The organism is Amycolatopsis sp. NPDC114484 (assembly GCF_055633755.1).
The window spans coordinates 1-56,831 of the sequence record NZ_JBVKDQ010000005.1 but is presented as its reverse complement, the minus strand read 5'-3'; the positions used below and the strand labels follow the sequence as shown (position 1 = coordinate 56,831).

The following is a 56,831-nucleotide window of genomic DNA, read 5'->3' as shown; positions in this document are numbered from 1 at the left end:
CCAGTGCCGCGCCGGCGAGCAGCGGCGGAACGAACGCGCCAGCCGCCACCCACGGCAGCGAGCGGCGCTCGGCGGGGCTCGGGCTGACCCGGGAGCCGTGGGTCAGCCCGGTCAGGAACAGCACCAGCCCGGCGGTGGCGAGGACCTTGAGCACCTCGAGGACCTCGGGCGGGAGCACCGTCCGGAGCGCCGCCGGTCCGGCGAGGCCGACGACGAGCGGCCCGGCGAGCACCCCGCCCAGGATCTCGCCGACGACCTCCGGCTGCCGGAGCCTCCGGGCGGCGAACCGGCCGGCGGCGGCCACCAGAAGGACCGCGGCGACGGCCGCGGCGACGTGGAGCGCGCGGGCGAGCAGCCCGATGATGTCCATTGTGGTCCTTCCGACGACTCGCCCCGGCCGGGCCGTTCAGCCGCGCATGTGGGCGAAGTACTCGTACGGGGTGGGCAGCGACCGCACCAGCTGTTCGCCCTTCGCCCGGATCTCCTCGAACTCCTTCTTCGCGCTGCTCACGTCGGCGAGGTCGAGCGCGGGGGAGTGGCGGAGGGGAATCCCGCCCATCCCGAGCAGGATGCACATGTACGAGTAGGGCGGAAGCCCGTGGTAGTAAGGGAAAACGGTTTCGCTGTCGGGCAGCTGGGTCTGCCACATCTCGATGCGCTCTTCGAGCCCGTCCGGGGCGACGCGCACCTTCGCGTCGCGCCAGTACTGCGTGTCCGACCGCGCGGCGGCCTTGTAGTGCAGGACCAGGAACTCGCGCACGCCGTCCATCACGTGCGCGACGGCCTCGTTGTAGCGGGCGGTCTGCGAGGGATTCCACCCGGCGGCGGGGAAGTTCTTCACCAGCTGCTCCACCGCGTGGTGGATGAAGAAGATGCCGGTCGATTCGAGCGGCTCGACGAAACCGCTGGAAAGGCCGACGGCCACGCAGTTGCGGACCCAGGAGTTGCGGGTGCGGCCGATCCGCATCCGGATGTGGTTGGCCTCCACCTCCGCGGCCTCCGGCCCGACGTGCGCGCGCAGGGTGCGCTCCGCCTCCTCGGGCGTGCAGTAGTCCTTGGCGTAGACGTAACCGGTGCCGATCCGGCCGAACAGCGGGATCGTCCAGATCCAGCCCGCCTCCTGCGCGGTCGCCGTGGTGCACGGGCGGATCCCGCGCTCGCGCATGTCGAACGGGACCTGCAGGGCCACCGCGCTGTCGTTGGGCAGCATGTCCTGATAGGACTGGAACGGCTCTTCGAGCGCCTTGTTGATCAGCAGGCCGCGGAAGCCGGTGCAGTCGATGAACAGGTCGCCCTCGACGATGCCGTGCTCGGCGGTGCGGACGCCGGTGATCCAGCCGCGCTCGTCCAGCAGCACTTCCTGCACGTCGTCCACGATGTGCTTCGCGCCGCGGTCGGTCGAGTACCGGGTGAGGAACTTCGCCAGCAGCGCGGCTTCGAAATGGTAGGCGTAGGGGAACTGGGTCTTTCCCTGGTGCTCCGACATCGTGAGCCCGCGCGGTTCGGCGGCGTGCTCGTCGTAGGACTGTTCGAGCATCAGGCCGTTGAGGTGCCGCGGGCTGCGTTCGGCGTCGCACACCGAGGCCATGACGAAACAGTCCTTGTCGAAGCGGTCGGTCTCGCCCGCCTTGAGCCACCAGTCGGTGAGCGGGAACCCGTCGACCGAGCCGACCTGTTCGAACGGGTGGTAGAAGTGGTGGCCGGGCTTGCGCCAGTCCTGGAAGCGCACCGCGAGCTTGTAGGTGGCGTTGCACTCGGGCATCCACTCCTCTTCCCGGAGGTCCAGGAATTCGAAGAAGTGCCGGATGTCGCTGAACGTCGCCTCGCCGACGCCGATCGAGCCCACCTTGCCGGACTCGACCAGGGTGAGGGAGACGCGGTCGCCGAACGCCGCCTTGAGGTAGGACGCCGTCATCCAGCCCGCGGTTCCCCCGCCGACGATAACCACGTTGTTGATCATGTGTTTCCCTCCAGTAGGTGACCGGTCGAGCAGTCGTTTCCGGTAGAAAGCCGTGCGGGAGCACGCGAACGCGGCCGGTCTCCGGACGCTCGCGTTTCCGGGGCGCCGCGGCGCCCCGGGCGGTGGCTCGGGGACGTCTAGCGTCGGCTGTCCGCGGGAATCCTTCGCGCGGCCCGGTCGAACACTTCGATGAACCTGTCCATTTCGGACGGTGAACCGATGGTGACCCGGATGCTGTCCGGGGCTCCCCAGGAACCGAGCGGCCGGACGAACACGCCCTCGGCCGCCAGCGATTCGGCGACCGCGCGAGCGTCGCCGACCCGCACCTGGACGAAGTTCGCCACGCTCGGCAGCGGTGCGAAGCCGAGCGCGCGCAGGCGGGACACCAGCAGTTCCCTGCCCGCGGCGGTGGCCGCGCGGCGTTCGGCGATCTCGTGCTCCGGCGCGTCGAGGGTGGCCAGCGCCGCGGCCACCGCCAGCCCGTTGACGTCGTAGGGCAGCTGCAGTTTCCGGGTGGCTTCGGCGATTTCCTGGGGCAGCACCCCGAAACCGACCCGGAGGCCGGCGAGCCCGAAGATCTTCGAGAACGTCCGGAGCACCGCGACCGGCCGGTCCTCCGAGCAGAATTCCTTGACGGAGTCGGGATAGCCGGGGTGCTCGACGTAGTCGAAGTAGGCTTCGTCGAGCACCGGAAGCACGTGTGCCGGCAGCTTGTCCAGGAAGGAGCGCACCTCGTCGCGAGTGACCATTCCGCCGGTGGGGTTGTTGGGATTGGTGACATAGGCCAGTTTCGTCCGCGGGGTCACCGCCGCGAGCAGCCCGTCGAGGTCGTAGCCGCCGTGCCCGGCCAGCGGCACCGGGACGGCGGTGGCGCCCCGGTTCGCCGTTTCGAGCCGGTAGGCGACGAACGTCGGGTGGCCGAACACCACCTCGTCGCCGGGACGGAGCAGGCACAGCGACAGGTAGTGGATCACCGCGGTGCTGCCCCCGGCCACCACGATCCGCTCGGCCGGGATCCCATGCCTCGCACCGATAGCCCGGCGCAGGGAGCCCGTGCCCGCCTCCGGGTAGCGGTTGCCCCGTCCGGCCGCTTCCGCGATCGCGCGCCGGGCCGCGCTCACCGGGCCGAAGATCCCCTCGTTCTGGGCGAGGTGCGCGACGGGGTCCGGCGCCGTTTCGCGGCGGGGCTGCTCGGGCATGCGCTAGCCTCCGAAGGTCGGGGAGATCGTCATCCCATTTGAACCCGCGGGCGGCGGCTCGGCGACGGTTGTTCGCAAAATCCCATGCAGTCCGCATTTTTCGGCTGCTCCTCGCGATGAACGCACAGGAGGACGGATGCGCACCGAAGTCGTGACACTGGGAACCGGCGGGGGACCGACGCCGAAACCCGGCCGCAGCGCGCCCTGCCACGCCGTCCGGGCCGGGGAGGCGAGCTATCTGGTCGACTGCGGCAACGGCGTCGCCCGCCAGCTGGTGGCGGCCGGGATCCCGCTCGGTTCGCTGGCGGCGGTGTTCGTCACGCACCTGCATTCCGATCACACGGCGGATCTCGGGTTCCTCTTCCAGGCGGCGTGGTCCCGGCTGCGCGCGCCGGTCGACGTGCTGGGGCCGCCGCCGCTGGGGGAGATGGTCGAGCACTTCTTCGGTTTCCAGGCCTACGACATCGCGACCCGGATCCGGGACGAGGGGCGGCCGCCGCTGCGGCCGTTGCTGCGGGAGCGGGAGATCTCCGGTCCCGGCGTCGTGCACGAGGACGACCGGGTGCGCGTCACCGCCGCGCTCGTCGACCATCCGCCGGTGTTCCCCGCGTTCGGCTATCGCTTCGACACCGAGGACCGCTCAGTCGTTTTCTCCGGCGACACCGCCTACTGCGCGAACCTGGCGAAGCTGGCCGAGGGCGCGGATGTGCTTGTCCACGAAGCGGTTTACCCGCCGGCGCTGGAGAACGGCGCGGGCGGTTTCGGGGGACCGGCGTTCCGCGAGCGCATGCTGCGGGCGCACAGCACGGTCGGCGACGCGGCGAGGATCGCCGAGGAGGCCGGGGTCCGGACGCTGGTGCTGACGTCGTTGTTCCCGCCGGACGGAGTGCCGGACGAGGTGTGGAAATCGGCCGCGGGGCGGGAATTCGGCGGCGAGGTCGTGGTGGCGACGGACCTGATGGTGCTGTGAGCTTCAGGCGCTCGTGGTCCACCGCGTCGACAGCTTGCCCAGCAGGCCGCGCAGCTGCTCGTACTCCGAGGCCGACAACCCGGCGAAGACGTCCTTCCGGAGGCCGCCGACCCGTTCGTCCGCGGCGGCGAGCATGCGCTGTCCGGCGGCGGTGAGTTCGACCAGATAGACCCGGCGGTCCTTCGGATCGCGGCGGCGCTCGGCCAGGCCCCGGCCCTCCAGCTGGTCGACCAGGTCGACGATGGTGCTCGAGTCCACCCGGAGCCGGGCGGCGAGATCCTTCTGCGCCAACGGCCCGCACACGCCGAGCATGCGCAGCACGCTGTGGTGGGCGCCGCGGATGTCGAGGGACGCGAACGTCGCGTCGGTGTCCTTGCGAACGGCTTCGGCGACCTTGCTCAGCAGACAGTCGACCCGGTCCGAGAGCTCCTCGGGGACGAGCGGCCGCCCCTCGGTCCCGGTGGTTCGAGTCATGTGTCCTCCGTTCGACTCCCAGATTGAACCACAGCGGCATCGGAGGACAGTCCAATCGTTGTGCACCCAACTATTGGGTGTTAATCTCGCCGACGTGGCCAACGACACTGGGGTACGACCGGACAAGGTGCTCGCCGCCGTCTGCCTGGGATACGGCATGATCATCGTGGACACCACGATCGTCAACGTCGCCATTCCGACGATGCAGGCGAGCCTGCGCACCGGCATCGACACCATGCAGCTCGTGGTCGACGGGTACGTGGTGATCCTGGCGAGCCTGCTGCTGGCCGGAGCCGCGCTGAGCGACCGGTTCGGCGCCTCGAAGATCTTCCGCGCGGGGGTGGCGCTGTTCGGCGTCGCCTCGGCGCTGTGCGGGCTCGCGCCCAACGGGCCGTTCGTGGTGGCGGCGCGGATGCTGCAGGGACTCGGCGCGGTGCTGCTGGTGCCGTCCTCGCTGCTGGTGCTCACCGCGGCCTACACCGACACCAAGGCGCGGGCGCGGGCGATCGCGGTCTGGGCCACGGTGGCCGGCAGCCCCGCGGCGTTCGGCCCGATCCTGGGCGGGCTGGTCGTCGACACCCTGGGCTGGCGGAGCATCTTCTACGTCAACGTCCCGCTGGCGGCGATCGCCCTGCTGCTCACCCAGCGCGGCCTGCCGGTCTCGGAGCCCAACAAGTCCCGTCGTCAGGACATCCCGGGCCAGCTGCTGGCCGTGCTGATCCTTTCGGGCCTCGCCCTGGCGCTGACCGAGGGGCACCAGCAGGGCTGGACGGCGCCGCTGCCGGCGATCTCGTTCGCCGTCGCCGTGGCCGCCGGGGCGGCCTTCGTGGTCCGGCAGCGGACGGCCGCCGAGCCGATGCTGCCGCCGGATCTGGTGCGGGCGCCCGGTTTCCGCGGTTTCGTCTCGGTGGGCGTGCTGCTCTTCGCCGGCTACTACGGCATGGTGTTCGTGCTCAGCGTCTACCTCCAGGACGTGCGGCATTTCGCACCGTGGCAGGCCGGGCTGAGCTTCCTGCCCTCGGCGCTGCCCATCACCCTGATGCCGCTGGTGGCCGGGCGGCTCGTCGGACGGATCGGCCCGGCCAGGGTCCTGCTCGCCGGGCTGGTCCTCACCGTGCTGGGCGGGGTGTCGCTGGCACTGCTCGGCGGGAGCGGCACGGTGCCGTTGAGCATCGCGCTTTTCTTGCTGGGCTGCGGGTTCGGGCTTTCCGCGGTTCCGCAGATCACCCTGGTGATGGAGACCGCGCCGGCCGGCCGCACCGCGCTGGCGAGCGGGCTGCTCAACGCGGCGAGGCAGTCGGGCACCGTGCTCGGCGTCGCGGTGCTCGGCGGGCTCCAGACCGGCGGCGGTCTCGGCACTCCGTCCTTTGTGGCCACCGCGATGTTCGCGGCCATGCTGGTGTTCGCGCTCGCGGCCGCCCGGGCGCTGCGCCAGGGCTCCGCCCGCCGGGCGGAGCCGGAACCGCTCGCCGAGAAGGTCTGACCGGTGCCCCGGCGCGCTCAATGGATCTCGGCGAGCGCGCCGTTCTGCCTCGGCGCCGCGTCCGGGGTTTGGACCTTGCTGCGCGCGAGTATCGAGCGCAACGCCATGACGAGCGCGCGGGAACTCCGGCTCGGCCGGGTGTCGGCCATCATCGTCACCCCCATGGAGATCGTCGGCACGTCGTCGAGGATCTCCACCACCGAGACCCGCCCGCCGTCGTAGGTCATCGGAGTCGCCACCCGTTGATTGAAGATGGCGACTCCGACGCCGCCCGCGACCAGTCCGCGCATCGTCTCGAAGCTGGTGGTCTTGGCCGCGGGCGGCAGTTTCGAACGGGTCTGGTTGATCAATTGCTTTTGCAGCTGGTGGGTGTGCGGCAGGTCCAGGATGACGAACGCCTCGCTCGCCAGGTCGGCCAGCCGCACGCTTCCGGACTGGGCCAGCGGATGCGAGTCCGCCATCAGCACGTGCGGCCGCAATTGGACCAGCTCGTGAATACCAGTTCGTCGCTCAGCCCGAGATTGTAGGTCAGCGCGATTTCGCACGCGCCTTCGCGCAGCATCCGGTGCAACGGGTCGACGTTGGCCTCGTGAATCCGGATCGACAGCCGCGGATGGCATTCCCGCATCCGGCGGACCAGCGGGGGCAGCAGAAACGGAGCCAGTGTCGTAAAGCACCCGATGTCCAGATGTCCGCGAACCTCTTCCTTCTCTTCTTCGCGGTACTGCTGGAATTCTCGCGCCGACCGGAGCATTCCCCTGGCCTGCGACAGCAGCCTGCGGCCGTGTGACGTCAGCACGATTCCCTTGGCGCGCTGCCGAAGGAAGAGCTGCGTTTCCAGTTGCTGTTCGAGCCGCTGGATCGCGGCGGACAGCGTCGATTGGGAGATGTGCAACCGCTTCGCGGCAGCCGAGATGCTACTGGTCTCGGCCGCGGTGACAAAATACTGCAACTGGGTGAAGCTAAAATTGATCTGACCGCTCATGGTGCCCCCCATGTGGTTCCCCCCATGAAACATCATCGCTTCGCTCGATGTGGTTCTGCGGAATTTCCGGTTTGACTCCTGCGATTTGGTGCTCAGTATAGTGGAAAAGCGGTCGCGACGGTGCTTCCGGGACGACGTGGCAAGGGTATTGCGTTCTGTCTTTCCGTGTGATCCGCACTTCATCTTTCCGGTTTCCTGGAGGCGTAATGAGGCAGTGCCTGACCGAACGCCAGCGTCTTTTCGTCCGAATGGCCGAAGAACTGGCCGAGAAGTTCGCCCCGCGTGCGGCCGGGCACGACAGCGGCAACACCTTTCCGTTCGAGAACTACGAGGATATGCGCGAATCCGGTTTTCTGCGGCTGTCCGTTCCCGAGGAATTCGGAGGATTCGGCGCCGCCCAGGCCGAAATCCTGCCCGCGCTGGAACGCCTCGCGATGGGCGACGGGGCGACCGCGCTGGCGGTGACGATGCACATCTCGCCGCTCGGCCAGTGGGCGGCGGTGTGGCGCCGGACGGGATCGGCGAAGGTGGCCGAGATCCTCCGGCTGGCCGGTGCGGACAAGCTGGTGTGGGCGTCGCTGGGCGCCGAGGCCGGCGCGCCCAACCGGATGACCGACGCGCGCTCGAGCGCGGTCGAGGTCGACGGGGGATATCTGGTCAACGGCAGGAAGACCTTCGGCACCAACACCGCCGTGGCCACCCACTGCTCGACGACGGCGCGGCTGGAGGACGCCGAAGGCGGGCCCCGGCTGATGCTGTTCTGCGTCGCGCTCGACGATCCCGCCGTCCGGATCCACCCGACCTGGGACGTCATGGGGATGCGGGGCACGCAGAGCAACGACGTCGAGTTCACCGACCTGTTCGTGCCCGGCGACGCGGTGCTGCACTCGCTGCCGGTCGGCCATCTCGACGGGCACATCGTGGAGACGGTCTTCGCGTGGTCGATGCCGGCGTTCGGCGCGGTGTACACCGGGGTCGCGCTCGGCGCGCTGGAGTGGGTCAAGGAGCAGGCCGCCCGTCGCGGCCGGACGACGGATCCCTTGGTGCAGAACACCATCGGCGAATGCGAGATCCTCGTCGAGACCTCGCGGTCGGTGCTGAGCAGGCACGCGGCCGACTACGGTTCGCGGGCGCTGTTCGACCAGCTTTCGGTCCAGGAGGGCTTGGCGCGCAGCGCGTTCGCGAAGTATGTGTGCGTCAACAACGCGGCCAGGGCGGTCGACCTCCTCGTCGAGGTCGCCGGCGGGGCGGGCTACAGCCGCAAGCTCCCGTTCGAACGCATGTGGCGCGACGTCCGGGCCGGGCTGATCATGCCGCTGTCCAACCAGCCCGCGCGGCAGTTGATCGGCCAGACCTCCTTCGGCATCGAGACCGCGCCGACGGTCGCCTTCGCCGGGCCCGCCCCGGAACGCGCCACGGATCTGTCCACGGTGACCGGATGACGGGGCGGCCGGAGGAGGATCCGCGGCTCGCGAAACTCGCTTCGTCGGTCTACATCGGCGGTCGTTGGGAGGCTTCGGCGGACGAAACGCCTTTGGCCGTGGTCGATCCGTCCGACGGGTCGACGGTGGCCGAGGTCCCTACGGGCGGCCCCCGCGACGTCGACCGCGCGGTTGACGCCGCCCGCGCCGCGTTCGGGAGCTGGTCGGCACTGCCGGTGCGCGAACGGGCGGAGATGGTGGCGCGGCTGGGGGAAGGTCTGCGGGAGCGCGGAGAAGAGCTCGCCCGCACCATCACGCGCGAGATGGGGACGCCCATCACCGAGAGCAGGCAGGCGCAGGTTCCGCTCGGTGTACGGACATTCCGGCGCACGGCCGAGCTCGCCGCCGGGTTCTCCTTTGAGGAACAGCTGGACGACTGCGTCGTGCGGCACGAACCAGTCGGAGTGGTCGCCGGCCTCGTGCCCTGGAACTATCCGCTCTACCTGACCGCTACCAAGGTCGCGCCGGCGCTGGTCGCGGGTTGTCCCGTCGTGCTTAAACCGAGTGAGATCGCCCCGTTGAGCGCGGTCCATCTCGCGGATGTCGCCGACCAGACGGGACTGCCCGCCGGTGTGCTGAACGTGCTTTCCGGCGGCGCGGCGGTGGGCGCGGCGCTCGCCGGGCATCGCGGGGTCGACGCGGTGTCGTTCACCGGCTCCGCGGCGAACGGGCGCTCGGTCGCCGCGGCCGCGGGGGCGGCGCTGTCGCGGGTCACCTTGGAACTGGGCGGGAAATCCCCCAGTGTGGTGCTGCCGTGCGGCGACCTCCCCGCCGCGGTCGCGGCGACGGTGCGCAAGGGGTTCCAGAACGCGGGACAGACCTGCGCCGCGCTGACCAGGCTGCTGGTTCCCCGTGAGCGGCTGGCCGAGGCCGAGGAGCTCGCCGAAGCGCAGGCTTCGCGCTACGTCGCGGGTGCGCCGCTGGACCCGGCAACGACGTTGGGACCGCTGGGCTCGGTCGCGCAGCGCGACCGGGTCGAGATGTTCGTCCGCTCGGGGATCCGTTCCGGCGCCCGGCTGGTGACCGGCGGCCCCGGCGCGCCGGAGGGCCTCGGCGGCGCCTACGTCCGCCCGACCGTTTTCTCCGACGTCGATCCGGCCGCGGACATCGCCACCGAGGAGATTTTCGGCCCGGTGCTGGTGATTCTGGCCTACGAGACGGAGGAGCAGGCGGTGGCGCTGGCGAACGCCACGGCCTCGGGGCTCGCCGCGGCGGTCTGGGCCGCGGAGGAGGGGCACGCCATGCGGGTCGGGCGGGCGATCCGCGCCGGCAGCGTGGCGATCAACGGTGCTCCGACCCACCCCGACGCTCCCTTCGGCGGCTTCAAGCAGTCGGGTTTCGGCCGGGAGCGCGGCCGGTACGGGATCGCGGAGTTCCTCGCCACCCAAACGACGCACAGGACACGGACGGAAGGGACTGCCGATGCGGGCGCTCACCGGAGGTGAGGCGGTCGTCGAGGCGTTGGCGGCCGAGGGGTTCGACACGCTGTTCGGCCTGCCGGGCGTGCAGAACGACTGGCTGTACAACGCTTTGTTCGACGCCAAGGACCGGATCCGGGTGGTGCACACCCGGCACGAGCAGGGCGCGATGTACCTCGGCCTCGGCTACGCGCTGGCCACCGGCCGCCCCGGGCTGGTCAACGTGGTGCCGGGCCCCGGGGTGCTGAACGCGAGCGCGGGGCTCGCCACCGCCTTCGCGCTCGGCGCGCCGGTGCTGTTGCTGGCCGGTCAGATCCCCTCGGCGTCGATCGGGCGAGGGGCCGGGGTGCTGCACGAGCTTCCCGACCAGCTGGGGTTGCTGCGCTCGCTGACCAAATGGGCCGCGCGGATCGACAGCCCGGCGGACGCGCCGGCGCAGGTGGCGCTGGCCCTGCAGCAGCTCCGGTCGGGCAGGCCCCGGCCGGTCGCCCTCGAAGTGCCGATGGACGTGCTGGAGCGCCGGGCGCGAGTGACGCTGCCGCCGCCGCTGTTGCCGGAGCTGACGCTCCCGGTGGACACCGACCGGATCGAAGAGGCGGCGAAACTGCTGGGCTCGGCGACCGCGCCGATGATCATCGTGGGCGGGGGAGCGCACGGCGTCGCACCCGGCGTACGGCGCCTGGCCGAGCTGATCGAAGCACCCGTGGTGAGTTACCGCAGCGGCCGGGGAATCGCCGACAGCCGGGACTACCACAGCCTCGCCCAGCCCGCTGCGCGTCCATTGTGGACGGATGCGGACGTGGTGCTGCTGCTGGGCGCCAACGCGCGGGTGCCGCTGCAGAAATGGCCTGCCGACCCGGAACGGAAGATCGTCCGCGTCGACGTGGACGCGGCGGCCATGGCCACCCTCCGCCGGCCGGACGTCGGGATCACCGCCCGGTTGGAGGACGCGCTTCCCCTGCTGCTGGACCGCGTCGAGGCGCACAACCGGCCGCGCCCGTCGCGCGCTGAGGAGCTCCTCGCGGCGCGGCGGGCCTGGGAACAGCGCAGCGCCGTACTGGAGCCCCAGCTTTCCTACCTCGCGGCGATCCGCGACGCGCTGGGCGAGGACGGCGTCTTCGTCGACGAGCTCACCCAGGTGGGATTCGCCAGCCGCATCACGCTTCCCGTCTACCATCCGCGCACGTTCATCACCACCGGCTACATGGGCACGCTCGGCTACGGGTTCCCGACCGCGCTCGGCGTCAAGGTCGCGCGTCCGGACGTGCCGGTGATCTCGGTGACCGGGGACGGCGGCTTCCTGTTCGGCTCCTCGGAGCTGGCGACCGCGGTCCAGCACGGGATCGGCCTGGTGACGGTGGTGTTCAACAACAACCAGTACGGCAACGTCCAGCAGATGCAGCGCCGGGTCTACGGCGACCGGGTGATCGCCACCGATCTCGTCAACCCGGACTTCGTCGCGCTGTCCGAGTCGTTCGGCGCGGAGGCGTTCCGGGTGGCTTCGCCCGGCGAACTCGCCGTGGTGCTGCCGAAGGCCGTGGAATCCGGCAGGCCGTGCGTCGTCGAGGTCCAGGTCGGGGACATGCCGAGCGTCGACCAGTTCCGATGAGCGGTCCCGTGCGCCCGAAGCCGTTGATCGAGCCCGGTTCGGTGATCGGGAAGGCCTTCGCCGGGGCTGCCGCGCAGCGCCGGTTCGTCTTCTTCGCCGGGCTGCCCGGGGTCGGCAAATCGTTGCTGATGCAGCAGTTCGCGTTGTCCGCCGCCGACCGGGGGAGGCAGGTGCACCTGGTGCGCTGGGACGTCGTCCGCACGGTCTTCGAATCGCATCCGGCGGCGGCGCCCTTCACCGAGGAGGCCGGGCAGACCCATCCGGCGATCCGCGCGGCCGCCGGGGCGTGGCTGCGCGGCGCGCTCAGGCGGTGGCACCTCGCCCATCCCGGCCCCGCCGCGCTCCTCGTCGGCGAGACACCGTTGCTGGGCAACCGGTTCCTGGCGCCGTCCCGGCGGGAACGGGATCCGGTCGAGGCCCTGCTCGGCCCGGAGTCCGCGGAGTTCTTCGTGCCGGTCCCGTCGGTCGAGGTGCGCCAGGGCATCGAACTGGCCCGCAGGCGGGACACGGCCCGGCCCCGGCACGCGCTGGAGCGGGCCAACGCCGATCCGGACCTGCTCGCCGGGCTGTGGCGCGAGATCGAGCGGGCGTGCTCGGTGCTCGGCATCCCCGCCGGGCCGCCCGGCGCGGGGTACCGGCCCGAGGTCTACGCGGCGTTGTTCGGCCGGGTGCTGCGGGCCAGGCGGCACGCGGTGCTGTGGATCGACGAGCTGCTCCCGGTCGAGGTTTCGGCGCAGGAGCTGGGAAAGCACACCCGCGAGCTGGCTCCCGGCGACGACGAGGTGGCGCGCGCACTGTCCGAAGTGGACGAACGGGGTGCCGGGGCGGCGGCCCGGGACTGGTTTCTCGGGTGATCGCGCCGCGGGCGGGCCGCGGTTCCCCGCCGCTACGGCCGGGCGACCAGTTCGGACAGCTGCGACCGGACCCGGGCCGGGATGGCGGGCGCGAACTCCGCGAGGTAGGCGTCCACGTTGTCCCGGCGGCCGGTGAGGAACGGAAGGTCGAAGGGAACCATGGTGCGCATGCCGAGCACCGGCAGCGGGGCCCGCAGCGGCCGGAAGTCGTCGTTCCACAGCCCCGGTTCGTCGCAGTGCGGGTGGAACTGGCCGATCATCAGGCCGCGGGAGACGAAGTCGCCCTGCAACCGCGCCTGCAGGTCGTTGAGCTCCGCGGGGTCGTCCCGGTCGAACCCGGGCAGCACGAGGACGATGGTGAGGTACGGCCGGTCCTTCTCGGCCAGCTCGGCGGAAAGCTCGGCGTGCCAGTCCCGGTACCGCAGGACCTGCTTCGCGGTGGCTTCGGCGTCCCCGGCCTCGACCCGGGCGAGGAAGAAGAGCGAACGGTCCATCGACGGCTTCGAGTACGGGCAGACCGGCCCGGTGCGGCCGAGTTCCGGGTGCCCCGGCACCAGGAAGTCCTTGCTCCAGCGGGCGATCTCGGCCAGTGCGTCGTCCGCCGCGGCCGGCGGCGTGCCGCCGTCGCTCGCGTCCGCGATGGACCAAAGCGTCAAGTCGTCGCGTACCAACATGATTGCCCTCGTTCCCCCGTGTACAGGACACCCCAGCAGGACGGTTCGGCTGTGTACTTTTCCCAGACTAGCGAAGAATTCCGGGGCGGAGCTGGACCGGAGCTGGATCGCGCCCGCCCGCCCGCGCGGCTCCCGGAACGGCCGCTGACCAGGGTGGACGCTGCTGAGCCTGCCGCCGGGGAAAGGCCGACCGGCAAGAGCGGAGGCAGTGCGGACGGCCGCGCGGCGCCCGGCTCGCCGTCGTTCGGCGAGGCCGTGCGCCTGCGGCGGGCGCGTGCCGGGATGACGCAGCAGGAACTGGCCGGGCTGGCCGGGCTGAGCGTGCGCGCCCTGCGCTACATCGAGCGCGGGCAGGTGCACCGGCCCCGGGCTGGCTCGGTGCGGCGGCTGGCCGCGGTCTTCGGCCTGGACCCGGACGACTGGGCGGCGCCCCGGCCCGCGCACCTGGCGATCCTCGGCTCGCTGGAACTCCGGCTCGGCGGTCGTCCGGTGGATCCCGGGCCGCGCAAGCAGCAATGCCTGCTCGCGTTGCTCGCTCTGAAGGCGGGGGAGGTCGTCGGCATCGGGGAGATCATCGACGCGCTGTGGGGCGACGACCCGCCCGCCTCCTGCCACAACCTGGTGCACACCCACGTCGCGAGATTGCGCAAGATCATCGGCGCCGACGCCGGTGCGCCGGGGATCGAGCTGCGGACCGTCGGCGGCGGGTACCGGCTCGTCGCCGGCGCCGACCAGTTGGACGCCGTCCGGTTCGGTGCGCTGGCCGACCGGGCGGGCCGGGAACGCGGGACCGCCGCCGAAGAAGCGCTTGTCCGAGCACTGGAGTGCTGGCGCGGCCCGGTCCTCGCCGGCCTGCCCGCTGGGATCCGCCGTCATCCGGCGGCGGTGGCACTCGCCCGGCGCCGGATCTGGGCGGTGACGGCTCTCGCCGACCGGGAGCTGGAAGGCCGCGGCGGGCCGAGAAGCCTGGCCGCGCTCCGGGAACTCACCGCCGAAGAGCCGTTCCACGAGGGCCTGCACGCCCGGCTGCTCCTGGTCCTCGCGGATACGGGCCAGCAGGCCGAAGCCGTGCGGCTGTACGGCGCGGTCCGCGCCCGGCTGGTCCGCGAGCTCGGCATCGAGCCGGGAGCGGAGCTGCGCGCCGCCCATCGGCGGGTGCTCCGTCAGGAAGTGCGGACCGGCCGGGGCTGACGCGCTGGGAGACGAAAGCGTGCCGTGGCGCGAGCGCGGGGGGACGCTCGTACCACGGCACGCTTCGCGGCCGCGCGGGTGACGCTAGGTCAGCGCGGCGCTCTTCTCCTGCTCGCGGCCGTCCCCGGGGGATGGGGCGGGTCCGGGCTCGTCGAGCAGGGTCGCTTCGTCGAACGGCGCCTGGCCGGCGAACACCCGCTGCGAGCGCTCCCGGTCGAATTCCTTCATCCACGATCCGATGAGGACGGTCGCGACCGCGTTGCCGGCGAAGTTCGTCAGTGCGCGGGCTTCCGACATGAACCGGTCGATGCCGAGGATGAAGCCGACGCCGTCGACGAGTTCCGGCCGGTGCGACTGCAGGCCGCTGGCCAGGGTCGCGATGCCGGCGCCGCTGACGCCCGCCGCGCCCTTCGAGGCGATGATCATGAACAGCAGCAAGGTGATCTGCTCGCCGAGCGCGAGCGGCTGGTCCTGCGCGGTGGCGATGAACAGGGTCGCCATCGTCAGGTAGATCGCGGTGCCGTCGAGGTTGAACGAGTACCCGGTGGGCACCGTGATGCCGACGACCGGCTTGCTGACGCCGAGGTGCTCCATCTTCGCGATCAGCCGCGGCAGTGCGGATTCCGAGGAGGACGTCGAGAGGATCAGCAGGAATTCGCGGCCGAGATAGCGCAGCAGGCTGAAGATGTTGACCCGCGCGCCGAGCCACAGCACCGCGCCGAGCACGCCGAACACGAACACCAGGCACGTCAGGTAGAACCCGAGCATGATCACCAGCAGGCTGCGCAGCGCGCCCCAGCCGGTCGCGCCCACCACCGCGGCGATCGCGCCGAACGCGCCCACCGGGGCGGCCCACATGATCATCGAGAGAATGCGGAACACGAGCCGCTGGATGTGCTCGATGCCGCGCAGGATCGGCTCGCCGCGCTTGCCGAGCTTCTGCAGCGCGAACCCGGCCAGCAGCGCCACGAGCAGCGTCTGCAGCACCTGGCCCTCGGTGAACGCGGACACGAAGGTCTTCGGGATGATCCCGAGCAGGAAGTCGACCCCGCCCTCGCCCTTGGCCTGCTGGTGCACCTTCGACACGTCGGCCGGGTTGAGGTGCAGGCCGCTGCCCGGGTGCAGCAGGTTGCCGACGACGAGCCCGATCGCGAGCGCGAACGTCGACATCACGATGAAGTAGACCAGCGCGGTGATGCCGACCTTGCCGACCTTCGCCGCCTTCGCGACCGAGCCGATGCCCAGCACGATGGTGCAGAAGATGATCGGCGAGATCATCATCTTGATCAGGTTGACGAAGCCGGTGCCCAGCGGGGCGAGGCTCTTGCCGACGGACGGCCAGAGCAGCCCGACCGCGACGCCGAGCACGACGGCGGCGATCACGGCCAGGTACAGGTAACGCGTGCGGTCGCGCTTGGGCGCGACCGCTGTCGCGTTCTCGGGGGTCGGTGTCGGCACCGTTGCCTCCAGCTCGGTGGGGGGAACGCGGGTCACTATGCGGGGCGGATATGACCGGCGTCACCGTTGTGTTCATTGAGTTCGCGGCGGGGCCGTCCGGTGTGGACTTCCCGGCAGCGGCGCCGGAGTGTTGCCGGACCCGCGCGTGTGCTGGTATGGGCGGGTGCCCCCGACACCTCGGATCCGGACGAGCCGCTGGAGCCTGGCCCGTCAGCTGCTGGTGCTGCAGCTGGCGATCCTGCTCGTGCTCGTCTCCGGCGGGATCACTATCGCCTATCTCGACGCCCGGCGCACGACGACCGACCGGGCCGGGGAGCAGTCGCTCGCGGTGGCCCGTTCGATCGCGGACGCGCCGGACGTCGCGCGGGCAGCGGCGACCGCCGACCCGGCCGCGACCCTGCAGCCGTACGCGCAACGGGTGCTCGTGGACACGCGAGTGGACTTCGTGACGATCATGTCCCCGCGAGGAATCCGTTACACGCACCCGAATCCGGCGTTGATCGGCCAGCGATTCCTCGGGCACATCGAAGCGGCGCAACAGGGCGGAGTGGTGTCCGAGACCTACACCGGTTCGCTCGGCCCGTCGGTGCGCGTGGTGGTGCCGGTGTTCGACGCGAACCGCCGCGTGGTCGCGCTCGTCGCGGTGGGCATCACGATCGCGGCGATCTCCGCCGAGGTGCAGGAGCGCGTCTGGCCGCTGCTCGGGGTCGCGGCGGCGGTATTGCTGGTAGGCGCCTGCGGGGGCTGGCTGGTGAGCGCTCGGCTGAAGCGGCAGACGCGCGGCATCGCCCCGGCCGAGCTGAGCAATCTCTTCGAATACCACGAAGCGGTGCTGCATTCGGTTCGCGAGGGGGTGCTGCTGGTCGGGCGCGACGGCGTGGTCGGGCTGTGCAACGACGGCGCCCGCACGCTCCTCGGGCTGAGCGGTAACCCGGTCGGTCAGCCGCTCGCCGACCTGGGGTTGTCGCCCGAGCTGACGGCGGCGTTCACCGCGCCGGAGAACCGCACCGAGGAACTGCATCTGACCGACTCGCGGGTGCTGGTCGTGAGCACCACGCTCGTCAGTTCCGGCGGTCGCGCGCAGGGCACCGTCGTGATCCTGCGCGACCACACCGAACTCCAGACGCTCACCGGGGAGCTGACCACCGCGCGCAGCCTCGCCGAAGCGTTGCGGTCGCAGGCGCACGAAGCCGCGAACCGGCTGCACACGGTCGTGTCGCTGGTGGAACTGGGCCGTCCCGAGGACGCGGTGGAATTCGCGACCGCCGAACTCGCGCTCGCGCAGGAGCTCACCGACCGCGTGATGACCGCGGTCGCCGAACCGGTGCTCGCCGCGTTGTTGCTCGGCAAAGCCGCGGAGGCGAGCGAGCGCGGCGTGGAGTTCACCATCACGCCGGACACGATGATCGACGACCTCGGCCCCGGCGTCGCCGGACGGGATCTGGTGACGATCCTCGGCAACCTGATCGACAACGGAATCGACGCTGTGGTGCGGGAATCCGGCGCGCGCCCGGCGGTGATGGTCACCGCGCGGTCCGAAGAGGACGGTCTGCTGCTGCGCGTCGCGGACAACGGGCCGGGCGTGCCGGAGGACGCGGTGGGGGAGATGTTCCGCCGGGGCTGGTCGACGAAGGCAGGCGACGAGCACGGTCTCGGGCTGGCGCTGGTGGTGCAGGCGGTCCGGCGCTACGGCGGCACCATTGACGTCGGACGGGACGGCGGCGCGGTGTTGACTGTGCGGCTGCCGAGGCAGGAGGTGTCCGCGTGATCCGGGTGCTGGTGGTGGAAGACGAACCGGTGGCGGCCGAGGCGCACCGGCTGTATGTCGAGCGGATGCCCGGATTCGTGGTCGCCGGGGTGGTGCATTCCGGCGGCGAGGCGCTGCGGTTCTGCGAACGCGAACCCGTCGACCTGGTCCTGCTGGACTTCTACCTGCCCGACACGCACGGCCTCGCGGTCTGCCGTTCGCTGCGCGCGGCCGGGCTGCCGATCGACGTCATCGCGGTGACGTCCGCGCGCGACCTCGCGCTGGTCAAGGCGGCGGTCTCGGCCGGGGTCGTGCAGTACCTGCTGAAACCGTTCACCTTCGCCTCGCTGCGCGACAAGCTGGAGCGCTACGCGTCGTTCCGGGAGGCGTCCGGCGAGGTCACCGGGCAAGCGGAGATCGACCGCGCGCTCGGCACGCTGCGCACCACCGAGGCCGCGCCGCTGCCGAAGGGCATGAGCGCGGAGACGCTCGACGCGATCACCGACGCACTGGCCGGGGCCGGCGAAGGCCTGTCCGCCGGCGGCGCGGCGAGCGCGATCGGGGCGTCCCGGGTCACCGCGCGGCGGTATCTGGAGTACTTGGCGGACAACGGATTGGCCCAGCGCGAACCGCGATACGGGCAGGTCGGGCGACCGGAGGTGTGGTACCGGCTGAAGCCTGGCTGAGCCCGTCAGCGCTTCGTGCGCGCACGGTAAGCGGGCGCCCCGAAGGTGTGGACATCGAAGTTCACGCCACTCAAGGGGAGCAAGAAATGACGCAGAAGATCGCACTGGTCACCGGCGGCAGCAAGGGCATCGGCCGGGCCGTCGCGACACGGCTAGCCCACGATGGCGCACTGGTCGCCGTGCACTACGGCAGCGACGAAGCCGCGGCCAAGGACACTGTCGCGTCGATCGAAGCCACGGGCGGGCAGGCTTTCGCGGTGCAGTCGACGCTGGGCGTCGAGGGGGACGCGGCGACGCTGTACGACCGTCTCGCGGCGGAGTTGCGCGAACGCACCGGTGAAGTCGCTCTCGACATCCTGGTCAACAACGCGGCCACCGGCGCGGGCTCGATCACCACGGCGACGCCGGAGGAGTTCGACCGGGTCTTCGCGGTCAACGTGAAGGCACCGTTTTTCTTGGTGCAGAAGCTGTTGCCGGTGTTTCGGGACGGCGGCCGGATCGTCAACATCTCGTCGGCGGACACGCGCATCGCGCTGCCGTTCGAGCTGGCCTACAGCATGACGAAGGGCGCTCTCGACGTGTTCAGCCGCAGCCTGGCGCAGGAACTCGGCCAGCGGGGGATCACGGTCAACGGCGTCGCCCCCGGCCCGACGCCGACCGACCGCACGGCGCACCTGTTCGCCGATGAGCGGATGCGCGCGGGAATGGCGGGCGCGTCCGCGCTCCGGCGAGTGGCCGAACCGGCGGACATCGCCGATGTGGTCGCGTTTCTGGCCTCGGCGGACGCGCGGTGGGTCACCGGGCAGGTCCTGGACGCGACCGGCGGGACCTTCCTCGGGCCGGTCGCCGGCTAGTTGAGGGCTTGCGCGACATAGGTCATACTTGGCTGATGCGCGTAACGCACGCCCTGGTGCAGCTGGCCGCTGCGCTCATGGCCGCCCCCGAGGACCGGCACTGGGGCTACCGGCTGTCGCGAGCTTCCGGAGTCCGCTCCGGCGCGATGTACCCCCGGCTGACCCAGATGCTGGCCGAAGGCTGGCTGGAAGACGGATGGGAATCGGTCGAAGAGGCCGACGGCCGCCCGCCCCGCCGGTATTACACGCTGACCGGGAAGGGGAAGGCCGAACTGGGCGCGCTGCTCGAACGGGCGGCCGCCGACGAGAGGTTCCGCGGCGTCCGGCTCGGGTGGGCCTGATGGACGAGCTGGCCGGACACGTCGCGACCTGGGGTGCCGGCACGCTCGTCCTGACTGCCCTGGTCTTCGGGTTCTTCCCGGTTTTCGCGGTGAACCTGCTGGCCAGGGTCTACCCGAAAGGGCATCCGCGGCGGGCGGAACTGGTCGCCGAACTGCACGACGTCCCGCGGCGGGAACGGCTGATCTGGGTTGCCGAGCAGTTCGCCACCGTGCTGTTCGACGGTGTGCCGGAGCGGGTGCGGGCGCGTCGGCGCGGCGCTTCCGTCGAACGGGAGCGCCGGGAATTCCAGGAACTGACGGCGGCCGAGCAGATGGAACGGCTGCGGATCCTGATCGCGAGGCTCCGCAGCTTCGGCAGTGACGACCTCATGTCGGAGGAGATCGTCGGCATCACCGCCGGGAAAGCGCGGTTCTCCGGCGACCTCTCGGGGTTTTCCGGGGAGATCGTCCAGGTCCACGTGCGAGCCCACCGTCGGCCGGGTTTCGAGCCGTCGCCGGACTGGCCGAAGATCGGCACGGTCCCCGCGAGATCGTGGTACCGGCCCGCCTACAGTTCCCGGCTTCTGCACCGCGCTCCGCGCCCGGCCGGCTTCGTGAAACCGGGCGGCCCGGCCTGAAACAGGCCGAGCCGCCCGGGGCTCAGCGCGGCCGTCCCGGCGCGTCCGGCCGGGTCTGCCACGGACGCGGGCCGTCGAGCGGCCGGTACTCCACGCCGAGCGCGTCCAGCCTCGGCAGGTGGTGGTCCCGCAGCCGGGGCAGGAACTCGGCGTAATCCCGGGGGCCGCTGCTCCACGCCACCTCGGCGAACGCCGACAGCCGCGGGAACGCCGCGTAGTCCGTCCGCCGCACGGTGTCCAGGTGCTCGGACCACAGCTGCGCCTGGACCCCGCGCACGCCCGGCCCGGATTCGGGCTCGAAACCGTAGAAGTGCTCGAGATCTTGCAGGTAGCCGACCGGGATCGGTTCATCCGGGTGGTCGCTTTGCCGGTGGTCGAGGTACACGCCGTCCTCGGGGCAGAGCACCACCTCGTGCCCGGCCTTCAACGCCAGCGAAGCCCGTTCGCGGTCCTGCCACACGCCGATCACCATCGCCGGCAGATCGCCGCCGTCGAGGACCTCGTCCCAGCCCATCGGCGTGCGGCCGCGGGTGACAAGGTGGTCCGCGATCGCCCGGACGAACCGGTGGTGCGCCTCGGTGACGCCGGGCACCTCGTCGCCGCCGAGCGCGACGACCGGGGACGGGAAGATGTCCAGCACGTGGTCGAAGACCGCGCGGAAGAAGTCCAGAGTGGACTCCGACGGGTCGAGCAGCGAGGTGCTGATGCCCCAGGAAGTCCAGACCTCCCAAGGGGTCTCGGTGGCCGGGCCGAGTTCCGGGTACGCCGTGATGGCGGCCCGGGCGTGCCCGGGAATGTCCACTTCGGGCACCACGGTGACCGACCGGCTGGCGGCGTACGCGACGATCTCGCGCAGATCGTCCACAGTGTAGTAACCGCCGTGCGGACGGCCGTCGCGTTCCGGTCCGTCGTGCCTGCCGACCATCGACGATTTCCGCCAGCCGCCGACCGACGTGAGCTGGGGGAACTCCGGCGTCTCGATCCGCCAGCCCTGGTCGTCGGTGAGATGGAGGTTCAGCACGTTGAGCTTGTGCGCGGCCAGCAGATCGATGAACCGCAGCACCTCCGCTTTCGTCCGGAAGTGCCGGGACACGTCGTAAAGGCAGCCGCGCCAGGCGAAGCGCGGGTGGTCGGTGATCGTCCCGCACGGCAGCTCGACCGGTCCATTGTGGATCGAAGCGGCACGGAACGCGTCCGGACCGGCCAGCTGCCGCAGGGTTTGGCGGCCGTAGAACTCGCCCGCGGCGTCGGCCGCGTCGAGGGTGACGCCGTCCGGTGCGATCGTGAGCCGGTAGCCCTCCGCGGGGAGATCCGCGACGGTCCGCACCTCCACCGGTGCGGGCCACGGGCAGACGCCGGGCGCCGCCTCCGCGGACACCGGGCGGGGGAGGAGCGTGTCGAAGCCGGGCATGGGCATCCCTTCGGTCATCCCTTCACCGCCCCGGCCGTCCCGCCGATGAGCCTCCGTTGCACCAGCACGAAAAACACCAGCACCGGGATCGTCATCAGGGTGGACGAGGCCATCACGGCGCCCCAGTCGGTGTCCTCCGGTTTGAAGAACACCAGGATCGCCTGCGGCAGCGTCTGGTTCTCGGTTTTGGAGATGATGAACGTCTTGGCGAACAGGAAGTCGTTCCACGCGTGGATGAACGCGAGCACGCTCACCGCCACGAGCCCGGGGGCGACGAGCGGGAACAGGATCTGCCAGGTGAACCGCATCCGCGACGCACCGTCCAAAGTGGCCGCTTCCTCCAGTTCGACCGGCACCGCGGCGACGAACCCGCGCAGCATCCAGATCGCGAACGGCAGGCTGAACGCCAGGTGCACCAGCACGAGCGAGCCCAGTTCGTTGAGCCCGAACGCCGGCACCGCCCCGCCGACCGAGCGCATCAGGAAGAACAGCGGAATGGTCAGCGCTTCCACCGGGACCATTTGCGCGACCAGGATCATCACCAGGAGCATTCCGCGCCCGCGGAACCGGAATCGCGTCAGTGCCACCGCGGAAAGGAACGACAGCACCAAGGACAGCAGCACCACGACCACCGCGACGGCGAGGCTGTTGAGGAAGAACCGGCCGAATCCGGAAACCGTGAGCACGCGCCGGAAACTGTCCAGCGAAGGCGCGAACGTCCACGGTTTCGGATGCGCCGACTGGATCTCGCCCGCCGGTTTGAACGCGGAGAGCACCATCCAGTACAACGGGAACGCGACGACCCCGGCGATCACCACCGTCACGATTTCGGCGACGAGCCGCGCGGGGCGGCGGATTTTCACAGCCATGCGGCACTCCGGCGCTGGGACCGGACGTAGAGCCCGGTGATCGACAGCAGCAGCAAGGTCATCACGACCCCGATCGCGGAGCCGAGCCCGTATTCCTGCCCGGCGAACGCCTGCTGGTAGGCGTAGACGTTCAGGATCAGGTTCCGCCCGGCGATGCCGCCGCCGTTGGTCATCACGTAGATCTGGGTGAACACCTTGAAGTCCCAGATGATCGACTGCACAGTCGCGATGGTGAGCAGCGGCCGCACCGCGGGCAGGATCACCGACCGCGTGGTGCGCCAGACCGAGGCGCCGTCGAGCGCCGCCGCCTCCAGCGTTTCCTTCGGCACCGCGCTGATCCCGGCGTACATGGTGACCATGACGAACGGGAACGAGCACCAGATCACCTCGGCGGCGACCAGCCCGAACGTCCCGAAGGTGCCGAACGTCCAGGAATGGTGCTCCATGCCGGTGAACCCGATGCCCGACAGCACCTCGTTGACGAGGCCGAAATCGGTGTCGAAGAGGAACAGCCAGACGTACGAGCCGGCGATCGCCGGGGTCGCCCACGCGCCGAGTGCCGCCAGGAACAGCAGCATGCGCGGCAGCGCGCGGATCCGGCTCGCCAGCACGGCCAGCGCCGTGCCGACGACCAGGCTGCCGATCACGCAGGCCGCGGCGAAGCCGACCGTCTTGCCGAGCACCGTCCAGAACTGGACGTCGGCGAGCAGGGCGACGTAGTTGTCGAGGCCAAGGAACACCAGCGGGGCCGCGCCCGCCGCCTGCGGCTGGCCGTAGTCGTAGAGCGAGATCACGACCAGCTGGTAAATCGGGTACACCAGCAGCGCGGCGAGCAGGATGCCCGCCGGCAGCAGGTACAGGAGGGCCGCGCGGCCGTCGCGGCGGACGGTCGCGGAACGGACTGCGGCCACGGGTCAGCCGAAGTTCTTGTTCATCGCCGCGGCGGCGTCGGCCAGCGCGGCGTTCGCGTCCTTGCCGCCGGTCGCGATCTGCTGCACGGCGGTGGGCAGCACGTTCTGGCTGTCGATCTTGGACCAGGCCGGGGTGGCGGGCACGAACTTCGTGCCAGCGGTGAGGGTGTCCACAAAGGCCTTCAGCGTCGGGTCGCTGGCGGCGAGCTTCTTCTGCACCGACGCGAGGGTGGGCAGGTTGCCCATCGCGGCGTACATCTTTTCCTGGTACTTGATTCCGGCCAGCAGTTCGGCGAACTGGACCGCGAGACCGTGGCGCTGGCTCGCGCCGAACACGCCGAGCAGGTTGCCGCCGGCGAACGCGGGGGCGACCGAGTTCGGGGTGGTGCCGGGCAGCGGCATGATCGCGTACTTGCCCTTCACCGCGCCCTTTTCGACGGCCTTGCGGTTGAAGTCGCCGCCGATCACCATGCCCGCCTTGCCGCCGGCGAACGCGGTGACGCTCTGCGTGCCGGTCAGGTTGGCGCACGCGGCGGGCGGGCAGATGTCGTCCTTGATCAGATTCGCGTACGCGGTGACCCCGGCCTTGGCCTGCGCGGAATCCACAGCGGACGTCCACTTGCCATTGTCCTGTTTGGCCAGATCGCCGCCGTTGGCCCAGATGAACGGCAGCATCGCGTAGGTGTACTTGCCGCCGGTGGCGATGCCGTACAGATCCGGCTTCTTCTCCCGGATCTTGCGCGCGTCGTCGGTCAGTTCGGCCAGCGTCGTCGGCGGCTTGAGGCCGAGTTCGGCGAACACGTCGGTGCGGTAGTACAACGCGCGGATGCCGGTGTACCAGGGAATGCCGTAGATCTTGCCGTTCGCCTTCGCGGTGTCCACAACGGACGGGAGCAGGTCCTTGCCGTCCGACCAGTTCGCGATGTCCTTGGTGAGATCGGACAACGCGCCGGTCTGCGCGTAGCTGGAGACGTCGGTGTTGCCGAATTCGGCGACGTCGGGGGCGTTGGACGGGTCGTTGAACGCGCCGGAGAACTTGTCCGCGCGGCCTTCGACCGGGACCCACTGCACGTCGACCTTGACTCCGGCGTGGCCGGCCTCGAACTCGGTGATCGCTTCCTTGACCGCGGCCTCCTTCGGCGCGCGGTTCGCTTCGTCGAACAACCAGACCCGGAGCGTGCCGTCGGTTTGGTTCCCGCCGGAGGCGGCCGGGCCGGATTGGGTGGGCGCACACGCGGCGAGCAACGCCAGCGTGGCGACAGCGGGCAGGACAGAACGCAGCTTCATCGGTGACTCCTGTCGCGGGGACCGGTCGGAGACCGGAAAAGACGGGACTGCGCGGCGTGACAGCCCCGGTTTTTCTCAGACGAAGAAGACAGAGTTGACGTTCGGCACCGCGAGCGAACCCGCGGACTTGCCGGGCAGGCCGGTGGCCGGGTCGCGCGGCAGCCAGGTGACGGTGCCGGAGCGCTGGTTCGAGACGTAGAACCACTTCTCGTCCGGATCGAGCGCGAGGTGCCGCGGCCAGTTGCCGCCGGACGCCGCCGAGGAGACCAGGGTGAGCCCGGCTCCGCCGTCGGCGACGGTGAAGGTGGCGATGGTGTTGGGGCCGCGGACGGTGGCGTAGACGAACTTTCCGTCGCGCGACACGGTGATCTCGCCGGGGAACAGCTCGCCGGTGCTGCCCGGCGGAACCGCGGGCACCACCGCGATCGGCTTGAACGTTCCGGTGGCGGAATCCCAGCTGGCGACGGTGATCTCCGGCCGCAGTTCCTGGGCGACGTAAGCGAATTTGCCGTTCGGGTGGAAGGCGAGGTGGCGCGGTCCGGCGCCGGCGGGAAGGGTGATCTGCTTGTGCAGCTTCAGTTTCCCCTTGCCGGTGTCGAACGAGTAGACGTACACCGAGTCGGTGCCGAGGTCGACCGCGAGCACCCATTTGCCGGACGGGTCGGTGACCACCTGGTGCGCGTGCGGCTCCTTGCCCTGGTGCTGCTGCAGGTCGGTGGCCGCGCCGAGCTTGCCGCCGGGCTTGATCGGCAGCACGACGACGCTGCCGGAGTCGTAATTTGCGGCCAGCACGTACTTCTGGCTCGGGTGCACCGAAAGGTGCGTGGGCGAGCCGCCCTTCGAGGACGTCGACCCGAGCAGCTTCGGCCGGGCCGGGTCGGAGATGTCCAACGCGGACACCGTGCCGGTCTCCGCGCCCTCGTTCTCATTGGTGACGTACAGGATCCGGCCGTCGCGAGTGCGGTCGAACCAGGAGACGTCGGTGAGCTTTCCGACGGTGCGCACCGGCGTGAGCGCGGGGCTTCCCGCCGCTCGCTGGGTGACGTCCAGCCCGTGGCCGGCCGGTGCGCTGCTGGTGTAGCTGCCGACGTACACTGTCGCGGCCGCGCGGGGCCGGGGTGCTGCCGTGGCGAGCTGTGCGCCCACCACGGCGGCGGCCCCGGCCGCGCCGACCGCGCCGACGAACGTGCGACGGGAAATCTCGGTCATCGAATACCCCCGGAACATGTGCCGATGTGGTTCAGACCAATGCCATCACCAATGCTGCCACACCGAAACCGCTCAGGGAAAGGACTGTTTCCAAAGCCGTCCAGGTTTTCAGGGTCTGGGTCACGGTCAGCCCGAAATACCGGGACACGATCCAGAATCCGCCGTCGTTCACGTGCGAGGCGATGATCGACCCGGCCGAGATCGCGACCACCAGGAGCGCCAATTGTGCTTGCGAATAATGCAGTTCCAGCACCGTCGGCGCGACGATGCCGCTCGTCGTCACGATCGCGACCGTCGCCGAACCCTGGGCGATGCGCATGCCGCAGCTGATGATGTAGGCCGCCAGCAGCACCGGAAGCCCGGCGTCGCCGAGGGAACCGGCCACCGCCTTGCCGATCCCGGTCGCCGACAGCACCGCTCCGAAGAACGAACCCGCGCCGACCACCAGAAGAATCATCGCGACCGGGCGCAGCGCGTTCGCCGAAAGCTGGGCCAGATCCGCGCCGCTCATCCCGCGACGGCGGCCGAGCAGCCACGACGCGAGCAGGGTCGCGATGGTCAGCGCGATGGCCGGCGTGCCGAGGAACGCCGCGATACCCGCCCCGGTGGACCCCTTGGGCAGCAGGATGCTGCCGAACGTGCCCACGAGGATCAGCATCAGCGGCACCGCGATGATCCCGCCGACCAGCTTGAGCGACGGCGCGGGGCCGTCCTGCTCGCCCTCTTCCCCGGCGAGCTTCGCGAAATCCTCGGCCAGCGGCACGTCGACCCGCTTGCCGATCCACGTCGAGTACAGGATGCCGCCGATGAACCAGGCCGGGATGCCGCAGACCGCGCCCATCAGGATCAGCCAGCCGAGATCCACGTGCAGCAGTCCGGCCGCGGCGACCGGTCCCGGATGCGGCGGGATGAAGGCGTGCGTGATGGAAAGCCCGGCCAGCAACGGCATCGCGTACAGCACGATCGACCGGCCGCCCTGCTTCGCCGCGGCGTAGACCAGCGGCGCGAGCACGAAAATGCCGATGTCGAAGAACACCGGGATGCCGAAGATCAGCCCGGAAAGACCCATGGCGAGCGGAGCGCGTTTCTCGCCGAACGTCCGCAGCAGCGCCGCGGTGAGCACGCGCGCGCCGCCGGATTTCTCCAGGATCGAACCGAGCAGCGTGCCCAGCCCGATGATCGCCGCGATGTGCCCGAGAATGCTGCCGAAGCCCTTCTCCAGCAGCGAATCCGAGGTTTTCTGCGCGGTGCCGACCAGGGTGCCGACCGGCACGCCCGCGGCCAGTGCGGTGAGCAGGCCCACCACGATCAAGGCGATGAACGGTTCGACCTTCACCTTGATGATGAGGAAAAGCAGCACCGCGATGGACACCGCGGCCAGCGTGAGCAGGCCGGCCGTGCTGGTCTGCAGCCAGTGAATCATCGTCGACTCCCGGGATGGCGAAGGGAATGCCCGGCGAGCGCGCCGGTGGGGGATCCGTCTTCGAGGGCGGCGACGCCGTTGACGAAGACGTGGGAGAGGCCCGCGGCGGGCTGCCGCGGATTGTCGAACGTCGCGGTGTCGGCGACCGTGTCCGGGTCGAACAGCACCAGATCGGCCGCATGACCGGGCCGGACGAGGCCCCGGTCGGACAGCCCCAGCCGCCGTGCCGCGCGCCCGGTGAGGTGCGCGACGCAGTCGGCCAGTTCGAGAACGCCCAGTTCGCGGACGTAGCGCGCGAGGTACCGCGGGAAGGTGCCCCACGCGCGGGGATGCGGCCGCGCGCCGACCAGCAGGCCGTCCGAGCCGCCGGTGTGCGTGCGGTGCCGCATGATGGCTTGCACGTTTTCCTCGTGGCCCACGTGCATCAGGCACGAGGTGCCGAGCTTTTCGTCGATCAGCGTGTCGAAATACAGTTCTGCCGGGGGTTTCTCGTTCTTGCGCGCGGAGGCGAGGACGCTGTGCCCCACCAGCGCGGCGTTCTCCTCGCGGCGGACGCCGTTGATTTCGATGGCGTCCCAGTCGATCGGCACGCCGTGCGCACCGTCCGAACCGGACTCTTCGATCTCCGCCCGGATCCGTTCGCGAGTGTCCGGATCGGACAGCCGGGCGAGTGTCGGTTCGAGCCCGCCTTCGGTGGACCAGCTCGGCAGCAGTGCCGACAGGTAAGTCGCGCCGGGCAGGTACGGGTACGTGTCGAGGGTGATGTCGCAGCCGTCGTCGAGCGCGTTGTCCAGCAGCCGCAACAGATCCGGTGCTTTGCCCTTGTTGACGGAGAAGTTCATCGTCGCGTGCGCGAGGTGCAGCGGACAGCCGGAGCGGCGGGAGACGTCGACCATCTCCGCGAACGCCTCCAGCGCGCCCGCGCCGTAGCTGCGGTGGTGCGGGCTGTAGTAGCCGCCGCGCTCGCCGACCACGCGGCACAGCTCGACCAATTCCTCAGTGGTCGCGTACATCCCGGGCGTGTAGGTCAGCCCGGACGAGAGCCCGAACGCGCCTTCCGCCAGCCCGGTCGCGACGAGTTCCTGCATCCGGGCCAGTTCGGCGTCGGTGGCGGGCCGGTCTTCCCAGCCCACCACGAGCATCCGCACAGTGCCCTGCGGGACCAGGTACGCGGCGTTCGTCGCGATGCCCTGGTCGAGCCGGTCGAGGTACTCGCCGACGGAGCGCCAGTTCCAGTCGAACCCGGCCGGGTCGTCGTTCCATCCGGCCAGCTGCTGGCGCAGGCTCGCGAGCACTTCGTCGTTGACCGGCGCGTAGGACAGGCCGTCCTGGCCCAGCACCTCGGTGGTCACGCCCTGGCTGATCTTCGCCAAGTGGTCTGGGTTGGCGAGCACTTGCAGGTCGGAATGCGAGTGCATGTCGATGAAGCCGGGGGAGAGGACCAGCCCGGTCGCGTCGAGCACGCGCGGCGCGGTCAGTTCCCCCGGCGCGGCGACGTCGGCGATGCGGTCGCCGGTGACGCCGACGTCGCGAATTTCCAGCGAGGCCCCGGTTCCGTCGGCGACTCGGGCGCCGCGGATCACGAGATCCATCAGAACCACGTCCGCACGAAGTCGACCACTGTCTCGCCGTCGCTGTCCACGACCGGCAGCAGCGACCACTTGTCGAACGTCGTGCACGGATGCGACAAACCGAGCCGGATCCAGTCGCCGACCTCGACCGGCGATCCTTCCGGCAGTTCGAGGAACGCGTGCTGGTCATTGAGCTTCGGGACGGTGTGCCCGGTCAGCTCGGTGACCACGCCCTCCTTGCGCAGCAGTTGCGGCTCCGGCATGCCTTCGTCGTACGGCAGGTCGCGTTTGCCCGCGGTGAGCAGCGCCAGCTCCGGAGTCGGCTTCGACGTGACCTGCGCCCACGCGTGCAGCGCGGGACGGAAGCTGTCGACACCAGCGATGCGCGGGTGTTCGCCGAGCGGCGAGATCTCGCGGTAGAAACCGTCGTCGTGCGTCAGGTATGCGCCGCTGCGCAGGATCGGAACCACTTCGAGACCGTCCGGCCACGGCTTGGTCAGCTCGTCTACCACGCGGTCGAAGTACGCGCTGCCGCCAGCGGTGACGTACACCGGACCGTCGGCGAGCAAACCCTTCTCCGCGAACGTAACCGTCGCGTCGCGGAGACTGTCCACATAGGAACTGATCTTCGCCAGCGCCGCTTCGTCGGTGTGGTGCGAAAGCGCGCCTTCGTACCCGCCCGTGCCGCGCAGCCGAAGCACGGGGCTTTTCGCCGCAGCCGCGGCGACGGCAAGCGCAGTCGCCGCGTCGCGGACACCGGTGCGGCCGCCCTCGCCGCCCAGCTCGACTAGCACATCGACGGGCCGTTCGGCACCGGCGAGCGCTTCGGTCATCAGCTCGACGCTGCGCACCGAGTCGACCCAGCAAACGAACTCGAAGCCCGGATCCGCCGCCAGCTCGCCGGCCAGCCAGCGCAGCGCCGACGGGTCCACGAGCTGGTTCGCCAGCAGGATCCGCGGCACGCCGAACGCGCGGTAGATCCGCACGTGCCCGGCGTTCGCCGCGGTGATGCCCCACGAGCCGTGCTCCAGCTGCCGGGCGAACAGCTCCGGCGCCATCGTCGTCTTGCCGTGCGGCGCGAGCGCGATCCCGCGTTCGGCGCACCAGCGGGCCATGGTGGCGAGGTTGTGCTCCATCGCGTTCGCGTCGAGCACCACGAACGGACCGAAGAAGCCGTCGTCGAAGAGCTTGGCGCGGCGGGATGCGGCTTCGTCGAGCGTGAGTCCGGACAGTGCCGGGGGGAGTGCGCGGAAGCGCCAGTCGATCCGTTCGCCGCGCCCGGCTCGGACGGCGGCGGTGAGAGCGGCGTTGCTGTTCATCGGGGACCTCGGTTGCGTATCTTGCAACGGACGTTGCGCAAAATGCGTTGCCTAGGTGTAGCATCCGGGTGGCCACAGGTCAACGGGGAAGGAACGTCAGTGACCAGCAGTTCGACAGCGTCGCCCGGAGTACCGCCCGAAGTGCTCTGCATCGGCGAGTCGATGGCGTTGTTCGTGCCCGCCGAACCCGGCCCGCCGGACGAGGTGCGCACCTGGCTGCGCTCCATCGGCGGCGCGGAATCGAACGTCGCGTGCCACCTGCCCGCGCTCGGCGTGCCGAGCGGATGGGTGAGCGCGGTCGGCGACGACCCGTTCGGCCGCGCGCTCGTCCGCGAGATCGCTTCGGCGGGCGTGGACGTGCGCGGCGTCGTAGTCGACCCGACGCGCCCGACCGGGCTGTACGTGAAGGAAAGCGGCGCGGGCGGCAGTCCGGTCCGCTACTACCGCTCGGGTTCGGCCGCGTCCGGAATGGGCCCGGAACTGGTGTCCCGGCTGGACTTCTCCGGCGTTCGCGTGCTGCACCTGTCCGGGATCACGCCCGCGCTTTCGGACAGCTGCCTCGCGCTCGTCCGCGCGCTGCTCGACCGTCCGCGCGGCGACCTGCTCGTGTCGTTCGACGTCAACCACCGCCCCGCGCTGTGGACCGGCCGCGACCAGTCCGTGCTCGCGGAACTGGCGGGGAAGGCCGATCTGGTGCTGACCGGCGACGACGAGGCGGAACGCGTGTGGGGCACCGGCGATCCGGTGCGGCTGCGCGCACTTCTGCCCGGCCCGCGCACGCTGGTGGTCAAGCACGGGGAACGAGGCGCGACGCTCGTCGAGGGTTCGGCCGAACCGCTGTTCTCGCCCGCGCTTCGCGTGGACGTGGTCGAGCCGGTCGGTGCGGGTGACGCCTTCGCCGCCGGATTCCTGGCCGCGACTCTGCGCGGCGCCGATCCGCTGACCAGGCTCCGGCGCGGTCATCTGCAAGCCGCGGCGACACTGTTGACTCAAGACGACGTCGGCGTGCCGCTGGCAGACGCCGTCGTGATGAAGCTGGTGCGGGCGGACGCCGACAGCTGGGGTTCGGTCCGGCTCACCGGAGAAGGAGTGGTGGCCACGTGAGCCAAAGCCTCGACCGCGCGCTGACGCTGCTGAGCGGTCTCGCCCGCGGCGGCAAGACGCTCGACGAGCTGGCCGAAGAGATCGGCGTGCACAAGACGACTGTGCTGCGGCTGCTGCGCACCCTCGAATCGCACCATTTCGTGCGGCGCGAAGGAGTTCGCCACTACCGGCTCGGCAGCGCGCTTTTCGACCTCGCCAACCAGGCGCTGGAGGACCGCGACGTCCGGCGCAGTTCGCACGACGCGCTCGCCGAGCTGAACCTGCGCACCGGGCACACCGTGCACCTGGCGTCCTATGAGGACGGCGAGGTGGTGTACATCGACAAGTTCGAGGGGCACCACGCGGTCCGGATGTACTCGCGGGTCGGCAAACGCGCGCCGCTGCACTGCACCGCGGTCGGCAAGGTGCTCGTCGCGGCGATGCCGCGGGCGAAACGCGAGGAGATCGCCCGCGCGATCGACTACGTCGTGCTCACCGCCAACACCATCACCACGCCCGAGGCGTACTTGGCCGAACTGGACCAGGTCGCTGAGCGCGGGTACGCGGTGGACAATGCCGAGCACGAGGACTTCATCCACTGCATTTCCGCGCCGGTGCGCGGCGCGGGCGGCGAAGTGCTCGCCGCGGCGTCGATGTCGGTGCCGAAGGTGCTGCTGGACTACGAGGGGCTGCTGGCGCTCGTGCCCGAGCTGCTGGCCGCCACCGGGAAAGCTTCCGTCCACAGTGGATGGACGGGGAACGGAAAGGGGCAATGATGGGCAAGACGGCGATCACCAGCGAGAACGCGCCGAAGCCGCCGGCGAACTTCTCGCAGGCCGTCCGCAAGGGGAACATCCTGCAGGTCGCCGGCGCGGTCGCGTTCGACCCGGCCACGAACGAGATCGTCGGCGACGACGTCGTGAGCCAGACCCGGCAGGTGTTCAAGAACCTCACCGCGCTGCTCGAAGAAGCGGGCTCGAGCTTCGCGGACGCGGTGATGGTGCGCGTGTACCTCACCGACACCAGCCACTTCGCCGCGTTCAACGAGGTCTACAACGAGCTGATCGGCGAGGCCCCGCACGCGGCCCGCACCACGGTGTACGTCGGGCTGCCCGCCGGTCTCCTGGTCGAGATCGACGTGCTCGCCGTGCTCGACTGACGCTGCCTGTGGTCGGTGAAGGGCTCTTCGAGGGAATCAGCTTCCCTCGAAGAGCCCTTCACGGACAGTCGGGTCAGCCGAGGACGCTCGTGTACGCGTTGATCGCGGGCTGCCCGCCGAGGTGCGCGTACAGCACGTTCGAGTCCTTCGCGATCTCGCCGGTGCGGACGAGGTCGATCAGCCCGGCCATCGACTTCCCCTCGTACACCGGGTCGGTGATCATCCCCTCCAGCCGCGCCGCGGTACGGATCGCGTCAAGCGTCTGCTCATCCGGAATTCCGTAGACCCCGGCGTGATAACGCTCGTCGAGTTCCGCTTCTTCGACTGACCCGGCCTCGATCAGCTCCGCCGTGCTCTTCGCGATCCGGCCGATCTGCTCGCACGTCTCCTCGGGCTTCGCCGACGCGTCGATCCCCAGGATCCGCCGCGGCTTCCCGCTCGCTGCCGTCCCGGCCATCATCCCCGCCTGCGTGCTGCCGGTGACCGAGCAGACCACGACGGTGTCGAAGAAAACGCCGAAATCGCGTTCCTGCTCTTCCAGTTCCAGCACCCAGTTCGCGAAACCGAGCCCGCCGAGCGGATGGTCCGAGGCGCCGGCCGGGATCGCGTACGGTGTGCCGCCGTTCGCTTCGACCTCCGCGAGCGTCTGCTCCCAGCTCTCCTTGAAACCGATGCCGAACGCGGCGTCGACGAGCCGGACGTCCGCGCCGAGGATCCGCGACAGCTGGATGTTGCCGACCTTGTCGTGCAGCGGATCGGCCCAGTCGACCCAGCTTTCCTGCACCAGCACGGCTTTCATCCCGGCCCGCGCCGCCGCGGCCGCGACCTGCCGCGTGTGGTTCGACTGGACGCCGCCGATCGAGACGAGCGTGTCCGCGCCCTTGGCCAGCGCGTCGGCGACGAGGTATTCGAGCTTGCGCGTCTTGTTGCCGCCGTAGGCGAGGCCGGAGTTGAGGTCCTCGCGCTTGGCCCAGACGGCCGCGCCGCCGAGGTGGTCGGTGAGCCGGTCCAGCCGGTGCACCGGCGAAGGCCCGACGAGCAACGGGAAACGGGGGAAGTCAGCCAGGCTCACGCGTCCTCCAGGAGGGCTTCGAGGTCGGTCCAGATCATTGAAGTGAGCTGTGCGGCGGTTTTTTCGTCGCGGGCTTCGAACGCGGCGATGAGCTCCTCGTGCCGGGCGACCGACCGATGCGCGGGCAGCGAGCTGAACCGGGCGTATTCGAGACGGCGCAACAACGGCGTGTAGCGGTCGAGTGTCGCCGCGACCGCCCGGTTGCCGCACGCCCGCACCGGAATGTCGTGCAGTTCGTCGTCCGCTTCGATCGCCTTGCCGACGTCTCCCGCGGCGACGGCTTCGCGAAAGCGGTCGTTGGCCTCGCGCATTTCCGCGATCTGCCCCGGACCGAGCCGGGCTTCGCGCACGGCCAGCTCGTGCAGCGCCCGGACGAGCCGGACCGCGTCGCGTACGTCGCCGGCGTCGAACTCGGCGACCCTCGTGTAGCTCTGCGGCTTGGACACGACCAGCCGGTCCTCGGCCAGCCGCAGCAGCGCCTGCCGGACCGGGGCGCGGGAAAGCCCGAGCTGCTCGGCGAGGTCGGCGTCGCGCAGGGGAGTGCCCGGCGGGAGGCTGCCGTCGATGATGGCGTGCCGGATGCGCTCGTACGCCTCGTCGCGCAGCAACGGCCGGGAGACCTTGGGGAGTGCACTCACATCTAACATGTTAGATGTCGGGGACGGCTGGAGGCAACGGCCGGAGCGAGGGGGCGCTGCTTCTGGGGCGGTGCCGCAGGGTTCCCGCGGGTGGCGCGGCAGGATTTCGCGGCAGGGTTTCAGGGTGACGCGGCGGGCTCTGCGCTTCTTCGGCGAGCCGGGCCATCTGCGCGAGCTGCGTGTCCGCGCCGACCCTGGTCGCACGCACCGCGATCCGGCCGCCGGACATTCACCGTCGCTCCAGGGGGGTGGTGCGGCGGGGGCTCCGGGGCGTGGTGCGGCGGGGTTCAGACGGTGATACGGCGGGGGCTCCAGGGTGGCGCGGCGGGGTTCAAGCGGTGGTGCGGCAGGGCTCCAGGGTGACGCGGCGGGGCCGCCGATCGCGCCGCACGGTTCCGCTCCCGAACGCCCGCGTGCCGAGCCCCTCAGCACCGCCCGTCCTCGCCCGGAAACGGCGAAGACCCGCCCCGGCGGCATCGCGGAGCGGGTCTTCTCTGGGAATGCGGGCCTCAGTAAACCGGCCCGGTGTACTTCTCGCCCGGCCCCTGGCCCGGCGGATCCGGCACGACCGACGCTTCGCGGAACGCCTTCTGCAGCGACTGCAGTCCGTCGCGAAGGGGTCCGGCGTGCAGGCCGAGGTACTCGGCGGAGGCGGTCACGAGCCCGGCGAGCGCGGTGATGAGGCGGCGCGCCTCGTCGAGGTCGCGGTGCGGCGAGTTCTCCGGGGCGGCGTCGGCGAGGCCGAGCCGTTCGGCCCCCGCGGACAGCAGCATCACCGCGGCGCGGCTGATCACCTCGACGCTGGGGATCTCCTCGAGCCCGCGGTCGTCGGGGGAATACGGGGGCGGTGGCGAAGGTTGTTCAGGCACGTCTGGTACCCTTCCATGTGCGACCAGCTCCCGAGCGATCGGGGGCGGCAAGTGGAGCCCCGCTCCCACCCGTCTCACCGCTTCAGGTGTCCGGGTCCGGTCTCGCCGAAGTGGTGCATGCCGTCCTGGCAGCGTACTGCGGAGGCGAAGCGTTCGGCCTCGCGGCCGGGCGCGATCGGAGACAGAGCGGGCCCCGTGCACCGGCAGCAGCCGGAGGCGGGGCCTGAGTCATGAGGGCACCAGGTCGAAACGAGAAAACACAACTCGGACCAAGGAGGCCCCATCAGCTCCGAGACACGCATCAACGACCGCATCCGGGTGCCGGAAGTCCGGCTCGTCGGCCCTAACGGCGAGCAGGTCGGCATTGTCCGGATCGAAGATGCGCTGCGGCTTGCGCAGGAGGCGGATCTCGATCTCGTCGAGGTGGCCCCGCAGGCACGCCCGCCCGTGGCCAAGCTCATGGACTTCGGCAAGTTCAAGTACGAGAGCGCGCAGAAAGCCCGCGACTCCCGGCGCAACCAGCATCTGACCGTCATCAAGGAACAGAAGCTGCGGCCGAAGATCGACCAGCACGACTACGAGACCAAGAAGGGTCACGTGTCGCGGTTCCTGGCGGCGGGCAACAAGGTCAAGGTCACGATCATGTTCCGCGGTCGCGAGCAGTCCCGGCCGGAGCTCGGTTTCCGGCTCCTGCAGAAGCTCGCCGACGACGTCACCGAGCTCGGCTTCGTGGAATCGTCGCCGAAGCAGGACGGACGCAACATGATCATGGTGCTGGCCCCGCACAAGAACGTGAAGCCGAAGGCGGCGAAAGCCGAATCGGCCGAATCGGCTCCCGAGGCGTAGCGCCCCAGCGCCGACCAGCACAGTCAGCGGCACACCGGTGATCCGGTGTGCCGCCGCACGGAAGAGGACTACAACCATGCCGAAGATGAAGACGCACAAGGGCACGTCGAAGCGCGTCCGCGTGACCGGTTCGGGCAAGCTGCGTCGCCAGAAGGCCGGCCGCCGCCACCTGATGGAGAAGAAGTCCAACCGCCTCACCCGCCGTCTCGAGGGCACCACCGAGGTCGCCCAGAACGACGTCGGCCGCGTGAAGCGCCTGCTCGGCCGCTGAGGCCCGCACCCTTTCCCGACCACCCCGGGGTCCTCGCACCCCCCGAATTCGACAGGATGGACCAGTGGCACGCGTCAAGCGGGCGGTCAACGCCCAGAAGAAGCGTCGCGCGACTCTCGAGCTGGCCAGCGGTTACCGCGGCCAGCGTTCGCGGCTGTACCGCAAAGCCAAGGAGCAGACGCTCCACTCGCTCAACTACGCCTACCGCGACCGCCGCGCGCGCAAGGGTGACTTCCGCCAGCTGTGGATCACCCGCATCAACGCGGCCGCTCGCGCCAACGGCGTCACCTACAACCGGTTCATCCAGGGCCTGAAGGCCGCCGGTGTCGAGGTGGACCGCAAGATCCTCGCGGACCTCGCGGTCAACGACGCGGCCGCCTTCACCGCGCTCGCCGAGCTGGCCAAGGCGAACGTCACGACCGGCGAAGCGAAGTCGGCCTGACCAGCAGCGTCTTCCGGCCCGGGGCGGATCCGTTCACCGAACGGACCCCCCGGGTCGTTGCCGCGCGCAAGCTGACCCGGCGCGCGGAACGAGAGAAAACCGGCCGCTTCCTGGCCGAAGGGGTCAACGCCGTCACCTCGGCGCTCGCGCACGGGACAGTCCACGAACTGTTCGTCACCGAACGCGCCGCCGCCGCGCACCCTGCTTTGCTCGCCGACGCTCCTCGCGTGTCGCCGATCACCGACCGCGCGGCCGCGGGTTTGTCGGAAACTGTGACGCCGCAAGGAATCATCGCGGTCTGCTCGCTGGTCGACCGTCCACTGGAGACAGTCCTGGCCGCGGCCCGGCTGGTGGTGGTCCTGGTCGACGTCGCCGAACCCGGCAACGCGGGCACCGTGATCCGCGTAGCCGACGCCGCCGGCGCCGACGCGGTAGTCCTGGCCGGCGACACCGTCGACCCGCACAACGGCAAAAGCGTCCGCGCCGCCGCAGGTTCCACCTTCCACATCCCGCTGGCCCGCGCCCGCGACGTCCCGTCGGTTCTGACGGCACTGCGCTCGGCCGGCCTCCGAACACTGGCCGCACACGGTTACGCCTCGACCTCGCTGGAGACTGTCCACTTCGGAGACCCGGTCGCGTGGATCTTCGGCAACGAAGCCCACGGCCTGTCCGGAGATGTCTTGTCCTCTGTGGACGAAGCAGTCCGAATCCCGTTGTACGGCAAGGCGGAAAGCCTCAACCTCGCGACCGCCGCCGCAGTCTGCGTCTACACGGCGGCGATGGCCGCGCGGCGCTAGACCGTGCGGGACCTCCGGCACGTCTACTGGATCGGCGGCGCCCCCGGCGCGGGCAAATCGACGATCGCCCGCCGCCTCGCCGCCCGCCACGGCTGGCACCACTACGCGACCGACGACACGATGCGCGAGCACACCGCCCGCACGACTCGGGCTTCGGCTCCGATGCTGCACGCCTTTCTCGCCATGAACATGGACGAACGCTGGGTCCGGCGATCTCCGGACGTCATGCTGGAGACGTTCCACTGGTTCCGCGGCGAGGGCTTCGGGCTGATTGTCGAAGATCTCCTTCGCCTGCCACCGGAACCTCGCGTCGTCGACGGCCTCCGCCTGCTGCCGCATCTGGTGAAACCCCTGCTGACGGTTGCGGAACAGGCCGTGTGGCTCCTGCCGACGCCGGAGTTCCGCCACGCGGCGATCGAAGGCCGGAGCGCGCCAGGGGAGGATTTCGTGTGGCGGACCAGCGATCCGGCCCGGGCCGCCCGCAATCTCGCCGAACGGGATCGGATGTTCGCCAGCCACCTGCGCGAGGAGACCTCGCGACTCGGGTTGCGGGCGATCGAGGTCGACACCGCGACTTCGGAGGACGAGCTTTTTCGGCAGGTCGCGACCGCCTTCCGCCCCTGACTCCCGGCTACGTTCGAAGGGTCCCGCCGCGCGCTTACGCTTGCTTGGCGCGCGATCGCCGTTTTGCGCCGCCAGAACCATCACCGATCATGACCGCGGCTGCGTTGCGCAACTCTTCGCCTCCTGCCGCGGATATCAGAAGCCGCCCGGTGAGGTGCCCGATGCCTGGTGCGTCGACAGTTAGTTCCGCGCTTCCGATCGGCTTGCCGCTCTCGCGCCGCGCCTCTGCCGGGGCCCGGCCGCCCTTCCACCGCACTAGTGCCGGGATTCGTTCGTTCTCGCGCCGTACCCGTGCGGGGACTCGGTCGCCCTTCGGTCGCTCCCGTGTCGGGGTTCGTTCGTTCTCGCGCCGTACCGGTGCCGGGACTCGGTAGCCCTTCCGCCGCACTAGTGCCGGGGTTCGTTCGCTCTCGCGCCGTGCCCGTCCTGGGACCCGGCCACCCTCCTGCGGTGTCCGGGCCCGGGATCTGCCTGCCCTCCTGCGGTGTTCCGTGCCGGGATCTGTCCGCCCTCCTGCGCTGTCCGTGCTGGGATCTGTCCGCCCTCCCGCGGTCTCCGTGCCCGGGATCGGGCCACCCTCGCGCCGCGCCCGCGCCGCCCGCCAGCCGCGCCCGTGCCGGGACTCGGTCGTCCTCCGATCGCACCCCGTGTCGCCCTCCCGTCGCACCCGCGCCGCTCTCTGGTCGCACCCTTGCCGGGATCCGGCCGCGCCCATTGCCGCGCGCCCGGCCGCGTCGCCAGCCATCCTCGCCAGCTGCCGCCATCCGAGCCGCGCATTCCGGCTGTCCAGCCCGAGCCCCGATCCCGCGATCCGCGCTCCCGCACATCCCAGGACCTCTCCCGGACACCTCAAGACTTCGCCCGCCGAGCACGGCAGCCCCGCCGTCCCGGGCCCGTCCCGCCGCCGTCCCGCGCGGGCCGCCGCGGCAAGCCGGTCGAGTGATGGTCCTCACCTGATCCGCTGACGTCCGTTCGGGTCCTCGGCGACGGTCGGTCGTGATCACGGGGCGGATCCGGCGCAGCCGCTCCGGAAGCGGAGGGTGAGCGGCCGGGCCCGGCGCCCGATCCCCTAGACTGAGCTGCCCGATGTGCACGTGCGGCGGCATGCCCGCGTGCGGCCGACAACACCAGTCCCAGTGGACGCCGAGGAGTCATGTCCGGAGCCACAGAACAGCCGGTCGACGTGCTCGCACCGGAGACCCTGCGCGCGGCGATCAAGGCGGCCGAGGACGCCTTCGCCGGCGCGGCCGACCTGGACGCGCTCGCCGCCGTCAAACCGGCACATCTCGGGGACCAGTCTCCGGTGCTGCTGGCGCGCCGGGAGATCGCCGCGCTGCCGAAGCAGGAGAAGGCCGACGCGGGCAAGCGCGTCAACGAGGCCCGGCAGGCGGTGCAGTCCGCGTTCGACGCGCGCCGCGCCGCGTTGCAGGCCGAGCGCGACGAGCGCGTGCTTCGCGAGGAGGCCGTCGACGTCACGCTGCCGTGGGACCAGATCCCGCGCGGAGCCCGGCACCCGATCAGCACGCTGTCCGAGCGCATCGCCGACGTCTTCGTCGCCATGGGCTACGAGGTCGCCGAAGGGCCCGAGCTCGAAGCCGAGTGGTTCAACTTCGACGCGCTGAACTTCGGCAAGGACCACCCGGCGCGCCAGCTGCAGGACACGTTCTACGTCGGCGAGGAAGGCTCCGGCCTGGTGCTGCGCACGCACACCTCGCCGGTGCAGGCCCGCAGCCTGCTGCACCGCGACCTGCCGGTCTACGTCGTGTGCCCGGGCCGCACCTACCGCACCGACGAGCTCGACTCCACGCACACGCCGGTGTTCACCCAGGTCGAGGGCCTCGCCGTCGACAAGGGCCTCACCATGGCGCATCTCAAGGGCACGCTCGACGCGTTCGCCCGCGCGATGTTCGGCGAGAGCTCCAAGACGCGGCTGCGCCCGCACTTCTTCCCGTTCACCGAGCCGTCGGCGGAGGTCGACGTCTGGTTCGAGGAGAAGAAGGGCGGCCCCGGCTGGGTCGAATGGGGCGGCTGCGGCATGGTCAACCCGAACGTGCTCCGCGCGTGCGGCGTCGACCCGGAGATCTACTCCGGCTTCGCCTTCGGCATGGGCATCGAGCGGACCCTGCAGTTCCGCAACGGCATCCCGGACATGCGCGACATGGTCGAAGGCGACGTCCGGTTCACCCTTCCCTTCGGAACGGAGGCGTAGTGCGAGTCCCGGTGAGCTGGCTGACCGAGCATCTCGACGTGGATGCCGACGTCACGCCGCAGGACCTGGCCGACGCCTTCGTGCGGATCGGGATCGAGGTCGACGAGCTGAGCGAACTCGGCCCGGTGACCGGCCCGCTCGTGGTCGGCCGCGTCGCGGAGATCGAGGAGCTGACCGGCTTCAAGAAGCCGGTGCGGTTCTGCCGCGTCGAGGTCGGCGAGGAACCCGACCCCGAGCCCGACGACGCGGAACTGTCCGAAGAGGACGAAGACGAGGACGACGGCCCGCTCGAGAACGAGGGCCCGCACGGCATCAAGACGCGCGGCATCGTCTGCGGCGCGAGCAACTTCGCCGAGGGCGACCTCGTCGTGGTCGCGCTGCCGGGCGTGGTCCTGCCGGGCGATTTCGAGATCGCCGCGCGCAAGACGTACGGCAAGGTCAGCGACGGCATGATCTGCTCGGCGGCCGAACTCGGCCTCGGCGACGACCACAGCGGAATCCTCGTGCTCCCGCCGGGCACGGCGAGCCCGGGCGACGACGCGAAGGACCTGCTCGGCCTCGACGACACCGTCATCGAGGTCACGCCGACCCCGGACCGCGGCTACGCGCTGTCGATCCGCGGCCTGGCGCGCGAACTGTCGAACGCGCTCGACGTGCCGTTCGGCGACCCGGCGATGCTCGACAGCTTCCCGGAAGCCGAGGGCGAGGCCTGGCCGGTGCGGGTCGAGGACCCCGAGGGCTGCCCGCGGTTCGTGCTGCGCCGCGTCACCGGTCTCGACGCGACCGCACCGACGCCGTGGCGGATCCGCCGCAGGCTGATGCTGGCCGGCATCCGGTCCATCTCGCTCGCGGTCGACGTCACCAACTACGTGATGCTCGAGCTGGGCCACCCGCTGCACGCGTTCGCGACCGGCTCCATCCAGGGCGACCTGGTGGTGCGCCGCGCGAAGGCGGGGGAGAAGCTCACCACGCTCGACGACGTGGAGCGCACCCTCGACGCGGACGACATCGTGATCGCCGACGACAGCGGCGTCATCTCCCTGGCCGGCACGATGGGCGGCGCCAGCACGGAGATCACGCCGGAGAGCACCGACGTGCTTCTCGAGGCGGCGCACTGGAACCCGGCGTCGATCAGCCGCACCGCACGACGGCACAAGCTGTTCTCCGAGGCGGCGAAGCGCTTCGAGCGCTACACCGACCCGGCGCTGTGCGCGGCCGCGGTGGAACTCGCCGCGCGGCTGCTGCGCCAGTACGGCGACGGCGCGATCCGCCCGGGCCGCACCGACGTCGGCGGCGTCGCCCCGCACGCCCCGGTGACCATGCCGATCAACCTGCCCGACCAGATCGCCGGCGTGCGCTACGAACGCGGCGTCACCGTGCGGCGGCTCGGCCAGATCGGCTGCAAGGTCCAGCTCAGCACGAGCGACCAGGGCGTCGGCCTCGTCACCGCGATCCCGCCGAGCTGGCGCGGCGACCTCGTGCAGCCCGCCGACCTCGTCGAGGAGGTCCTCCGGCTCGAGGGCTACGACAGCATCCCGTCGGTCCTGCCCGCCGCGCCCGCCGGCCGCGGCCTCAGCGACGCCCAGCGCCGCCGCCGCGCGGTGTCCGGCGCGCTCGCCGAGGCGGGCTACGTCGAGGTGCGCCCGTTCCCCTTCATCGGCGACGCGGTGTGGGACGCCTTCGGCCTGCCCGAGGACGACATCCGCCGCACCACGGTGCGCGTGCGGAACCCGCTCGAAGCCGATCACGACCGGATGGCGACCACCCTCCTGCCGGGCCTGCTGGAGACGTTGCAGCGCAACGTTTCCCGCGGCCTGAAGGACGTGTCGCTGTTCCACGTCGGCCAGGTCGTGCTGCCGAAGCCGAACCAGCTCAAGGTCCCGGACCTCGGCGTCGAGCACCGCCCGAGCGACGAGGACCTCGCCGTGCTGGAGGCCGCCGTGCCCGCGCAGCCGGTGCACGTCGCCGTCGTCCTCAGCGGCCAGCGCCCGCGCGCCGGCTGGTGGGGCAAGGGCGACCAGGCAGGCTGGGCCGACGCCGTGCAGGCCGCGCGCCTGGTGGCCGAGGCCGCCGGCGTGCAGCTCACCGTGCAGGCCGCGGATCTCCTGCCGTGGCACCCGGGCCGCTGCGCCCAGCTGCGCGTGGGCGACTGGCCGGTCGGCCACGCGGGCGAACTGCACCCGAAGGTCGTCGAGGCCCTCGGCCTGCCGCCGCGCACGGTCGCCATGGAACTCGACCTGGACGCGATCCCGCTGCCCGACTCCCGTCCGGCGCCCAGCATCTCGGCCTACCCGCCGGTGCTGCTGGACGTCGCCCTGGTCGCCGACAGGGATGTCCCGTCCGCCGACCTCGCCGACGTGCTCCGCGAAGGAGCGGGCGAACTGCTCGAGGAGATCACCCTCTTCGACGTCTACGCCGGCGAGCAGCTCGGCGAAGGCAAGCGTTCCCTGGCGTACAAGCTCCGCTTCCGCGCCGCGGACCGCACCTTGACCGTCGACGAGGCCACCAAGTCTCGCGACGCCGCGGTCGCCGCTGCTGGCGAGCGCTTCGGAGCGACGCTCCGCGCCTGACCCGACGCTGTCCCCGCCCCGCGCTCCGGCCACCCGGCCACCCGGCCGGTCAGCCGGGGCGGGGGAGCGCTGGTGTCATGGCACCCTCCTTTCCTTTCCCGCAAACGGTTCGCTTCACCTGAGGTGCTTCATCGCCTCCCTTGTGGACAGTGGGGACAGCCCCGGGTGCGTCCGGACGAACTCGCGGACCCACTCCGGCTCGGCACGAGCATGGTCCCGCAACGCCCAGCCGATTCCCTTGCGCAGAAAGAAATCCCGATCGTCGAGGTTCGCCTCGATCGCGTCGGCGAGCAGCTTCTGGTCCACCTCGCCCTTCGCGCTGACCTGACAGATCACCGCCGTTCGCCGGCGCCAGCGATCAGCGTCTGTCATCCAGCGACGCAGAACCGGCGTGACCGCCGCCCGGTGCTCGCGCAGGATCGGCCCGACCCGGCGGATCGCGACCTCGTCGACGTAGTCCCACCAAGCCCCGGTGACGATCAGCTCGTCGTACATCTCCAGCAGGTCCGGGTCCTGCCACTGTCGATAGGCGCGGTGCCCAGAGAGGTCGATCGCCGCGTACCGCTCCTCGCGGTACTCCGCCTCCCGCCACAACGCGAGCATGGTTCCGGCGTAGGTCACTCGATCGGGCAGAACATGCTCGGCCAGGACCGCCTTCATGAGCTTGCCGCGCGACGGCTTCGGCACTCCGCGAAACGGCATCGCGGACTTCATGTACGCCTGCATTTCCGGTGCTTTGACCGGGTCCGCCAGCTCGGCGAGCCCGGTTCGCACCGCCGTGTTCAACGCTTCGCCCGCATCCATTGAAGACTGCCTCCATCGTCTCGGATCCCGACGATCGGGGGACGGCGCGGCTCGTGTCGGGAAACGAGATTCTGCCGCGCAGCCGGTAGCTTCGACGAGCCCGGGTTGCCGTCGGACGCAAAGGACCACTGTGAGGAAAATCGTCACCGCGCTGGCCGCCGCCGCTGTCGCGGCCGGAACGCTGGCTGTCGCACCCGCCGCCACCGCGATGCAGCCCCAAGGGCCGGATTACGCGCCGCCGCCGATCAAGTGGGGAGCGTGTTCCGCACCTGGCCTCGCCAAGGCGGGAGCCGAATGCGGATTCCTGGTGGCCCCGATGGACTACGCGCAGCCGTCGGGCAAGACGGTGCAGATCGCCGTCTCCCGGGTGAAGCACAAGACCGCGAAATACCAGGGCGTGGTGCTGGTGAATCCGGGCGGCCCCGGAGGTTCCGGGCTCGGTCTTTCGGTGCTCGGCCGGAACGTGCCCAAGCACGCAGGCGACAGCTACGACTGGATCGGCTTCGACCCTCGCGGCGTCGGCTCCAGCAAACCGGCTCTCACGTGCGACGGGAATTACTTCGCGCCCGCCCGCCCGGCGTATGTGCCGAACACGCCGCAGCTGGAGAGCACCTGGCGTGCTCGCACGAAGGGCTACGCCGAGGCCTGCGCGAAGAACGGCCCGCTGCTCCAGCACATGAAGACCACCGATGTCGCGCAGGACATGGAAAGCCTCCGCAAGGCGCTGGGCGAGAAGCAGATCAACTACTACGGCTTCTCTTACGGCACCTACCTCGGGCAGGTCTACAGCACGCTGCACCCGGACCGCATGCGCCGGATGGTGCTCGACGGAAACGTCGACCCGCGCAAGGTCTGGTACGACGCCAACCTGGACCAGGACGTCGCCTTCGACCGCAACATCAAGATCTACTTCGGCTGGCTCGCGAAGTACGACAACGTCTATCACCTCGGCAAGACCGGTTCGGCGGTCGAGCAGCTCTGGTACGCGCAGCAGCGGAAACTCGACCGGAACCCCGCGGGCGGCGTGATCGGCGGCGACGAATGGCTCGACGTCTTCCTGCAGGCCGGGTACTACGTGTTCGGCTGGGAAGACATGGCCAAGGCGTTCGACGGCTGGGTGCACCGCGGCGACTGGCAGTCGTTGAAGGCGTTGTACGACAAGTCGAACGCGCCCGGCGACGACAACGGATACGCGGTGTACAGCGCGGTGCAGTGCACTGACGTGCAGTGGCCGCAGGACTGGGACCGCTGGCGCCGCGACACCTGGGCCACCCAGCACCGCGCGCCGTTCGAGACCTGGAGCAACACCTGGTACAACGCGACCTGCCTGACCTGGCCCGCGAAGCCGGGCAAGCCGGTGGACATCGACGGGTCGAAGGCGAGCGGAGCGCTGTTGATCAGCGAGGAACTCGACGCGGCCACGCCGTACTCGGGCAGCCTCGAAGTGCGCAAGCGCTACCCGCGTTCGAGCCTCATCAGCGCGCCCGGCGGGACGACGCACGCCGGATCGCTGTCCGGAGTTTCGTGCGTGGACGACCGGGTCGCCGACTACCTCGCCACCGGGGCGTTGCCGAAGCGGGTGCGTGACGACCGCTCCGACGTCCAGTGCGCTTCGGTGCCGCAGCCGGTTCCGTCTCCGGTCGCCACCGGCGCGCAGCAGAAGGCCGATGCCCTGACGAAGGCCGCGGCTGAGGAGAAGCAGAGCCTGCTTTCCGGTTTGCTGCGTTTCTGAGCCGTTCTTCCCGGTGCCCCGGTCTGGCCTGCCAGACCGGGGCACTGTTCTTTTCCGCTGGTCCACCGATCCCCCTCGGTCGTTTTCGTGATCGCCGGGGACGCTACGGCGAGGGTCTGACAATTTCGGACCGCAGTCACTCGATCGCGTTAAGTGATCGAAAATTGTCGGGGGTCGCGGATACCTTCGCGGCCATGACGATCATTCAGGAGCACCGGACCGAGGTCCGGTCAGGAGATGTCCAGTACCAGGTCGCCGTCATCACCCGCACCGAGGACGGCGAGCCGGAGCGAGTCACCGTCACCGTCGGCGGGGAACGGCCGGACGGCGAACCCGTCGTCGAAGGCAGACTCGAACTCGACGTGACGTCCGTGGCGACCGTCGCGGAGCTGCTCGACACGAGCCTGCGCACCTTCGCGGGCGGCGGCTCGCGGCGAAGATCGCGCGGACGCCCGGCCCAGCAGGGCAGACCGTGGACCGACGAGATGGACGCGGACTTGGAAGCCCGCTGGCTCGCCGGCGATTCGGTGACCGAGCTGGCGCGCCATTTCGCGCGGACGCCGGGAGGGATCCGGGCGCGCTTGCCGCGGGTGGGCTGCGACCCGGAGCATCCGGGGAATCATCTGCCGACGCCGCCGAGTCTGCGCGAAGCGGAGGAGGGAGCGGACTGACGCATGCCCGCCGGGTTCGCATCCCGAGGCGGGCCCGGCGCGGCGTTGCCTGCGCAGTGGATTGGCGGCTTGGTGCCGGACAGACGGGTTGGGCGCCGGACAGGCGGGTTGGGTGGTGCCGGACGACCTGTGCTGCCCCGGTTGGCTAGGCGGACGCCGGTTTGGGTGACCGGTGGGTGGGTCTGGGAAGGCCGAGTTCGGATGGGGGTTGTGCCCGGGAAAACCGAGTTTGGAGAGCGGTTGTGCCTGGTAACGCCGGGTTCGGATGGGCGATTTGGGGTCCGGAAGAGCCGGGCCCGGGCGGATGGGACTGCGCGCTGGCCGGATGGTTTGGCGGCGAGAGGTGCGGCTGGCCGAACGACTCCGCGTCGCTGGACCACCCGCTGGCCGGATGGTCCAGCGAAGCGGGGCGGCTCGGATGGCCAGGCGACCCGTGGCTGGATGGCTCGGGTGATCGGCAGCGTGCGACTGGTTGGCTCGGGCAGCCGGGCGATCTGCGGCTGGGCGGCTCGGGTGGTCGGCGACCTGCGGGCGGATGACTCGGGAGGCCGGGCGACGTGCGGCCGGTCAGCTCGGCGAACCACGCGCTCTGGCTGCGCATCCCGCCGGCCGCTGATCTACGACGGGAGGCATCAACAGAAGTCCCGGGGAGGGGACGGTCAGGGTGAGCAAACCCTCTTTGTTTGAGCTTGCACGCTCGTGCATAATCATTCGTATGACGGTGAAGATCGCGGTAGCCGGTGCCAGCGGGTACGCGGGCGGCGAACTGCTGCGCCTGCTCCTGACCCATCCCGAGGTCGAGATCGGCGCTCTCACGGCGGCGAGCAGCGCGGGGACGACGCTGGGCACGCATCAGCCGCACCTTGTCCCGCTTGCCGGGCGCGTGCTGCTCGAGACGAACGCGGAGACGCTCGCGGGCCATGACGTCGTGTTCCTGGCTCTGCCGCACGGCCATTCGGCCGGGATCGCGGCTCAGCTCGGGCCGGAGGTGCTCGTGGTCGACCTCGGGGCCGACCACCGGCTCTCGGACGCGGCGGACTGGCGACGTTGGTACTCCGGTGAGCACGCGGGGCAGTGGCCGTACGGGATGCCGGAGCTTCCCGGTGCACGCGAGAAGCTGGTGGGAACCAAGCGAATCGCGGTTCCCGGCTGTTTCCCGACCGGCGGATCTCTGGCGTTGGCGCCCGCGCTGGCGGCGGGGCTGGTCGAGCCCGCGGTCACCGTGGTGTCGGTGACGGGGACGTCCGGGGCGGGCAAGAGCCTCCGGCCGAATCTGCTCGGGTCCGAGGTCATGGGCAACGCGAGTGCGTACGGCGTCGCTGGGGCGCATCGGCATACGCCGGAGTTCGTGCAGAACCTCTCCGGCGCGGCGGGCAAACCGGTGACGGTTTCGTTCACGCCGGTGCTCGCGCCGATGCCGCGCGGCATTCTCACGACGGCTAGCGCTCAACTCCTCGGAGACGTCGACGAGGCCGCGGTGCGCGCGGTGTACGAGAAGGCTTATGGCGCAGAGCCGTTCGTCCAGATCCTGCCCGAAGGAACTTGGCCGACGACCGCGGCGACGGTCGGTTCGAACAATGTCCAGCTCCAGCTCGGGATCGACGCTGACGCCGGCCGCCTGGTCGTCGTCACCTCGATCGACAACCTCGCCAAGGGCACCGCGGGCGGTGCCGTCCAATCGATGAACCTGGCGCTCGGTTTTCCCGAGGCCACCGGACTTTCCACCGTGGGAGTGGCACCGTGACCGTCACCGGACCGAAGGGTTTCCGCGCCGCGGGCGTGGCCGCCGGGATCAAAGCCTCCGGCGCGCTCGACTTCACGCTGGTCGTCAACGACGGCCCGCTCGACGTCGCGGCGGGGGTGTTCACCCGCAACGTGATCAAGGCCGCGCCCGTGCTGTGGTCGCAGGAAGTGCTGAAGCAGCAGAAGCTGAAGGCCGTCGTGCTGAACTCCGGCGGGGCGAACGCGGCCACCGGGCCGGGCGGGTTCCAGGACACGCACGCCACGGCCGAGAAGGTGGCCGAAGTGCTGGGCACCGGGGCGATCGAGGTCGCGGTGTGCTCCACCGGGCTGATCGGCGAGCGGCTGCCGATGCCGGCGGTTCTGTCCGGTGTGGACAGTGCGGTCAAGGCGCTGGACGCCAGCCCGGAAGCGGGGCTCAACGCGGCCACCGGCGTCATGACCACTGACACCAAGCCGAAGCAGGCGTTCGCCCAGCACGAATCAGGGTGGAGTGTCGGCGGATTCGCCAAGGGCGCGGGGATGCTCGCGCCGAACCTGGCGACGATGCTGTCCGTGCTGACCACGGATGCCGTGGTGGACAAGGAAACTCTCGACCGTGCGTTGCGCGCCGCCACGCACGTCACGTTCGATCGGCTCGACGTGGACGGCGGCACGTCGACCAACGACACGGTGCTCGTGCTCGCCTCGGGTGCCAGTGGCGTCGAGCCGACTGAAGCCGAGTTGACCGAGCTGCTCACCAAGGTCAGCCATGACCTCGTGCTGCAACTGCGGGCCGATTCCGAAGGTGCGACAAAGGATGTCGACGTCACGGTGAAGGGCGCCGCGTCCGAGGCCGACGCGATTGTCGTGGCCCGGACGATCGCCGAGGACAACCTGGTCAAGACCGCCTTGTTCGGGTCCGATCCCAACTGGGGCCGGATCGCGATGGCGCTCGGCCGCGCCCCGGCGCGGATCGACCCCGAGACGGTGTCGATCACGATCAACGGCGTCACCTTGTTCGCGGGCGGCACGACGGCTGAGGACCGGTCGGCGGCCGACCTGTCCGGGCGGGCCATCGACGTCGTCGTGGATCTCGGCGTCGGTTCGGACGAGGCCACGATCTACACCACGGATCTCTCGCACGCGTACGTGGAAGAGAACAGCGCGTACTCGTCATGACGGATACCGGAAGGCTCGTCTCCGCCGACGAACGGCTCGCCAGCGCGGCCGAAAAGGCCGGCGTGCTGATCGAAGCGCTGCCGTGGCTGCAGCGGTTCCACGGCGCGACCGTCGTGGTCAAGTACGGCGGCAACGCGATGATCGACGACCAGCTGAAGGCCGCTTTCGCCGAGGACATGGTGTTCCTGCGGCTGGCCGGCCTGCACCCGGTGGTCGTGCACGGCGGCGGCCCGCAGATCAGCGCGATGCTGTCCCGGCTCGGCGTGCCGGGGGAGTTCAAGGGCGGGCTGCGCGTCACCACGCCGGAGACCATGGACATCGTGCGGATGGTGCTGGTCGGGCAGGTCAGCCGCGAGCTGGTCGGCCTGATCAACGCGCACGGGCCGTACGCGGTCGGCATCTCCGGCGAGGACGCGCGGCTGTTCACCGCCGAGCGCAAACAGGCCACTGTGGACGGTGAGCAGGTGGACATCGGCCTGGTGGGCGAGGTCGCCGAGGTGAACCCGGACGCGGTGCTCGACATCGTGAACGCCGGGCGCATCCCGGTCGTCTCCACGGTGGCCCCGGACATCGACGGCGTGGTGCACAACGTCAACGCCGACACCGCCGCGGGCGCACTCGCCGCGGCGCTCGGCGCGGAGAAGCTCGTCGTGCTCACCGACGTCGAAGGCCTTTACGCCAACTGGCCGGACCGGTCGTCGCTGATCGACCGGATCGCCGTCGACCGTCTCGAACGCATGCTGCCCGGCCTCGCCAGCGGCATGATCCCGAAGATGGAGGCGTGCGTGCGCGCGGTGCGCGGCGGCGTGCGCGGCGCCCACGTCATCGACGGCAGACTCGCCCATTCGGTGCTGCTCGAGGTCTTCACCTCGCGCGGCGTCGGGACCATGGTGCTGCCCGAGGCAGCCCCCTCCGGAACGGAGAACGCGTGACTACCCTCAAGTCCAATGCGGACGGTCAGCAGCACTGGCAGTCGGCGGTCATGGACAACTACGGCACTCCCGGCCTGACCCTGGTGCGCGGCGAAGGCGCGCGAGTGTGGGACGCGGACGGCGCCGAGTACGTCGACCTGGTCGGCGGCATCGCGGTGAACGCGCTCGGCCACGCCCATCCCGAGGTGGTGCGCGCGGTCACCGAGCAGATCTCGAAACTCGGGCACACGTCGAACCTGTACGTGAACCCGGTCGCGGTCGAACTCGCCGAAACCCTTCTCGACGTCGCGGGCCTCAGCGGTCAGGGCAAGGTCCTGTTCGTCAACTCCGGCGCGGAGGCCAACGAGGCCGCGCTGAAGATCACCCGGCTCACCGGCCGCAGCAAGGTCGTCGCGGCGGAGGGCGCGTTCCACGGCCGCACCATGGGCGCGCTGTCGCTCACTGGGCAGCCGTCGAAGCGCGAGGCGTTCGAACCGCTGGTTCCTGGTGTCACGCATGTTCCGTATGGCGACGTCGAGGCGTTGCGGGCCGCTGTCGACGGCGAAACCGCGGCTGTCTTTTTGGAGCCGGTGCTCGGTGAGGCCGGGGTGATCCCGGCTCCGGACGGCTACCTGCAGGCGGCGCGCGAGATCACCAAGGCCGCCGGGGCGCTGCTCGTGCTCGACGAGGTGCAGACCGGGATCGGAAGGCTCGGCACCTGGTTCGGCTTCCAGCAGGCCGGGATCGTGCCGGACGTGATCACGCTCGCGAAGGGCCTCGGCGGCGGGCTTCCGCTCGGCGCGGTGATCGGCGTCGGCGCGGCGGGCGATCTGCTGAAGCCGGGCCAGCACGGCACCACTTTCGGCGGCAACCCGGTGTGCTGCGCGGCCGGGCTGGCCGTGCTGCGCACGATCGTCCGGGACGACCTGCTCGACCACGTTTCGGCGCTCGGCAAGGACATCGCCGCCGGCGTCGAGGCGCTCGGCCACCCGCTCGTCTCCGGTGTGCGCGGCGCGGGGCTGCTGCTCGGCATCGGCCTGCGCGAACCGGTTTCCGCGGCCGTCGCGAAGGCCGCGCAGGACGCGGGCTACCTCGTCAACCCGGTCGCCCCGGACACAGTCCGGCTCGCCCCGCCGCTCGTGCTCGACGAGCAGCAGGCGCACGGCTTCCTCTCCGCCCTCCCGGGCGCGCTCGACTCCACCACCACGAAGGAATCCGACTGATGCCTCGCCACTTCCTCCGCGACGACGACGTCACGCCCGCCGAACAGACCGCCCTGCTCGATCTGGCCGACCAGTTGAAGGCCGATCCGCTCGGCACGAAGGCACTGGCCGGACGCACGGTGGCGGCGATCTTCGAGAAGAACTCCACCCGCACCCGGTTCTCGTTCGAGGTCGGCATCAGCCAGCTCGGCGGGCACCCGGTGATCGTCGACGGCCGTTCGATGCAGCTCGGCCGCGAGGAGACGATCGAGGACACCTCGCGCGTGCTGTCCCGCTACGTCGACGCCGTTGTGTGGCGCACCTTCGCGCAGAAGCGCATCGACTCGATGGCGTCGGTCGCGTCGATCCCGATCGTCAACGCGCTCACCGACGAGTTCCACCCGTGCCAGGTGCTCACGGACCTGATGACCATCCGCGAGCGCAAGGGCAGGCTCGCCGGGCTCACTCTCACCTACCTCGGCGACGGCGCCAACAACATGGCGCATTCGCTGCTGCTCGGCGGAACCACGGCCGGGATGAACGTGCGCGTCGTGTCGCCGGAGGGGTTCCAGCCCGACCAGCAGGTGATGCTGGACGCCAAGCAGCACGGAGCCGAAACCGGCGGCAGCGCGACCGTGTTCACCGACGCGCGCGAGGCCGTCGAGGGTTCGGACGTGCTGGTCACCGACACCTGGACGTCGATGGGGCAGGAGAACGACGGCCTCGACCGGGTCGGCCCGTTCCGTGCCCTGCAGATCAACGCCGAGCTGCTCAAGCGCGCCGCCGACGAGGCGATCGTGCTGCACTGCCTGCCCGCGCACCGCGGCTGGGAGATCACCGACGAGGTGCTCGACGGCCCGGCCAGCGCGGTCTGGGACGAGGCGGAGAACCGGCTGCACGCGCAGAAAGCCCTGCTGGTCTGGCTGTTCGGGCAGAACGGCCGATGACCAGCAGCCGGGTCGGGCGCCAGGCGCGGATCACCGAACTGGTGTCCACGATGGCCATCCGCAGCCAGACGGAGCTCGCGCGGCTGCTGGCCGCCGAGGGGATCGACGTCACGCAGGCGACCCTGTCGCGCGACCTCGACGAACTCGGCGCGGTCAAGCTGCGCGGCGCCGACTCGGGCGCGCCGGTCTACGTCATCCCCGAGGACGGCAGCCCCGTTCGCGGCGTGCAGGGCGGCACCTCGCGGCTGTCCCGGCTGCTCGCCGAACTGCTGGTGTCAGCGGATTCGTCGGGCAACCTCACCGTGTTGCGCACGCCGCCGGGCGCCGCGCAGTTCCTCGCGAGCGCGATCGACCGGGCCGCGCTGGAGGAGGTCGTCGGGTCCATCGCGGGCGACGACACGGTCGCGGTGATCGCGCGCGAACCGCTCACCGGACGCGACCTCGCCGAACGGTTCACCGCGCTCGCGCAAGGTTCGGCGGAAGGGGAGGAGCCGTGACCCGGCGGGTCGTGCTCGCCTATCCGGGCGGGCACGGCTCTTCAACGGCGCTGAATCTCCTTGCGGGACAAAGCGAAGTGGTCGCCGTCGCCGTGGATTTCGGTGCGGGCGACGTAGACCTATGCGGCCTCCGGCGGCAGTCGATGGCCGACGGAGCCGCCGAAGTCGTGGTCGCGGACGTCCGTGCGGAATTCGCGAACGACTACTGTTTGCTTGCGCTGCAAGCGAATGCGCTGATTCTCGACCGCCACCCCCTGGTCCTGGCCCGGCCGCTGCTGGCGAGCCAGCTCGTCGCGACCGCGAGGGACCGGAACGCGTCGACTGTCGCGCACGGTGGCGGAGACGCGTTGTCCAGCATGATCGCGACGCTCGCGCCGGACCTCGAGATCGTCGAACTCGGCGTCCGAGGCAGGCAGGAGTTGTCGACGAGCCGGACTTTGTGGGGCCGGACCGCGAACGATGGCTACCGCTGCACCGAGGACGCCGTAGTGAACCTCGGCATGCCGGACGAGGTGGTCGTCACCTTCGAACAGGGGGTGCCGGTCGCGGTCGACGGCGAGACGGTCAGCGTGGCCGAGGCGGTGCAGCGGCTCGGACATCGGGCCGGGCCGCACGGGATCGGCCGGTTCGAGGCATACGACACGCCGGGCGCGGCGGTGCTGATCGCCGCGCATCAAGAGCTGGAATCGGTCACCCTGGACCGCGATCTGGCGCGGTTCAAACGCGGCGTCGACCGCCGGTGGGCCGAGCTGGTGCACGACGGGTTGTGGTTCTCGCCGCTGCGCGAGCCGCTGGACGCGTTCGTCCGGCAAGCGCAGGAGCGCGTGTCCGGCGAGGTGCGGCTGGTGCTGCACGCGGGCAGCGCGACCGTCGCCGACCTGCCCGGGAGGCGGCTTCGCCCGGTCGGACGGCGGTACCGTCCGGGCACCGGGCAGACTCCGCTGGGGAGCACCCAGCATCCGAGCACCCAGGCGTCCTGAGACGCCGGACGAGAGAGGCAGAACGTGAGCGGGAAAGACCAGCCGGTGCAGCTGTGGGGCGGCCGGTTCGCCAGCGGGCCGGCCGAGGCGATGGCGGCGCTGAGCGCCTCGACCCACTTCGACTGGCGCCTCGCGCCCTACGACATCGCCGGGTCGCGCGCGCACGCCCGCGTGCTGAGCAAGGCGGGTCTGCTCACCGAAGCGGAACTGGCCGGGATGCTGGACGCGCTCGACACGCTGGCGCAGGACGTCGCGTCCGGCGCGTTCACGCCGACGATCGCCGACGAGGACGTGCACACCGCTCTCGAACGCGGGCTGCTCGAACGCGCCGGCACCGAGCTGGGCGGCAAGCTGCGGGCAGGCCGGTCCCGCAACGACCAGGTCGCGACCCTGTTCCGGATGTGGCTGCGCGACGCCGCGCGCCGGGTGGTCGCGGGCACGCTCGACGTGATCGACGCACTGGTGTCGCAGGCGTCCCGGCACCCGGACGCGATCCTGCCCGGCCGCACCCACCTGCAGCACGCGCAGCCGGTTCTCCTGGCGCACCACCTGATGGCCCACGGCCAGGCGCTGCTGCGCGACGTCTCCCGCCTGCGCGACTGGGACGCCCGCACCGCGGAATCGCCGTACGGATCGGGCGCGCTCGCCGGTTCGTCGCTCGGCCTCGACCCGGAAGCGGTGGCCGCCGAACTGGGCTTCGACACCAGCGTGGAGAACTCGATCGACGGCACCGCCTCGCGCGATTTCGTCGCCGAGTTCGCGTTCGCCGTCGCGATGCTTTCGGTGAACCTGTCGCGGATCGCCGAAGAGGTGATCATCTGGAACACCGCCGAGTTCGGCTACGTCACGCTGGACGACGCGTGGGCCACCGGCAGCTCGATCATGCCGCAGAAGAAGAACCCGGACGTCGCGGAGCTGACCCGCGGCAAGGCCGGACGGCTGATCGGCAACCTCACCGGCCTGCTCGCCACGCTCAAGGCGCAGCCGCTCGCGTACAACCGCGATCTGCAAGAGGACAAGGAACCGGTCTTCGACTCCGTCGAACAGCTGGAACTGCTCTTCCCGGCGATCGCGGGGATGCTCGGCACGCTCACCTTCCACACCGACCGGCTCGCCGAACTGGCTCCCGCCGGGTTCACGCTGGCCACCGACATCGCCGAATGGCTGGTGCGCCAGGGCGTACCGTTCCGCGTCGCGCACGAGGCGGCGGGGGAGAGCGTGCGGGTCGCGGAGGCGCGCGGAGCCGGGCTCGACGAGCTGACCGACGAGGAGTTCCAGGCCATCAACCCGGCGCTCACCCCCGCGGTACGCGAAGTCCTGACCGTCGAAGGTTCGGTGCGTTCGCGCGACGCACGCGGCGGCACCGCGCCGGACCGCGTGGCCGAACAACGGGAACGCCTGGTCGAGCGCGTCGCGGCGCATCGGCAATGGCTGAAGTGATCTGTCGTCAGGCCGCTGGCTAGGCTGGCGGCCTGACGAGGGGAGTGCGTGTGGACCGGTTGTTCCGGCGCGAAGAACTGGCACTGGACCCGGTCGACCTGGCTCGGCTGCTGCTCGGCGCCGTCCTCGAGGCCGACGCGCCCGAAGGCCGGGTCGGGGTGCGGCTCGTCGAGGTCGAGGCCTATCGCGGGCTCGACGATCCCGCTTCGCATTGCTACCGCGGCAAAACCCCGCGCAACGCAGTGATGTGGGGTCCCGCCGGACACCTCTACGTGTACTTCGTCTACGGCATGCACTTCTGCGCGAACGTCGTCGGCACCGAGGACGGCCAGCCGGGCGCGGTGCTGCTGCGGGCAGGCGAGGTCGTCGAGGGCGCGGACATCGTGCGGAAGCGGCGGCCGAACGCGCGCGGCAACGGCGAACTCGCCAAGGGCCCGGCCATCCTCACCTCCGTGCTGGGCCTCGCCCGGGAACAGAACGGCGTCGATCTCACCGACCCCGAATCTCCGGTGCGGCTGCGCGTCGGCGAACGCGTGCCCGCGGACCACGTGCGCACCGGCCCGCGCGTCGGCGTCGCGATGGCGATGGAGACGCCGTGGCGGTTCTGGGTCGACGGCTCGCCAGCCGTCTCGACCTACCGCCGCGGCGGGAAACGCCGGCAGGTGCGACCCGCGGGTTAACGGTTTGACCTGGTGGGGGATCATCTACAGGTGTGAGTGAGCACATCCTTGACGAGTTGTCCTGGCGCGGCCTGATCGCGCAATCCACCGACGTCGACGCCCTGCGCCGAGAACTCGACCACGGCCCGCTCACGCTCTATTGCGGCTTCGACCCGACCGCGCCCAGCCTGCACGCCGGCAACCTCGTGCCGCTGCTGATGCTCAAGCGGTTCCAGCGCGCCGGGCACCGGCCGATCGTGCTGGCCGGCGGTGCCACCGGGATGATCGGCGACCCCCGCGACAACGGGGAGCGCGCACTGAACACCCTGGACGTCGTCGCCGACTGGGCCGGGCGGATCCGCGGGCAGCTGGAGCGGTTCGTGGACTTCGACGATTCGCCGACCGGCGCGATCGTCGAGAACAACCTCGACTGGACCGGGAAGCAGAACACGCTGGAATTCCTCCGGGACGTCGGCAAGCACTTCTCGGTGAACGTGATGCTGAACCGGGAGACGGTCAAGCGCCGGCTCGAGGGCGACGGCATGTCCTACACCGAGTTCAGCTACCTGCTGCTGCAGTCGCAGGACTACCTGGAGCTGTACCGCAAGCACGGCTGCAAGCTGCAGGTCGGCGGTTCGGACCAGTGGGGCAACCTCGTCGGCGGCGTTGACCTGATCCGCCGCGTCGAAAGCGGCACCGCGCACGCGCTGACCGCGCCGCTGGTCACCGACGCCGAGGGCCGCAAGTTCGGCAAGTCCACCGGCGGCGGCAACGTGTGGCTCGACCCGGAGCTGACCTCGCCGTACGCCTGGTACCAGTACTTCGTGAACGTCGGCGACGCAGACGTGCTCCGCTACCTGCGCCTGTTCACCTTCCTCGACCAAGAGGAGATCGAGGCGCTGGCGAAGGACACCGAAGAGCGTCCGCACCTGCGCGCCGCGCAGAAGAAGCTGGCCGAGGAGTTCACGAACCTGGTGCACGGCGAGGACCAGACACGCCAGGTCATCGCGGCGAGCCAGGCGCTGTTCGGCCGCGGCGAGCTGACCGGGCTGGACGCGCCGACGCTCGACGCGGCGATGGCCGAGGTCCCGAACGGCAAGGTCGAGCCGGCCGGCGACGCGACGATCGTCGACCTGCTGATCGCCGGGGGACTGGTGGACAGCAAGGGCGCGGCGCGGCGCACCGTCAAGGAGGGCGGCGCGTACGTGAACAACGTGAAGATCGCCGACGAGGAGTGGAAGCCCTCGGCTTCCGACGCGCTCCACGGCCGCTGGCTCGTGGTCCGCAAGGGCAAGCGCAACGTCGCCGGCGTCCGCGTCGGGGGCTGAGCTCCGCTCCGGGCCCGAAACAGGGGGTCTGACCTGCGGAAACGCAGTTAAGGTACCCCCCTGTTTCGGGCCCTGCGAGGGCGTGTAAAGTTCTCCAAGTCGCCAGGGAAACCGGGTGGCCGCCGGGACACGAACCAAGCTCTCGCCTCTAGGGTGATTGAGTGGGTGTCCCACCATA

52 protein-coding genes and 1 pseudogene (1 of these 53 running past the window's edge) are annotated in these 56,831 nt (G+C 70.5%); 34 read left to right on the top strand and 19 right to left on the bottom strand.

The genetic code is table 11. The annotated features are described in order from the left end of the window. The 3 genes from ACZ7SW_RS15240 to ACZ7SW_RS15230 form a co-directional block, all read right to left on the bottom strand. Positions 1-370, bottom strand: the start of a protein-coding gene (locus ACZ7SW_RS15240; protein WP_470231008.1) for a cation:proton antiporter. The gene continues 914 nt to the left of window position 1, outside the view; the window shows 370 of its 1,284 coding nt (coding positions 1-370); it begins with the start codon at positions 368-370; the stop codon falls past the left edge of the window. A gap of 36 nt (positions 371-406) precedes the next feature. Then, the gene (locus ACZ7SW_RS15235; RefSeq protein WP_470231007.1) at positions 407-1,960 is read right to left on the bottom strand and encodes a tryptophan halogenase family protein; all 1,554 of its coding nucleotides are present in this window, start codon (positions 1,958-1,960) and stop codon (positions 407-409) included. 137 nt (positions 1,961-2,097) lie between these two features. Further along, on the bottom strand, positions 2,098-3,159 hold the full coding sequence (locus ACZ7SW_RS15230) for a pyridoxal phosphate-dependent aminotransferase (RefSeq protein WP_470231006.1): 1,062 nt from the start codon (positions 3,157-3,159) through the stop codon (positions 2,098-2,100). 136 nt (positions 3,160-3,295) lie between these two features. Between ACZ7SW_RS15230 and ACZ7SW_RS15225 the strand changes: the two genes are divergently transcribed. Beyond that, the gene (locus ACZ7SW_RS15225; RefSeq protein WP_470231005.1) at positions 3,296-4,129 is read left to right on the top strand and encodes an MBL fold metallo-hydrolase; all 834 of its coding nucleotides are present in this window, start codon (positions 3,296-3,298) and stop codon (positions 4,127-4,129) included. Between the two features lie 3 nt (positions 4,130-4,132). Here the strand turns inward: ACZ7SW_RS15225 and ACZ7SW_RS15220 are convergent, their stop codons facing one another. Then, a complete protein-coding gene (locus ACZ7SW_RS15220; RefSeq protein WP_470231004.1) occupies positions 4,133-4,603 on the bottom strand; it encodes a MarR family winged helix-turn-helix transcriptional regulator in 471 nt (156 codons plus the stop codon). Between the two features lie 94 nt (positions 4,604-4,697). Between ACZ7SW_RS15220 and ACZ7SW_RS15215 the strand changes: the two genes are divergently transcribed. After that, complete coding sequence (locus ACZ7SW_RS15215) at positions 4,698-6,086, top strand: MFS transporter (RefSeq protein WP_470231003.1); 1,389 nt, start codon at positions 4,698-4,700, stop codon at positions 6,084-6,086. 17 nt (positions 6,087-6,103) lie between these two features. Here ACZ7SW_RS15215 and ACZ7SW_RS15210 read toward each other — a convergent pair. Next, a pseudogene (locus tag ACZ7SW_RS15210) lies at positions 6,104-7,071 on the bottom strand (LysR substrate-binding domain-containing protein). A gap of 206 nt (positions 7,072-7,277) precedes the next feature. Between ACZ7SW_RS15210 and ACZ7SW_RS15205 the strand changes: the two are divergent. From ACZ7SW_RS15205 to ACZ7SW_RS15190, 4 genes are read left to right on the top strand one after another with little or no spacing between them, the layout of a single operon-like run. After that, on the top strand, positions 7,278-8,513 hold the full coding sequence (locus ACZ7SW_RS15205) for an acyl-CoA dehydrogenase family protein (protein WP_470231002.1): 1,236 nt from the start codon (positions 7,278-7,280) through the stop codon (positions 8,511-8,513). Further along, positions 8,510-9,997, top strand: a complete 1,488-nt coding sequence (locus tag ACZ7SW_RS15200; RefSeq protein ID WP_470231001.1) for an aldehyde dehydrogenase family protein — start codon at positions 8,510-8,512, stop codon at positions 9,995-9,997. Before ACZ7SW_RS15205 ends, ACZ7SW_RS15200 begins: the two co-directional genes overlap by 4 nt. Further along, positions 9,975-11,579 carry a thiamine pyrophosphate-dependent enzyme gene (locus ACZ7SW_RS15195; protein WP_470231000.1) on the top strand — a complete coding sequence of 535 codons (1,605 nt, stop codon included), beginning with the start codon at positions 9,975-9,977 and terminating at the stop codon, positions 11,577-11,579. Before ACZ7SW_RS15200 ends, ACZ7SW_RS15195 begins: the two co-directional genes overlap by 23 nt. Then, complete coding sequence (locus tag ACZ7SW_RS15190) at positions 11,576-12,433, top strand: hypothetical protein (RefSeq protein WP_470230999.1); 858 nt, start codon at positions 11,576-11,578, stop codon at positions 12,431-12,433. The genes ACZ7SW_RS15195 and ACZ7SW_RS15190 overlap by 4 nt, the downstream gene beginning before the upstream one ends. Before the next feature lie 32 nt (positions 12,434-12,465). On the opposite strand, the gene ACZ7SW_RS15185 is transcribed toward ACZ7SW_RS15190, so the two are convergent. Beyond that, positions 12,466-13,107 (bottom strand): DUF6875 domain-containing protein, encoded by a 642-nt coding sequence (locus ACZ7SW_RS15185; protein WP_470230998.1) that lies wholly within the window; start codon positions 13,105-13,107, stop codon positions 12,466-12,468. Between the two features lie 51 nt (positions 13,108-13,158). Here ACZ7SW_RS15185 and ACZ7SW_RS15180 point away from each other — a divergent pair, with 51 nt between their 5' ends. Continuing rightward, positions 13,159-14,298, top strand: a complete 1,140-nt coding sequence (locus ACZ7SW_RS15180; protein ID WP_470230997.1) for a BTAD domain-containing putative transcriptional regulator — start codon at positions 13,159-13,161, stop codon at positions 14,296-14,298. A gap of 84 nt (positions 14,299-14,382) precedes the next feature. Here the strand turns inward: ACZ7SW_RS15180 and ACZ7SW_RS15175 are convergent, their stop codons facing one another. Continuing rightward, positions 14,383-15,756, bottom strand: a complete 1,374-nt coding sequence (locus ACZ7SW_RS15175; protein WP_470230996.1) for a cation:dicarboxylate symporter family transporter — start codon at positions 15,754-15,756, stop codon at positions 14,383-14,385. Positions 15,757-15,919: 163 nt separating this feature from the next. Here ACZ7SW_RS15175 and ACZ7SW_RS15170 point away from each other — a divergent pair, with 163 nt between their 5' ends. The 5 genes from ACZ7SW_RS15170 to ACZ7SW_RS15150 all read left to right on the top strand — a co-directional run bounded on the left by ACZ7SW_RS15170 (position 15,920) and on the right by ACZ7SW_RS15150 (position 20,001). Next, positions 15,920-17,524, top strand: a complete 1,605-nt coding sequence (locus ACZ7SW_RS15170; RefSeq protein WP_470230995.1) for a sensor histidine kinase — start codon at positions 15,920-15,922, stop codon at positions 17,522-17,524. After that, a complete protein-coding gene (locus ACZ7SW_RS15165; protein WP_470230994.1) occupies positions 17,521-18,189 on the top strand; it encodes a response regulator in 669 nt (222 codons plus the stop codon). The genes ACZ7SW_RS15170 and ACZ7SW_RS15165 overlap by 4 nt, the downstream gene beginning before the upstream one ends. 86 nt (positions 18,190-18,275) lie before the next feature. Further along, the gene (locus ACZ7SW_RS15160; protein ID WP_470230993.1) at positions 18,276-19,043 is read left to right on the top strand and encodes an SDR family NAD(P)-dependent oxidoreductase; all 768 of its coding nucleotides are present in this window, start codon (positions 18,276-18,278) and stop codon (positions 19,041-19,043) included. A gap of 35 nt (positions 19,044-19,078) precedes the next feature. After that, positions 19,079-19,384: a PadR family transcriptional regulator gene (locus ACZ7SW_RS15155; protein WP_470230992.1), complete on the top strand. Its 306-nt coding sequence runs from the start codon at positions 19,079-19,081 to the stop codon at positions 19,382-19,384. Then, entirely contained in the window at positions 19,384-20,001 is a 618-nt protein-coding gene (locus tag ACZ7SW_RS15150; RefSeq protein ID WP_470230991.1) for a hypothetical protein, read from the top strand. The genes ACZ7SW_RS15155 and ACZ7SW_RS15150 overlap by 1 nt, the downstream gene beginning before the upstream one ends. A 22-nt stretch (positions 20,002-20,023) precedes the next feature. Here ACZ7SW_RS15150 and ACZ7SW_RS15145 read toward each other — a convergent pair whose 3' ends face one another. From ACZ7SW_RS15145 to ACZ7SW_RS15110, 8 genes are all read right to left on the bottom strand, one after another. Further along, a complete protein-coding gene (locus ACZ7SW_RS15145; protein ID WP_470231299.1) occupies positions 20,024-21,412 on the bottom strand; it encodes a beta-N-acetylhexosaminidase in 1,389 nt (462 codons plus the stop codon). Positions 21,413-21,426: 14 nt separating this feature from the next. Continuing rightward, positions 21,427-22,281, bottom strand: a complete 855-nt coding sequence (locus ACZ7SW_RS15140; RefSeq protein WP_470230990.1) for a carbohydrate ABC transporter permease — start codon at positions 22,279-22,281, stop codon at positions 21,427-21,429. After that, complete coding sequence (locus tag ACZ7SW_RS15135) at positions 22,272-23,192, bottom strand: carbohydrate ABC transporter permease (RefSeq protein ID WP_470230989.1); 921 nt, start codon at positions 23,190-23,192, stop codon at positions 22,272-22,274. The genes ACZ7SW_RS15140 and ACZ7SW_RS15135 overlap by 10 nt, the downstream gene beginning before the upstream one ends. A 3-nt stretch (positions 23,193-23,195) precedes the next feature. Beyond that, positions 23,196-24,479 (bottom strand): extracellular solute-binding protein, encoded by a 1,284-nt coding sequence (locus tag ACZ7SW_RS15130; protein WP_470230988.1) that lies wholly within the window; start codon positions 24,477-24,479, stop codon positions 23,196-23,198. 75 nt (positions 24,480-24,554) lie between these two features. Further along, positions 24,555-25,688, bottom strand: coding sequence for a lactonase family protein (locus ACZ7SW_RS15125; RefSeq protein WP_470230987.1), 1,134 nt, complete (start codon positions 25,686-25,688; stop codon positions 24,555-24,557). A 31-nt stretch (positions 25,689-25,719) separates the two neighbouring features. Next, the gene (locus ACZ7SW_RS15120) at positions 25,720-27,111 is read right to left on the bottom strand and encodes a GntP family permease (RefSeq protein WP_470230986.1); all 1,392 of its coding nucleotides are present in this window, start codon (positions 27,109-27,111) and stop codon (positions 25,720-25,722) included. Continuing rightward, the gene (locus ACZ7SW_RS15115) at positions 27,108-28,703 is read right to left on the bottom strand and encodes an N-acyl-D-amino-acid deacylase family protein (protein WP_470230985.1); all 1,596 of its coding nucleotides are present in this window, start codon (positions 28,701-28,703) and stop codon (positions 27,108-27,110) included. Before ACZ7SW_RS15115 ends, ACZ7SW_RS15120 begins: the two co-directional genes overlap by 4 nt. Continuing rightward, complete coding sequence (locus tag ACZ7SW_RS15110; protein WP_470230984.1) at positions 28,703-30,001, bottom strand: amino acid deaminase; 1,299 nt, start codon at positions 29,999-30,001, stop codon at positions 28,703-28,705. Before ACZ7SW_RS15110 ends, ACZ7SW_RS15115 begins: the two co-directional genes overlap by 1 nt. Positions 30,002-30,163: 162 nt before the next feature. Here ACZ7SW_RS15110 and ACZ7SW_RS15105 point away from each other — a divergent pair, with 162 nt between their 5' ends. Genes ACZ7SW_RS15105 through ACZ7SW_RS15095 form a run of 3 tightly spaced genes read left to right on the top strand, consistent with a single transcriptional unit; the run spans position 30,164 to position 32,243 of the window. Beyond that, positions 30,164-31,105 (top strand): sugar kinase, encoded by a 942-nt coding sequence (locus ACZ7SW_RS15105; protein ID WP_470231298.1) that lies wholly within the window; start codon positions 30,164-30,166, stop codon positions 31,103-31,105. Next, positions 31,102-31,860 (top strand): IclR family transcriptional regulator, encoded by a 759-nt coding sequence (locus ACZ7SW_RS15100; RefSeq protein ID WP_470230983.1) that lies wholly within the window; start codon positions 31,102-31,104, stop codon positions 31,858-31,860. The genes ACZ7SW_RS15105 and ACZ7SW_RS15100 overlap by 4 nt, the downstream gene beginning before the upstream one ends. Beyond that, complete coding sequence (locus ACZ7SW_RS15095) at positions 31,860-32,243, top strand: RidA family protein (protein WP_116204166.1); 384 nt, start codon at positions 31,860-31,862, stop codon at positions 32,241-32,243. The genes ACZ7SW_RS15100 and ACZ7SW_RS15095 overlap by 1 nt, the downstream gene beginning before the upstream one ends. Positions 32,244-32,316: 73 nt before the next feature. Here the strand turns inward: ACZ7SW_RS15095 and ACZ7SW_RS15090 are convergent, their stop codons facing one another. From ACZ7SW_RS15090 to ACZ7SW_RS15080, 3 genes are all read right to left on the bottom strand, one after another. Beyond that, entirely contained in the window at positions 32,317-33,315 is a 999-nt protein-coding gene (locus tag ACZ7SW_RS15090; RefSeq protein WP_470230982.1) for a 1-aminocyclopropane-1-carboxylate deaminase, read from the bottom strand. Next, positions 33,312-33,953, bottom strand: a complete 642-nt coding sequence (locus tag ACZ7SW_RS15085) for a GntR family transcriptional regulator (RefSeq protein WP_470230981.1) — start codon at positions 33,951-33,953, stop codon at positions 33,312-33,314. The genes ACZ7SW_RS15090 and ACZ7SW_RS15085 overlap by 4 nt, the downstream gene beginning before the upstream one ends. A gap of 509 nt (positions 33,954-34,462) precedes the next feature. Continuing rightward, positions 34,463-34,822 (bottom strand): DUF1844 domain-containing protein, encoded by a 360-nt coding sequence (locus ACZ7SW_RS15080; RefSeq protein ID WP_470230980.1) that lies wholly within the window; start codon positions 34,820-34,822, stop codon positions 34,463-34,465. A 282-nt stretch (positions 34,823-35,104) separates the two neighbouring features. On the opposite strand from ACZ7SW_RS15080, the gene infC reads away from it, so the two are divergent. From infC to pheT, 7 genes are all read left to right on the top strand, one after another. Beyond that, positions 35,105-35,668 (top strand): translation initiation factor IF-3, encoded by a 564-nt coding sequence (gene infC / locus ACZ7SW_RS15075; RefSeq protein ID WP_200864208.1) that lies wholly within the window; start codon positions 35,105-35,107, stop codon positions 35,666-35,668. 76 nt (positions 35,669-35,744) lie between these two features. Then, positions 35,745-35,939, top strand: coding sequence for a 50S ribosomal protein L35 (rpmI, locus tag ACZ7SW_RS15070; protein ID WP_470230979.1), 195 nt, complete (start codon positions 35,745-35,747; stop codon positions 35,937-35,939). Between the two features lie 64 nt (positions 35,940-36,003). Then, a complete protein-coding gene (gene rplT, locus ACZ7SW_RS15065; RefSeq protein WP_009079612.1) occupies positions 36,004-36,381 on the top strand; it encodes a 50S ribosomal protein L20 in 378 nt (125 codons plus the stop codon). After that, entirely contained in the window at positions 36,378-37,178 is an 801-nt protein-coding gene (locus tag ACZ7SW_RS15060) for a TrmH family RNA methyltransferase (protein ID WP_470231297.1), read from the top strand. Before rplT ends, ACZ7SW_RS15060 begins: the two co-directional genes overlap by 4 nt. A gap of 3 nt (positions 37,179-37,181) precedes the next feature. Further along, positions 37,182-37,802, top strand: a complete 621-nt coding sequence (locus ACZ7SW_RS15055) for an AAA family ATPase (protein WP_470230978.1) — start codon at positions 37,182-37,184, stop codon at positions 37,800-37,802. 1,153 nt (positions 37,803-38,955) lie between these two features. Beyond that, complete coding sequence (gene pheS, locus ACZ7SW_RS15050) at positions 38,956-40,011, top strand: phenylalanine--tRNA ligase subunit alpha (RefSeq protein ID WP_470230977.1); 1,056 nt, start codon at positions 38,956-38,958, stop codon at positions 40,009-40,011. Beyond that, the gene (gene pheT / locus ACZ7SW_RS15045; protein WP_470230976.1) at positions 40,011-42,581 is read left to right on the top strand and encodes a phenylalanine--tRNA ligase subunit beta; all 2,571 of its coding nucleotides are present in this window, start codon (positions 40,011-40,013) and stop codon (positions 42,579-42,581) included. Before pheS ends, pheT begins: the two co-directional genes overlap by 1 nt. A 114-nt stretch (positions 42,582-42,695) precedes the next feature. Here the strand turns inward: pheT and ACZ7SW_RS15040 are convergent, their stop codons facing one another. Continuing rightward, positions 42,696-43,385, bottom strand: coding sequence for a DNA alkylation repair protein (locus tag ACZ7SW_RS15040; protein ID WP_470230975.1), 690 nt, complete (start codon positions 43,383-43,385; stop codon positions 42,696-42,698). 130 nt (positions 43,386-43,515) lie between these two features. On the opposite strand from ACZ7SW_RS15040, the gene ACZ7SW_RS15035 reads away from it, so the two are divergent. The 12 genes from ACZ7SW_RS15035 to tyrS all read left to right on the top strand — a co-directional run bounded on the left by ACZ7SW_RS15035 (position 43,516) and on the right by tyrS (position 56,653). Then, positions 43,516-45,117 carry an alpha/beta hydrolase gene (locus tag ACZ7SW_RS15035; protein WP_470230974.1) on the top strand — a complete coding sequence of 534 codons (1,602 nt, stop codon included), beginning with the start codon at positions 43,516-43,518 and terminating at the stop codon, positions 45,115-45,117. 194 nt (positions 45,118-45,311) lie between these two features. Further along, the gene (locus ACZ7SW_RS15030) at positions 45,312-45,788 is read left to right on the top strand and encodes a helix-turn-helix domain containing protein (protein ID WP_470230973.1); all 477 of its coding nucleotides are present in this window, start codon (positions 45,312-45,314) and stop codon (positions 45,786-45,788) included. A gap of 715 nt (positions 45,789-46,503) precedes the next feature. After that, entirely contained in the window at positions 46,504-47,532 is a 1,029-nt protein-coding gene (gene argC / locus ACZ7SW_RS15025) for an N-acetyl-gamma-glutamyl-phosphate reductase (RefSeq protein WP_470230972.1), read from the top strand. After that, complete coding sequence (gene argJ, locus ACZ7SW_RS15020) at positions 47,529-48,689, top strand: bifunctional glutamate N-acetyltransferase/amino-acid acetyltransferase ArgJ (RefSeq protein ID WP_470230971.1); 1,161 nt, start codon at positions 47,529-47,531, stop codon at positions 48,687-48,689. Before argC ends, argJ begins: the two co-directional genes overlap by 4 nt. After that, complete coding sequence (gene argB, locus ACZ7SW_RS15015; protein ID WP_470230970.1) at positions 48,686-49,621, top strand: acetylglutamate kinase; 936 nt, start codon at positions 48,686-48,688, stop codon at positions 49,619-49,621. The genes argJ and argB overlap by 4 nt, the downstream gene beginning before the upstream one ends. After that, entirely contained in the window at positions 49,618-50,823 is a 1,206-nt protein-coding gene (locus tag ACZ7SW_RS15010; RefSeq protein WP_470230969.1) for an acetylornithine transaminase, read from the top strand. The genes argB and ACZ7SW_RS15010 overlap by 4 nt, the downstream gene beginning before the upstream one ends. Continuing rightward, positions 50,823-51,749 carry an ornithine carbamoyltransferase gene (gene argF / locus ACZ7SW_RS15005; protein ID WP_470230968.1) on the top strand — a complete coding sequence of 309 codons (927 nt, stop codon included), beginning with the start codon at positions 50,823-50,825 and terminating at the stop codon, positions 51,747-51,749. The genes ACZ7SW_RS15010 and argF overlap by 1 nt, the downstream gene beginning before the upstream one ends. Beyond that, positions 51,746-52,246 carry an arginine repressor gene (locus ACZ7SW_RS15000; RefSeq protein ID WP_470230967.1) on the top strand — a complete coding sequence of 167 codons (501 nt, stop codon included), beginning with the start codon at positions 51,746-51,748 and terminating at the stop codon, positions 52,244-52,246. Before argF ends, ACZ7SW_RS15000 begins: the two co-directional genes overlap by 4 nt. Continuing rightward, entirely contained in the window at positions 52,243-53,226 is a 984-nt protein-coding gene (locus tag ACZ7SW_RS14995; RefSeq protein ID WP_470230966.1) for an argininosuccinate synthase domain-containing protein, read from the top strand. Before ACZ7SW_RS15000 ends, ACZ7SW_RS14995 begins: the two co-directional genes overlap by 4 nt. 24 nt (positions 53,227-53,250) lie before the next feature. After that, on the top strand, positions 53,251-54,666 hold the full coding sequence (argH, locus tag ACZ7SW_RS14990) for an argininosuccinate lyase (RefSeq protein WP_470230965.1): 1,416 nt from the start codon (positions 53,251-53,253) through the stop codon (positions 54,664-54,666). A 44-nt stretch (positions 54,667-54,710) separates the two neighbouring features. After that, on the top strand, positions 54,711-55,346 hold the full coding sequence (locus ACZ7SW_RS14985; RefSeq protein ID WP_470230964.1) for a DNA-3-methyladenine glycosylase: 636 nt from the start codon (positions 54,711-54,713) through the stop codon (positions 55,344-55,346). Between the two features lie 32 nt (positions 55,347-55,378). Further along, the gene (tyrS, locus tag ACZ7SW_RS14980) at positions 55,379-56,653 is read left to right on the top strand and encodes a tyrosine--tRNA ligase (protein WP_470230963.1); all 1,275 of its coding nucleotides are present in this window, start codon (positions 55,379-55,381) and stop codon (positions 56,651-56,653) included. Positions 56,654-56,831: the final 178 nt, after the last annotated feature.

What these genes read in the sequence shown, in the direction of transcription:
- ACZ7SW_RS15125 (WP_470230987.1), bottom strand. Translation starts at nt 25,688, where the DNA reads ATGACCGAGATTTCCCGTCGCACGTTCGTCGGCGCGGTCGGCGCGGCC.
- ACZ7SW_RS15220 (WP_470231004.1), bottom strand. Translation starts at nt 4,603, where the DNA reads ATGACTCGAACCACCGGGACCGAGGGGCGGCCGCTCGTCCCCGAGGAG.
- pheS (WP_470230977.1), top strand. Translation starts at nt 38,956, where the DNA reads ATGTCCGGAGCCACAGAACAGCCGGTCGACGTGCTCGCACCGGAGACC.
- ACZ7SW_RS15150 (WP_470230991.1), top strand. Translation starts at nt 19,384, where the DNA reads ATGGACGAGCTGGCCGGACACGTCGCGACCTGGGGTGCCGGCACGCTC.
- ACZ7SW_RS15160 (WP_470230993.1), top strand. Translation starts at nt 18,276, where the DNA reads ATGACGCAGAAGATCGCACTGGTCACCGGCGGCAGCAAGGGCATCGGC.
- argC (WP_470230972.1), top strand. Translation starts at nt 46,504, where the DNA reads ATGACGGTGAAGATCGCGGTAGCCGGTGCCAGCGGGTACGCGGGCGGC.
- ACZ7SW_RS15030 (WP_470230973.1), top strand. Translation starts at nt 45,312, where the DNA reads ATGACGATCATTCAGGAGCACCGGACCGAGGTCCGGTCAGGAGATGTC.
- ACZ7SW_RS15195 (WP_470231000.1), top strand. Translation starts at nt 9,975, where the DNA reads ATGCGGGCGCTCACCGGAGGTGAGGCGGTCGTCGAGGCGTTGGCGGCC.
- ACZ7SW_RS15225 (WP_470231005.1), top strand. Translation starts at nt 3,296, where the DNA reads ATGCGCACCGAAGTCGTGACACTGGGAACCGGCGGGGGACCGACGCCG.
- ACZ7SW_RS15110 (WP_470230984.1), bottom strand. Translation starts at nt 30,001, where the DNA reads ATGAACAGCAACGCCGCTCTCACCGCCGCCGTCCGAGCCGGGCGCGGC.
- ACZ7SW_RS15235 (WP_470231007.1), bottom strand. Translation starts at nt 1,960, where the DNA reads ATGATCAACAACGTGGTTATCGTCGGCGGGGGAACCGCGGGCTGGATG.
- ACZ7SW_RS15205 (WP_470231002.1), top strand. Translation starts at nt 7,278, where the DNA reads ATGAGGCAGTGCCTGACCGAACGCCAGCGTCTTTTCGTCCGAATGGCC.
- ACZ7SW_RS15105 (WP_470231298.1), top strand. Translation starts at nt 30,164, where the DNA reads ATGGCGTTGTTCGTGCCCGCCGAACCCGGCCCGCCGGACGAGGTGCGC.
- rpmI (WP_470230979.1), top strand. Translation starts at nt 35,745, where the DNA reads ATGCCGAAGATGAAGACGCACAAGGGCACGTCGAAGCGCGTCCGCGTG.
- ACZ7SW_RS15185 (WP_470230998.1), bottom strand. Translation starts at nt 13,107, where the DNA reads ATGTTGGTACGCGACGACTTGACGCTTTGGTCCATCGCGGACGCGAGC.
- ACZ7SW_RS15140 (WP_470230990.1), bottom strand. Translation starts at nt 22,281, where the DNA reads ATGGCTGTGAAAATCCGCCGCCCCGCGCGGCTCGTCGCCGAAATCGTG.
- ACZ7SW_RS15190 (WP_470230999.1), top strand. Translation starts at nt 11,576, where the DNA reads ATGAGCGGTCCCGTGCGCCCGAAGCCGTTGATCGAGCCCGGTTCGGTG.
- ACZ7SW_RS15000 (WP_470230967.1), top strand. Translation starts at nt 51,746, where the DNA reads ATGACCAGCAGCCGGGTCGGGCGCCAGGCGCGGATCACCGAACTGGTG.
- ACZ7SW_RS15145 (WP_470231299.1), bottom strand. Translation starts at nt 21,412, where the DNA reads ATGCCCGGCTTCGACACGCTCCTCCCCCGCCCGGTGTCCGCGGAGGCG.
- ACZ7SW_RS15155 (WP_470230992.1), top strand. Translation starts at nt 19,079, where the DNA reads ATGCGCGTAACGCACGCCCTGGTGCAGCTGGCCGCTGCGCTCATGGCC.
- argB (WP_470230970.1), top strand. Translation starts at nt 48,686, where the DNA reads ATGACGGATACCGGAAGGCTCGTCTCCGCCGACGAACGGCTCGCCAGC.
- argF (WP_470230968.1), top strand. Translation starts at nt 50,823, where the DNA reads ATGCCTCGCCACTTCCTCCGCGACGACGACGTCACGCCCGCCGAACAG.
- ACZ7SW_RS15130 (WP_470230988.1), bottom strand. Translation starts at nt 24,479, where the DNA reads ATGAAGCTGCGTTCTGTCCTGCCCGCTGTCGCCACGCTGGCGTTGCTC.
- ACZ7SW_RS15040 (WP_470230975.1), bottom strand. Translation starts at nt 43,385, where the DNA reads ATGGATGCGGGCGAAGCGTTGAACACGGCGGTGCGAACCGGGCTCGCC.
- ACZ7SW_RS15115 (WP_470230985.1), bottom strand. Translation starts at nt 28,703, where the DNA reads ATGGATCTCGTGATCCGCGGCGCCCGAGTCGCCGACGGAACCGGGGCC.
- ACZ7SW_RS15230 (WP_470231006.1), bottom strand. Translation starts at nt 3,159, where the DNA reads ATGCCCGAGCAGCCCCGCCGCGAAACGGCGCCGGACCCCGTCGCGCAC.
- ACZ7SW_RS15095 (WP_116204166.1), top strand. Translation starts at nt 31,860, where the DNA reads ATGGGCAAGACGGCGATCACCAGCGAGAACGCGCCGAAGCCGCCGGCG.
- ACZ7SW_RS15200 (WP_470231001.1), top strand. Translation starts at nt 8,510, where the DNA reads ATGACGGGGCGGCCGGAGGAGGATCCGCGGCTCGCGAAACTCGCTTCG.
- ACZ7SW_RS15120 (WP_470230986.1), bottom strand. Translation starts at nt 27,111, where the DNA reads ATGATTCACTGGCTGCAGACCAGCACGGCCGGCCTGCTCACGCTGGCC.